Here is a 56,942-nt window from a genome sequence, read left to right on the forward strand (position 1 = left end):
GTTCTCAAAGACATTCTGAAAATAACGGCTGGTCGCCTGTACCGACGCCACAAGGCGAAGATCCACCTCTCGGCCGAACGTCGTCTCGCGCAGGTAGTCGATCGAGGCGATATAGCCCTGCTCGTCGGTGTCGCCGTTATGACTGACGGCGGCGCTCGCCTGGACCAGTCCGAGGCGGCTGCCCCACACGGCCAGACCGCCGGCCTGGCCGCGCCCCTGAGCCAATTGAGCGTTGGCCCCGAGAGTCAGCACGTCGCTGATCCCCTTGCGGACAAAGCCCGACGCGGCCAGCGACGAGCCGTATTCCAGCGATCCGCCCTCCTCCAGCACGCCCGCCGACACGCCGAAGTCCACTACGCCGGGGTCCAGCAGTCCCGCGCCGCCGAACAGATCGAACACGGCGATCTCTCTTTGACCCGTATTGTCCTCGATCAGCAGCCGAACGGTGTTGGCGCCCTGGCCGAACGGAAAGTCGCCCAGCGAATAAGGCCCGGCGTCCAGCCGCAGCCGCTCGATGATCACACCGTTGACCTCGACCACCACCAGGGCGGGGCGATCCAGCACGAACTGCCGCCGCCCGGCCGGACGCACGTTCTGAAAGGGCCGAATGGTCGAATAGGCGCGCGCCGCCGACAGGCCCAGAAACCGTCGCGATCCCTGAAAGCTCTCGACTGGCGGAGCGAACTCGCCCGCGGTCAACCGCACCGCCGACTGGAACAGGTCCTTGGTCAGTCGGATTTCACGGCGGCGCCAACGCTCATCGGATGATGCGCCGTCATAGTCGACGCCCGCCGTCAGCGTCACGCCGTCGAAGCCGCCGAAATTGGCGAACATGTCGATCCCGCCCGAGAGCGGCGCGAACCGGCTTTCAGTGTGGGAATACTGCTGCGCCATCGTGATATTGGCGCCGGCCGCGAAGTTGGAGGGCTGGTCAAAGGCCGCCGGATCGACCAACTCATTGCGATTGAAGCTGACATCGCGACGCGCCCGCGCCCCGGCCGAGAGTTCGGCCACAAAGGTCAGCGCCAGAGGATCAAAACTCAGGGAAAAGCCTTCGTCTCGCAGGTCCGCCATGTTGACGCGTTTCTGCGACGCGATGATCGTCTTCAGCCGATCGCGCTGGGCGGGCGCCAGACTGGGGCCCAGAAGGTCCATCAGCGCCTGCGCGTCGACCACACCCTCGCCCTGTAGATCCACCTCCCCCGCCAGATCGCCCAGATAGCGGCCATCAAGGGTCAGCGGCCCCTGGATGGGACTCAGCACCGGGTTGGGCCGGGCGGACGGCGTCTGATCCTGAGGTCCGCCGGCCACCGCGTCGAGCGCGGGGGGAACACTCGACGCGGCGCCGGCGGCGAGCAGGACGTCAGGGGCGCCTCGCTCGACCGGGACTACGGCGGCGGCGCCGTAGGTGACTTCGGAATAGTTGGGCGCCGTGCGAATAACCTCATCTCCCGCGAACGGCGTTTCAGCATTGCTCGCCGACGCGACGCTGCCGCCCAGGCAGGCCGCAGCGCCGAGGCGCCGCCAGATCCGATTGGAGCCGGGCATCTCACAGCAGCACGATCGAGGCGGTCACATCGCCGCTGGCGCCTGCCGCCAACGCCGCAGGGATACGCATATTACGCGTGGCGCCGCCCGCCATCACGCTGACCTCGCCGACATCAACCTCGGCGGCAGGAATCTCATGCGCCTTGCCGTCCGCCGTCTTGAGCGTGAAACGCGCCTCGCGCAGGTGAGCGAACCCGTCGCCCGTATTGCGCGCCGTCAGCAGGATGTCGCCATTCGCCGCGCGGGAAGCGGAGGTCACCTCGACCGCCGCCCTGGCGCTGGCCGGCGCCACAAAAACATAGGTATTGATCGTGAAGGCCAGTTTGACGTCAGCGCCCGCTTCGTCCTCGCCGGTGACCGCCTGCATGTCGATCGGCAATTGCGCCGCCCGCACAAGGTACATCCGGCCCTGCGGCGCGCTGTCGCCCAGATAGCGCACCTGCACCACCTGCTCGCGATTGGGCGGAATGACGGACTGGACCGGAAAGACCCCGATGTCGTCGTCTTCTGGAACTAGGCTGCGGGCGCCGTTTTCATCGACCTGCATCCGATAGACTTCGATCTCCACGGTGGCCGGCGCCGTGGCCGTATTGCGCACGGTCAGTCGGTAGCTGGATCCGCTTCCTGAAGGCGTGATCTTGGCCACCATCGGCGAGACATCCATGGCGCGCGTACCGGACGCCGGCGTCATGGCCATCATCAGGCAGAGCACTGAAGCTGCGACGACTTGAAATCTCATGACTGCATCTCCCCTGCAGTAATGTGAAAAGAAAACGGGGAGCCTTGCGAGCTCCCCGTTCTGGCTCGATCAAGCCGGGTTCAGCGAGAAGGTGAAGACCTCCGTATAGGTGCCGGCCGGAGCCGACGCCGCGCCCGGACCGGACGGCGCAGCCGCGCAGCCCGACGAACCGGGGGTCGTATCGCCCTGAGTGCCGCCGACGCCGGAGCCGCCCGGAACGTTGTAGCAAAGGTTCAGGAACAGATCGGCGAAGATGCCGTCGGCCAGAGCCTGGCTATAGCCGCCCGAGTCGGTGACCACCGCCGGGCTGCCCGGCCAGGTGTCCTGAGCCGGGAAGCCCAGGCTCGGCACTTGCTGGACGACCAGGTCCCAGTCGTAGTTGATCAACACGCCATCGGCCGACTTGAAGTCGCCGTTCTGGGCGCTGGACGTCAGCTTGGCGCCGGTCGGGGCGTTACACGACATCCGCAGGGTCGTGACTTTCTGGCGCGCGCCATTGGCCACGGCGACATTGCCGCCAGCCACGTTGGCCAGGCCGATGCCGCAGAAGTTGGTCACGCTGGTGCTGACCGTCACATTGGTCTGAGCACTGGAAACACCAGGCAGAGCCAGCAGGGCTGCTGCGGCGGTGGCGGCCGCAGTCATCATCAAAGTACGCATCTTCGCCTCCGGGAATGGGTTGTTTAACGAGACCCCAGACTGTCGATTCCGATGTCTGGACTTGCGGCTGATCGCCACAATCTCGCCATTTACAACCTGCCCCGAAGACCAACATCCCCAAGGTTGCTACTCATCTTGGACTAGTCAATTTTAACTAATCATTCACCACTACGACTGCGCCGCGCTGCTGCGCGGAGGACCGAGCAGCAGCCACAGGGCGCCGAAGATCACCGCCAGCGCAGCGAGCCCCACCGCCTGCGGAGCGACCTCCCCCAGACTGGCGCCCATCGCGTTCATCGGCACGAAGGCCTGGACGGCGGCGGTCGACGGCGACAGATGGGCCAACCAGACCAGCAGCTTGGGCATCATGAAATGCGGCCAGGCCGCACCCGTCAGAAAGAACAGAGGCGCCGAGGTTCCGACCAGCACCTGCAGCACCCGCTCGTGACGATCGAACAAGCCGCCCAACAGCAGCCCCAGCGCCGAGACCGCGGCCGCAAACACCGGCGACAGCAGGACAACCCCGCCCAGATCGCCGCCGCGCGGATAGTCCTGCACCCAGAAGACGAAGCCGAAATAGAACAGGCAGGACGCCGTGCCGATCGCCGTGAGCGCCAGCCACAGGCCCAGTCTTGCGCTGCGTCGCATGGGGGCCGCGCCGGTCTCGCGGCGCAGGGCGGAGATGACGCCGGCGCCCAGCAGCAGGGTCTGCTGCAGGATGATCAGGCTGACGGCCGGCACCGCGTAATCGCCATACCCTTCCGTCGGATTGAACAGGGACTCCTGCTTCAGCGTCGGCGCCAGCTTCGCCGCGCGGGCGGCCTGAGGCAGGCCCTCCAGCCGCGTCTCGGCGACGTGGGCGGCAGCAGCCGCGACCGCCTTGCCGACAGAGGTGACCCGGACCAGATAGCCGCCGTTCAGCCAGACGGCGACGCCGCTGGGGGCGCCGCGCGCCAGATCGCTCTCAAACCGGTCAGGCAGGATGACGACGCCGTCCACCACCCCTCGCCGCATCAGGTCGGACGCCTCGGCGGTCGAAGGGATCACGGCGGCGACCTCGACCGCGTGGGAGGCGTTGAGGTCTTCGACCAGGGCGCGGGTCAGGGCGCTCTGCGTCGGCGTCACCACGGCGACCGGCAGGCCCGTCGCCGCCTGCCCGGCATAGGCCGCTGGATAATAGAAGGCGTACAGGACCACAGCCAGGATCAGCAGGCTGCTGACCGGCCGGGCGCGCGGCAGGTTGCGGAATGTGGCGATGAAAGTAGCGCCCACGCCCTGTTCCGGCAGGGGAAAGGCCAGCGCTTCCGCCTTGGGCGCGCGGCGGGCGCGCAGGCCGATCAGCACGGCGGCCAGGATCAGGGCGATCACGGTAACGACGCTCAGGATCGTCAGATCGCGCCAGGCCCCGCCGGGCGCTGCGCCGGTCACCATCTGGCCGGTCTGCAGCCGAAGATAGTGGGTGTAGGGCAGGATATCGCTCCAGATTCGGGCGAACCGCGGCCCGTGATCCAGCGGCAGGGTTCCGTTCGAGAAGGCGATGGCGGCGCCCGAATAGATGGCGGTGCCCGAGAAGGCCATGTCGACATCCCCCAGCAGGGCGACCAGCAGGGCCGACAGGGCGACGCTGACCGCCATCAGGGCGACCACGCCCAGCATCAGCAGGGGCAAAGACCCCGCCACGCCCCATCCCCTGATCCCGCACAGCCAGCCGATCCAGGCCAGCCCCCACAGGGTAAAGATGACGAAATGCGGGATCAGCGTCCCCATCAGGGCCGCCGTCGTCCGCCCGCCAGCCCGGGCCCTGAAAGTCTGGACGGAACCGCCCTGCATCAGCCGTCCGACCGCCAGCACCGCCGAACAGGCCGCCAGCAAATGCAGTACGCCGGGCGCCAGCAGGCCGCCGAGGAAGAGTTCGAAACTCAGTTGCGGGTTGCCGATGATCGACACCTGAACTGCGGGCGGCTCCAGCGCCGTGGCGGGCAGCCCCATCTGGCGCGCCCTCTCCTCCAGCCGGGGCGCGGCGGCCGAGGCGATAGCTGACGACTGGCCCAGAGCCGACAGGGCGCCGACGGTCTGGAAAGCGCCGTTGAACGACACCGTCACCTGCTCCGGTCGACGGAAGGCGCCCTCGCTGAAGCCCGAAGGAAAGTGAGCGATGCTGTAGACCTCGCCGCGCCGCATCAGGGCTACGGCCTCATCCACCGTCGCCGGGGCGTGTGCCACCCGGACGCCGGGGCTGGCCTCCATGTTGCGGATCGCCGCACGGCTGAAGGCCGAGTTGTCCTGATCCACCACGGCGACCGGGGCCTGACGGATCACGCCGGGCGCCAGCATGGCCGCGATCACCGCCAACAGGATCAGCGGCAGGCCGAAGGCGACGAAGGCGTCCCACGGTCGGGTCGCCAGCCGCCGCGCCTCGTCCTGAACGGCCGCAACAAAGACGGCCGCCCCCCCCTTCATCGCGCCGACCAGTCGAACAGGACGCTCATGCCCGGCCGCAGGCCCTCGATTGGCCGTGCGGGCTTGGCCTTCACCTGGAAGCTGCGGACGTCATAGCCGCTGGATTGCCGGGTCGAGCGCCAGGTGGCGAACTCGCCCTGCGGGCTGATGGCGGTGACGCGGAAGACCGCGCCCTTTACGCCCAGCGCAGGCACATCCCCGCGCACGGTCGCGCCGATCTTCAGGTCGCGGAACTGGTCCTCGCGCACGCTGAAGGCGACCCACGGATCAGACGTATCGACGATGGTGAACACCGGCACGCCCGTCAGCACCAGCTCACCGACATTGGCGAAGCGTTCCGACACCTCGCCGCCATGCGGAGCGGTCAGACGGGTCTCGCCCTGCAGGCTTTCGACCTCGGCGACGGCGGCGCGGGCGCCGCTGACGTTGGCGTCGGCGACCGACTTCTCCTGCGGACGGGTTCCGGCCTGCGCCTTCAGATACTGCTGGCGCGCGGCCTCGGACTGCGACGCCGTTGCGGCGCGAGCAGCCACCGCCTCGTCGCGGCGCTGGGCGGAAATGACGCCCTCGGCGAACAGGTTTTCGGCCCGGCGCGCAGTCTGATCGGCCAGACGGGCCGTCGCCTGTGACGCGCGCCATATGGACTCGACCGTCTGTACGTCTTCGACGCGGGCCCCTTCGCGGCTCATGGACTGGATGGCCTGCGTCGACTGCAGAAGGGCGCGCGCCTGGGCGTCCTTGGCCTCGACCTCGGGGCTGCTCATCAGCGCCAGCTCCTGCCCAGCCGTCACCTGATCGCCCTCGGCGGCCATGAAACGTTCGACGCGGCTGGGCACCTTGGTGGCGACAGTGAAGGTCTCGGCCTCAACCATGCCCTGCACCTGATCCGGCGCCGGACGGGCGGCCAGGAACAGCCCCACGACGATGAAGACCAGCAGCAGCGCCACCCCCGCCGCGACAATCAGCGGCAGGAGCGGACGGCGCTGTTTCGGCGGCGGCGCCTCGGCGGGTTTGGGCGGCGTATAGGCTGAGGAAGGCGTCTCGCTCATGGGGCGCTGATCCGGTCGTCGCGTTGCAGATAATCGTTCAGGGTCTGTCCGTTACCCGACGTCGCCAACAGCGCCGCCAGGCTCAGATCGTATTCATAGGCCGCAGCCGCCCGTTGCAGGCGCGCGGTTCCCAACAGGTTGCGCGCGTCGATCACGGAGGCGGCCGTCGCCTCGCCCTCGCGGAAGCCGACCTCCTGCACGCGCAGGTTCTCGCGCGCGGCCTCCAGACTGCTGTCCATGCTCAGGAACTGCCGCCGAGCCAGATCGACCTGATTATAGGCGCGCGTGACCATCAGCCGGGCGTCGTCGCGGGCCTTGCGCTCCATTTGCGACGCCGCCGAGGCCTGGGCGCGCGCGGCGCCGAGCAGCCGTCGCCGGTCCACCGAAGACATCAGGGTGTAGCGCGCGCCCAGGCCAAAAGCCCAGTCCGGCTCGGTCGGCAGGGAATCATCGGGGTTCAGGTTGTAGGTCCCGAAGGCGAACACCGACGGCTTCAACCGCGACGCCGCCAGATCGGCCCCCGCCTCGGCCAGATCACGTCCGGCCTGCGCCTGAATGACCCGCGCATTCGACTGCCCCGCGCTGTCCACAAACAGGTCGGCCGGTCCCACCGGGCCGCGGTTGACGAACAGCGGCGTGGTCGGCGTCGCCCCGTCCTCAAGGTCCGTCACGCGCGCCAGCGAGGCGACGGCGTTTTCATGCTCCAGCTCGGCGCGGTTGACCTGGCGCTGGGCGGCGTCGCGCGCCACCTCGACCTGAAGCGTCTGGGCGCGGCTGAGGAAACCCTCGCTCTCCATGCGGCGCGCGTTGTCCAGATGCAGATCAAAGCCGTCGCGCGTGTCTATGGCGATCTTCAGCGCCTCGGCCGCCAGCACCTGGCCGAAATAGGCCTGGGCCAGCCCGACGCCTTCCAGATCGACGGCTTCCCGACGCTTGGCTTCGGTCAGATCAAGATTGGCCTCCGCCGCCCGACGCAGGGCCGGAATGGCGCCGCCGGTATAGATGGGCTGAAGCGCCGTCACCGTCGGGCGAAACGTCGTATCGTCCACCTGCAGCCGTATGTCGTGCGGCAGGGCGGCGAAAATCTCCGGCAGAGCCGCCTGCAGCCTCTGCTCCACGACGCCCAAAACATCGCCCGGCACGCCGGGCAGACCTGAAATCAGACCCGGAATGGCCGCGCTGATGTCGGACTGCGCCCGGTCCAGCGGCTCGCCCAGCGACAGGTCGAACGTCTTGCGATAGCGGATCAACTGAGCGTCCAGCGACACCGTCGGTCGGTTCAGGCCGTCTGCGGCGCGCGCCTGAGCCTCCGCCGCCTCCACCGCATAACCCGCGGCCCGGTTCAGGCTGGACGTCGAACGCAGCCGCGCCTCAGCCTCTGCATAGCTCAACGGGGTGCGGGACGCTTCGGCGTTTCGGGGCGCAGATGCGGTCAGTTGCGCCTGCGGCTCCGCCTCCTGGCTGCTCGCCATCGGCCCCGCAGCCAGCGCGACGCACAGCCCGACCCCACTGATCATCATCGCTTCACCCCGTATCACGTCCGACCCCAACGATCCTGACGCGCCGCCGTTGCGTCAAGCAAGCAGGGGAGCGGCTGGCTCTCCACGTGCAGCCTCGTCTGTAATCCTGCCTCGAGGCCGGCTGCGAGACGAAACAGCCTAGCTGCTGTTGCTCTCGACCCTAGACAGTACTAACTTCAATGTCAGTACTATATTCAACCGCCTCTTAACCGAAATGGAGCCTTCATGGACGCCGATGTCATTGTCGTAGGCGCTGGTCTCGCCGGTCTGGCGGCCTGTCATGAACTGGTGACGGCGGGCCAGCGCGTCGCCCTGATCGATCAGGAGAATGCAGGCAATCTAGGCGGTCAGGCCTACTGGTCGTTCGGCGGGTTGTTCCTGGTCGACTCGCCTGAACAGCGGCGTCTGGGCGTGCGAGACAGCCTCGACCTGGCCTGGCGTGACTGGCAGGGCAGCGCCGGATGGGACCGACTTGAGGGGCCGGGCGCCGAAGATGAATGGGCTGTGCGATGGGGCCGGTCCTATGTCGAGTTCGCCGCCGGCGAGAAACGCAGCTGGCTGCGGCAGCTCGGCGTGAAACTGACTCCGATGGTCGGGTGGGCCGAGCGCGGCGGCGGGACCGCCTTCGGCCACGGCAATTCCGTGCCCCGCTTTCATGTCGCCTGGGGAACCGGCACCGGGGTGTCCGAGCCGTTCGCCGACAGGGCCAGGGATGCGGCGAAACAAAATCGACTGACGTTTCATCACCGACGTCGCGTCGATCAGCTGCTGGTCGAGGGCGGCCGCGTCGTCGGCGTCAGCGGCGCGGTCCTGGCCCCGGATGATGCGCCGCGCGGAGCGCCGACGAACCGCACCGTCATCGGCGACTTCACCCTGAAGGCGCCCGCAGTGATCCTGGCGACCGGCGGCATAGGCGGCAATCACGAACTGGTGCGGCGATACTGGCCTGAACGGCTGGGCGCGCCGCCGCGCGAAATGATCACCGGCGTCCCCGCCTATGTCGACGGCCGGATGCTGGACATCGCCGCTGAGGCCGGGGCCCGCCTCGTGAACCGAGACCGCATGTGGCACTATGTCGAAGGGGTGCGGAACTGGGCGCCGATCTGGCCCCGGCACGCCATCCGCATCCTGCCCGGTCCCTCGCCTCTGTGGTTCGACGCCCTGGGTCGGCGCCTGCCGCATCCCGCGCTGCCCGGCTATGACACGATGGCGACGCTGAAACACCTGCGCACCACGCCCGATCTGGCGGCGTACGACCATTCCTGGTTCATCGTCACCGAGACGATGCTGGCCAAGGAATTCGCTCTGTCGGGATCGGAACAGAACGCCGACATCACCAACCGCAATCTTCTCGGCGTCCTGCGTTCGCGTCTGGGCAAGGGCGCGCCGAAGGAGGTGGCCGCCTTCCGCGACAAGGGCGCCGACTTCGTCGTCGCTGATGATCTGGAGACGCTGGTGGCGAAGATGAACGGCCTCACCGAGCAACCGCTGCTCGACCCGGCCCTGATCCGCCGCCAGATCGAGGATCGCGACGCCCAGATGGACAATCCCTACTCCAAGGACGTTCAGGTTCAGGGCATTCACAACAGCCGACGCTACAAAGGCGACCGCTGGGCGCGCACCTCGGCGCCGCACAAGGTGCTGGATCCGCAGGCGGGGCCGCTGATCGGCGTCAAGCTGCACGTGCTGACGCGAAAGTCGCTGGGCGGACTTCAGACGGACCTGTCCAGCCGCGTCTTGACGCCCGACGGCGCTGTGCTGGAAGGTCTCTATGCCGCAGGCGAAGCCGCTGGTTTCGGCGGCGGCGGCCTGCATGGTTACAACGCTCTGGAAGGCACCTTCCTGGGCGGATGCATCTTCTCCGGGCGAGCGGCGGGACGGGCGCTCTCCGGGCGGAACTGACGACAACAGGGGGAATGACCTATGGGCTCGCCGTTGACCCTGATCGGGCTGCCGATCGCGCTGGGCATCATCATGTTCGGCCTGGGCCTGAGCTTGACGCCATCCGATTTCGTCCGGGTGGGCCGACAGCCGAAGGCGGCGGCTGTAGCGCTGGCCTGTCAGTTGCTTCTGCTGCCGGCGATCTGCTTCGCCCTGGTGCTTGCGTTCCGGCTGCCGCCGATCCTGGCGGTCGGCATGATGCTGCTGGCGGCCTCGCCCGGCGGGACAACGGCCAACCTCTATAGCCACCTGTTCCGCGGCGATGTGGCCCTGAACATCAGTCTGACGGCGATCAACTCCGTCATCGCCGTGGTGACCCTGCCGGTCATCGTCAACCTGGCCGTGGCCTATTTCCAGCCTGGCGACATGAAGGTCGGCCTGCAACTGACCAAGACCCTCGAGGTCTTCATGATCGTGCTGGTTCCCGTGGCTCTGGGGATGCTGGTGCGCGGCCTGAAACCCGGCTTCGCCCAGGCGATGGACAGGCCGGTCCGTATCGCCTCTATCCTGATCCTGACGCTGGTGATCCTGGGCGCAGCGGCGTCCAGCCTGGATGTGCTGCTCGCCAACTTCCAGGCCCTGGCGGGGATCGTCATCCTGTTCTGCCTGTTCAGCCTGGGCATAGGTTTCGCCGTGCCCCGCCTGCTGAAGATCGAACGCCCGCAGGCCATCGCCAGCGCCTTCGAGGTCGGGCTGCACAACGCCACCCTCGCCATCGTCATCGCCCAATCGGTGCTGCGCAGCCCGGAGATGACCCTGCCCGGCGCCGTCTATGGCGTGCTGATGTTCCCGCTGGCGGCCGCCTTCGGCCTGCTGATCACCCGCAAGCGCACGGCGGCCGTCGCAGGCTAAACGAGATCAGCCGCGCAGTTCGCGACGCAGCACCTTGCCCACCGCCGTCTTGGGCAGGGGTTCGCTGCGGAACTCGACGATGCGCGGCACCTTGTAGCCGGTCAGTTGCGCGCGGCTGTGAGCGATCAGCATCTCGGTCGTCAGCTCAGGCGATCGCGGCACCACGACGATCTTGATCCGCTCGCCCTGCGCCGCATCCGGCACGCCGACGGCGGCGACCTCCTCGACCAAAGGATGGCTGGCGATCACATCCTCGATCTCGCCCGGATAGACGTTGAAGCCGGACACCAGGATCATGTCCTTGATCCGATCCACCAGGCGTACCCGCCCATCGGCCTGCATCACCCCGACGTCGCCGGTCGCCAGCCAACCGTCGTCCGACAGCACCCTGGCCGTCTCGTCAGGCCGTTTCCAATAGCCCAGCATCACCTGGGGGCCGCGCACATGCAGTTCGCCCTCTTCGCCGATCCCGGCCCAGCTCCCGTCCTCGCGACGCATGCGAACCTCGGTCGAGGGCACCGGCAGGCCGACCGTTCCGTCGAAGCCCATGTCCTGCGGGTGCTCCAGATCGACGCGCCCGATACAGACCACCGGCGATGTCTCCGTCAGGCCATAGCCGTCGATCAGCGGCGCGCCCGTCACCGCCTGCCATTCCTCCGCGACGACCCTCTGCGTCGCCATGCCTCCAGCGATGGTCAGCTTCAGATCCGAGAAATCGCGCTCTCGAAACGCCCGGCTCTTCATCAGGCTTACGAAAAGGGTGTTCAGCCCGGTCATGCCGACGAAACGCTCCTTGCGCAGAATCCATTCCACCCGCTTGGCGTCGCGCGGATTGGCGATCAGGATGTTGCGCCCGCCCGCCCCGGTGAACATCATCAGGTTCGCGGTCAGCGAGAAGATATGGTAAAGCGGCAGCATGGTGACATTGCCCAGAGGCCGTGTCTGATCAATCTGATCCAGCAGCCAGACCCGCCCCTGAATCGTGTTGGCCAGGATGTTGCGATGGGTCAGCATCGCCCCCTTCGCCACGCCTGACGTGCCCCCCGTATATTGCAGGAAGGCGATGTCTTCAGGACTGATCTGCACCGGCTGCAACATCAGTCGCCGGGCCTGGCCCATCACGCGCGTCCACCGATGCGAGCCCGGCAGATGATAGGCCGGAACCATCTTCTGCACGTGACGCATCAGGGCGCTGACGGCGACGCCCTTCAGTCCGCCCATCATGTCGCCCATGGCGGTGACGACGACGTGCCGAAGATCGGTTCCTTCGCGCGCCTGCTCCACCGTGGCGGCGAACATGTCCATGACCACCAGGACGACCGCCCCGCTGTCCTTCAACTGATGGTTCAGTTCACGTGAGGTGTAGAGCGGATTGACATTGACCACGATCCCGCCCGCGAACAACACGCCGAACAGGGCCGCCGGATACTGCAGGCAGTTCGGCATCATCAGCGCCACCCGCTCGCCCGGCTGCACGCCGATCGACTGCAGCCAGGCGCCGAAGCTCTTGGCCGCCTTCAGCATATCGCCATAGGTCACCGCCGAGCCCAGACTGACGAAGCCGGGACGGTCGGCGAACTTCAACGCATCCGCCTCGAATAACTGGGGGACCGAGGCCCAGCGCGCCAACTCATCCTCGATGCAGACGGGCACGCCCTTGCGATAGGACTTGGTCCAGAAACGCTCGGCCCACAGCTGGTCCATGTCCGCAGCGTGATCCGTCACAGCGCTCATTTCTCGACCACTGCGACAACGCCCTGCCCGCCCGCCGCGCAGATGGAGATAAGCCCGCGCCCGCCGCCATTGCGGTCGATCATGGCGGCCAGATTGGCCAGGATGCGCCCGCCGGTCGCCGCGAACGGGTGCCCCGCCGCCAGCGAGCCGCCGTTGACGTTCAGCCTGGCACGGTCGATCGAACCCGGCGCGGCATCCAGCCCCAGCCTTGTGCGAGCGTAGTCCTCATCCTCCCAGGCCCTGAGCGTGCACAGCACCTGAGCGGCGAAGGCCTCGTGAATCTCATAGAAATCGAAATCCTGGAGCGTCAGGCTCAGCCGATCCAACATGCGCGGAACCGCATAGGCAGGCGCCATCAACAGCCCTTCGTCCCCCCCGACGAAATCAACCGCCGCCGCCTCGCCGGTCCGCAGATAGGCCTGAATCGGCACCCCCCGCGCCTTGGCCCAGTCCTCGCTCGCCAGCAGCACGGTCGAGGCGCCGTCCGTCAGCGGCGTCGAGTTGGCGGCCGTCAGGGTGCCGTTCTCGCGGTCGAACACCGGCTTCATCGTCGCCAGCTTCGCCGGATCAATATCCGGCCGCAGGTTGTTGTCCCGCCTCAGCCCCCGATAGGGAATGACCATGTCGTCGAACAGACCGGCCTCCCAGGCGGCGGCGGCGTTGCGGTGGCTGGCGACGGCCAGGGCGTCCTGATCCTCACGCGCGATGTTCCAGCGCTTGGCCATCAGTTCGCAGTGTTCCCCCATCGACAGGCCGGTGCGGGGTTCGGCGTTGCGCGGCGGCTCCGGTTTGAACGGAGCGGTCAGGCCTGCGCCCAACAGCGCCTTGATCCGACCGCCGGTCGTCTTCTCACGGTTCGCCGCCAGCAGGGCCTTTCGGAACCGTTCGTTCAGAGCAATGGGCGCGTCCGACGTCGTGTCCACCCCGCCCGCAACCCCGACCTCAATCTGGCCCAGCGCGATCTTGTTGGCGACCAGGATGGCGGCCTCCAGTCCTGTGCCGCAGGCCTGAGACACGTCATAAGCCGGGGTGTCCGCGCTGATGGTGGTGCCCAGCACGCTTTCGCGGGTCAGGGCTATGTCGCGCGACAGCTTCAGCACGGCGCCCGCCGCCACTTCGCCCAGGCGCTGACCGTGCAGGTCGAAACGGTCGGTCAATCCCTGCAGGGCGGCGGTCAGCATGTCCTGGTTGGACGCCTCGGCATAGGCGGTGTTGGACCGCGCAAAGGGAATGCGGACGCCGCCGATAATGGCGACTCGACGCGGCGCAGGTGCGGTCAGCATAGGGCTTCATCCCTGGATGAAAGGGTCAACCGACCCCGCATATGGATGCGCGATCCAACAGCGTCGCGCACTTCAAAATGGCGTTCACGGCCGCATGATCCAGCGTACAACGCCGCCTTTCCGGGCAGGAACAGCGGCGCGCGAAAGGCGACCTCGACCTCGGCGACCGTCAAGGGTTGCGGCGGCGACAGGGCGGCGATGGCTCGCGCCTTGCTCCACATCCCGTGGGCGATCGCGCGGCGAAAACCGAACAGCCGCGCCCCCAACGCCGAGGTGTGGATGGGATTGGCGTCGCCGGAAACACGTGCGTAGCGACGGCCCAGGTCTTCAGAAAGCCTCCATGTCTCGCTTTGCGCGCCCGCTTCGTCGCTCGCCAGAACCGGCGCCGGTTCGCCCGATCCGGGCCGACCGACGCGCATGTAGAGGCTGGAGCCTTCCCACACGGTCTCGCCGTCGCGAACCGCTATCGTCTCCAGAGTGAAGGCCTGTCCCTTGTCGTGGGCTACGAACCGTCCCGCCCGGGTCCTCAACGTCAGCCGGTCGCCAAGGCCCAACCGCGCGTGCTGACGGATATGGTTGTGCAGGTGCACCAGACCGACCGCCGGATAGGGAAAGTCCGCTCCCAACAGAATCCGCATCTGCAGAGGAAAGGCCAGAATGTGGGGCCAGGTGATCGGCACGCCCTGCTCGGGCGCAAAGCCGCACACGCCTGCATAGGCGTCGACCGCCGTCGCCTCCAACACCACCTCACGTTCAAGCACGCGGCGCGGCAGCACCGGGTCAGACGGCGCTTTGCGTATCAGACCATGCAGGGCGCCGCCGACCACCGCCAGCCCTGACAGAGGAGCGTCGAACCGCTGGACCGCGCCGTCCACGATCATGCGCCCAGCAGGCTCTGGCCGCAGACGCGCACCACCTGCCCGTTGACGCCGCCCGATGCAGGATGCGCCAGCCAGGCGATCGTCTCGGCCACATCGACCGGGCTGCCCCCCTGCCCCATGCTGTTCATCCGGCGCCCCGCTTCGCGAATGGCGAAGGGGATGGCCGCGGTCATCCGGGTCTCGATGAAGCCGGGCGCCACGGCGTTGACGGTCAGGCCGCTTGAAGCCGACTGCGATGCTAGGCGACGGACGGCCCCGATCCACGCCGCCTTGGACAGGGCGTAATTGGTCTGCCCCATGTTGCCGGCGACGCCGCTTAATGAGGATACGGCGACGATGCGGCCATTACGGCGCACTCCCCCGCCCTCGATCAGCGCCTGGGTGATCGCCAGCGGCGCCGACAGGTTGACCGCCATGACGCTGTCCCACTCAGCGGGTTCCATGCGGGCTATGGTGCGGTCACGGGTGATCCCGGCATTATGGATCACCACGTCGTAGCCGCCCCGCTTACGCGCATCGGCGAGCAGGGTCGCGGCCGCGTCAGACGCCGTGATGTCCAGCGCCAGGCTGTCGACGCCCAGTTCTTCCGACAGGGCGGAGAGGCCGTCCGCCGCCCCGGCCACATCCAGCGCCGTAACCTGGGCGTCCTCAGCCGCGAACAGGCGAGTGATGGCTTCCCCGATCCCGCGCGAGGCGCCGGTGACCAGCACCTTTCGTCCTGAGTGGCCGGCTCCGGCTTCGGCTGTCTCGACCGGCGCGGCCACCCGGATCGATTGCCCCGAAACATAGGCCGAGCGCGGCGACAACAGAAACGCCAGCGTGCTTTCGGCGGCCGCCTCCGCGCCCGGCGTCACATAGAGCATATGGACGCCGATGTTGCGCCGAACCTCCTTGGCCAGTGAGCGGACGAAGCCCTCAAGCCCGCGCTGCACCGCCTCGCCTTCAGCATCTGCCATCAACTCGGGCGGGGCGCCGATCACAACGATGCGGCCATGTTCGGCTATCGAACGAACAGCCTGATGGAAGAAACCATACAGGTCCTTCGCCGCCTGGACGCGCGCGCAGTTCGAAGCGTCGAACACCAATGCGCCATAGCGCGCATCCGGCGACCATTCGGCATGAAGCCCATGTCCCGACGCCTGCATCAGCCCCGCCAGAACGGCCGCCATGGGGCCGTCGCCGCTGGCCCCCAACAGACACGGGCCGACGATCCCCGCCCCCGCCTCTGCGCGACGTTGCAGCGGCGCCGGGCGCGGCAGGCCCAGGGCTCCCGTCACCCAACCGCCCACGCCCGAGTTGACGAAATTCAGATAGCGATCGCTCATCAGGCCGCCTTCTTTTTCGTCTTGGCGGGCGCCGTGTCTGTCGGCCGTCTCTCCAGACCAGCCGCGATATCGAAGTCCGGCGCGAAGTCGTCCACCTGGATCGCCTGATCGGCATGGGCGGCGAAACGACCGATCAACTCGCGCTCCTGCGTGGTGATCAGGCCCTTGCCTTGCGCTTCCACAGCCCAGTCATCCAGCAGGGTCAGGTTCTGCGGCGCCCTTGCAATCACGCCGCGGCGCACGGCGTCCTTCAGCCGCCGCTCAATGGCCTCGACCTGTGGATAGAGATCAAAGGCGGCGAGCGTCACGGCGATGGGATCGACCTCCACCCGCGCCGTCCACGACCCGGCGATCAGACGGTCGCGCGCCGGGCCGTGGGTCTGAATCAGGGCGGCGACAGCGGCGGCGCAACGGTCGTCCGGTTCGGACGTCTTCAACCCGAACGGCGCCCCGATCAGCTTCAGGAACAGGGCTGCGCCCCGGCTTGGGTGATTGGCCAGCAGGCTGCGCCAGGCAGCGCCGGCTCGCGCCAGAGCGTCCTGCGCCGCCCAATGAACGAAAGGCAGGTCCTCCGCTGGACGGCCTTCATCCTCAAACCGCTTCAGCACGCTGCTGAGAATGAAGAGCTGAGACAGGATGTCGCCCAGACGCCCCGTCAGCGCGCCCTTTCTCTTCAAGGCGCCGCCCACGGTCGCCATCGACAGGTCCGAAGCCAGCGCCAGCAGGGTCGAGAGCCGCGTCGCGGCGCGATAATAGCGCTTCAACTGCGGCGCCGCGTCGCGAGGCGCCCCGATCAGGACGCCGCCCGTCAGGCCAAAGGTCAGCGCTCGCGCCATATTGCGGAACAGAAAACCGACATAGCCGAACAGGGCGGCGTCGAACGGCTTCAGCTCGCCCGCCTCCGCCGTCCGCATCAAGGTCAGGACATAGGGGTGGCAGCGGATCGCCCCCTGACCATAGATGATCAGGGTGCGGGTCATGATGTTGGCGCCCTCTACCGTGATGGCGATCGGCACCTGCTGATAGGCGCGCGCCAGATAGTTGCCGGGGCCCATGCAGACCCCCTTGCCGCCAATCACGTCCATGGCGTCGTTGATGACGGCGCGCGCGCGTTCGGTGACGTGATATTTGGCGATGGCCGAGACCACCGACGGCTTCTCGCCCTGGTCCAGCGCCGCCGCCGCCAGACGCCGGACGGCGTCGGTCGCATACAGATGGCCCGCCATCCGAGCCAAAGCCTCCTGCACGCCCTCAAAGGCGCCGATCGGCTGGTTGAACTGACGTCGGATGGCGACGTAGGCGCCGACCATCCCTACGGCCAGCTTGGACATGCCGACATTGGATGACGGCAGGGAGATAGCCCGGCCCGCCGCCAGACATTCCATCAACATGCGCCAGCCCGCCCCGACCTGAGCGCGTCCGCCGATCACCATCTCCATCGGCACAAAGACGTCGTCGCCCGTCGTCGGCCCGTTCTGGAAGACGGCGTTAAGCGGCCAGTGCCGCCGCCCGATGTTCACGCCGGGATGATCACGCGGGATCAGAACACAGGTGATGCCCGGCTCGGCCTCGTCGCCCAACAGACCGTCAGGATCAACCGCGCGGAACGCCAGACCCAGCACGGTCGCGACCGGCGCCAGCGTAATGTAGCGCTTGCGCCAGCTGATGCGGAAACCCAGCGTCTCTTCGCCGTTCCACATCTGCTTGCAGACCACGCCCGTGTCCGTGATCGCGGCGGCGTCAGATCCCGCATAGGGGTTGGTCAGGGCGAAACAGGGAATCTCCTCCCCCCGCGCCAGACGCGGCAGATAATGGTCTTTCTGTTCTTCCGTGCCGTAGTGCAGCAGCAGTTCGGCCGGTCCCAGGGAGTTTGGCACCATCACCGACACCGCCGCCGCTGAACAGCGGGTCGACAGTTTCTGGATCACCTGACTGTGGGCATAGGCCGAGAAGCCAAGCCCGCCGTATGCCTTGGGCACGATCATGCCCAGAAAGCCCTTGTCCTTGGCGTAGGCCCAGGCTTCAGGCGATAGATCCTGCCAGATCGAAGTGGTCTCCCAATCATTGGCGAGGTCGCACAGGTGCTCGGTTTCAACGTCCAGGAACCGCTGCTCCTCGGCTGTCAACCTGGGTGAAGGCGTCGACAACAGCCGCCGCCAGTCGGGCCTGCCCGCAAAAAGCTCAGCGTCCCACCAGACATTGCCCGCCTCGACCGCCGCCTGTTCCGTGGCGCTCATGCGCGGCATGATCTGTCGAAAAGCGCCCATCGCCGGACGGGACAGCAAGGCCCTTCGCAAGGGTCTGAACATCAGCAGCGCCAGGATCGGAACTGCTACCGCAGCCATGACGCCCGCCGTCGACGGCGAGACGATCCCCAGCTTCCACCCCGCCAGAATCCACAGCCCGGCCAGCAAGGCCCACAACGCCATGCGGGCTTGATGAAAGGTCAGGATGAAACCAGCGCCCAAAGCGGCGCAGATCCATATCAACATGGTCGATCCCCCGCCGTCGCTGGCGCCGCCAGCCCTCCGGCCTATTCAAGCTTCAATCGAAAATCGTCGCCCGCCTCAGCGCAGGCGGGTCCAGGTCTGGGTGCGGCACAAAAGCGGGGCGATGCAGGCCTGAACCGTCAGTCGGTCAGGCTCAGCCAGGGTCAGCCTGCCTGTAGCCGCGCTCTGGCCGCTTTCCGGGTCATACAGAGGGCCGCCGCTCCACGTCTGCGGCCCGCCTGAAAAGTCCTGCAGCACCACCAGTCCCTTGATCGGCCGGTCACGCAGCGCCGATCTGCGGTTCCGCACATCACGCTGATCCGGATTGGCGCGCAGGGCGGCGGCGTCGACCAACCGCCCACACAACCTCGCCCCGCACCGCTCGATCGCGACCACGCCACTCTGCGCCGTCGTACGCCAGCGCCCCACAATGGCGTCGTCGTGCTGCGCCGTTGACGGCCCGGCGGCCAGGCCTAGGCCCGTCGTCAGGGCCAGGCCCGTCGCCCACACCCACGATCGCCGCCTCATCCCTTCCCGCCCAGATAGGCGTTGCGGACCGCCGGAGGCACCCGATCATAAATGGTCGGAGGCGAGATTTTCAGCCGCCGCCGCGCTTCATCCAACGGCTCGGCCAGAAGCCGCTCGTAATCCTCGCCCGGCAGCCAGGCCGCGCGCTGTCCATTGCGCCAGGCCTGAAAGACCGCCCGCCCGCAAGGAAAGCCGGTTCGGGCGCGCATGAACTGCACCGCCACGCCGCCGGCGATCAGGCCAAATCCGGCGCTGCGGGTCTGCGGCAGGGAAAAGGCCACAACGCACGCCTCGCCCAGGGCGTCTGAATGATAGCCGGTCAGCACATGCCAGATGTCATGAACATCGCGCAGACGGCGCGCGTACCACGCGCGCGGATGCGCCGCCTCAATCTCGGTGTCGGCCACCTTGCGGCTATCCTCCGCCAGGCCATAGGCAGTGAAGTTCTGCGGCTCGACAAAGGCACGATAGGCGGCCCCGACGGTGCCCGGCCCAAACCGCCCCAACCAGTCGCGATCCTGGAGGTAATCCGACAACTCCAGACGCTCATAGGCCTGCTGGCCGCCCATCGGCGTGTCCAGCATCCGCCGATAGCCCCAGTCCGGCGAGCGCCCCGACAAGGCGTTCATGATCTCGAACACCTGGCGCGTGTCGTCCTTGTCCGCCACCAGGCCGCGAAACGCCCGGATAGCCCGTACGGGCTGAACACGGCGGCTCGTCACATGCGTCGGCTGGCGAACGCCCCGATCCGCAGCATAAGGCGCCGCGAGCATCGCTGAACCTGTTTGCACTGGCTCACTCCTCTATCGGAGATTAAATGACACTACCTACACTAATGTCATTTACAGCAATGTCAATTGCAAAAGACTATCAAGGCCACGCCAGATCGCCCTAGCCCGGCGCTGGGCGCCGCAACGGAGGGAGACACAGCTATTTTCGAGCGAAAGGCGATGCAGGGTGATGGAGCCCCGACATGCAAGCAATGTCGGCGATATTCTGCTCCATATATCGAGGCGCCAGCGCACAGACAGAGTCGAGACCAACTCCGCACGGTGCCTCAAACAAGAAGTTGGGGCAGTTTCTAAATTAGATAAATCCCCTCGCAGGATTTGATCCTGCGAGGGGCCGCATCATTAGCTGATGGTACGGGCCGGCGTGATTTTTACCGAGCCACCGACAATCGTGCAAGACGGGTCGCCTGCATTTACCGGAGGAAGCGGGTTATTGTTGAAAGTAATAGTAGAAGTCGCGTTGTTCCAGTCCGCGTCAAACGTGCCATAACAGGGCTTGTTTAGAACCGTATTAGCGCCAATCGTAACTCTAACCTTATTAGTTACGCCCGGAATCACGTCAAAAGACCATGCGCCATAGGGCTTAACCAAGCTCAGCGGGCCACAATACAGAATATTTCCAGGAGAAAACGAACCGCTCAGCGTTCCTCCAGAAGAGGTATTGCTGCCAGTTCCAGAAACATTACAGTTTGCAGTAACTGATTGCTGCATCGTTACGTTTCCGGAAAATGTAAACGAACCGGTCGGAGACATCGTCTGCGCACCAGCACCCGAAGCGGCGCCGATAGCGAGAACGGAAGCGATAGTAAAAACAATCTTCTTCATAGTTTTTCCTTCCCTTGTTCCAGAGCTCCCAAAAGAGAGCAATAAATACTAACACCAATGCAAACAAAATCTACAAAATTATCGTACCATCAAAACTTTTTAGAAACTGAAATCGCCATCAACCTCGGATCCAAGGTAAACACGTTTGTGGTTAGTCCAGTATCATCACTGTTTGTAAATGCGTCGGTTATCGGAGTCTTATCGAAGACATTCTTCACGTAGAACTGAACGGAAAGACCACTAACCACGTTTTCGGCAGTTACTGAAATGTTGGTATTATCCCATGACTTCAGCTTGTCATACTCGGTATTATAGATACGGAAATAGCTTTCGCCTTGCCAATAATAGTCTGCACGGAATGTAATATCCCAGCCATTAACAGGAAGCGTATACTGAGTGCCTACATTCGCCGTCCAATTCGGCGAATTCGGCAATTCATTCCCGCTCAGATCTGCGTCAAAGCCGCGACCATAATTGGGAGCCTCCGTAACCCCGTCATAGGTAAAGCCAAAGAAGGCCCACATAGGCAAAATCGTGTCGAATTCGGGATTGAAGCTGCCATAACGGGCCGATCCGGAACACAGCGCCTGAAGCGCCTGCCCGGTCGTAACTCCATCGTAGCCGAAGCTCAGGATCGTCTCGACGTGCTTGGTCGGCGCAATACAGTTGGAGGGCACCTGAACCCAGGGCCGCAACAGGGTCCAGTCGGCATTGCCCTGGGTGCGGTTCATCACGTCGATGGACTTCTCGCCATCAGCAACACGCGTGTTCAGATAGCCGACATTAGCGTCGATACGCCAGGCGGGCGTCGGATAGAAAGCGCCCTCCAATTCAACACCCCATATCCGCGCATCGAAATTCTCATTCAATGAGATCCGATCAACGATTTGGGAGACCTGGTAATCGCTATAATCATAATAGAAGGCCGTCGCATTGAGGCGCATCCGGCCATCCATGAAACTGTTCTTGGTCCCGATTTCAAAGGCATTGATGTATTCAGGAGCGAATTCAGACGCCAGCGGCTGATACTGGATGACTTCTGGATTGATATCAACGCGCGGAGGATTGGTGCCACCGCCCTTATATCCTCGTGAATATGAAGCATAGACCAGCGTATCGTCTGAGAAAGCCACGTTCGGTTTCCAGTCGACGACAAACCGACCCGTCACCGCATCCCAGCTTTGCTTCACATCGGGCAAGGCCGGATAGCCGCGATTGACATAACCGCCGGACGATAAGCCAGGCGTTCCATCCGGTGACGCCCCGAGCAATAACTGGCTGGGATAGGGCGTCGTGGTCTTGCGATCATCCGTATATCGCAGACCTGCAGTAACTCTGACCGTGTCCGCGACGTCCCAATAGGCTTCGCCGAACACCCCTAGCGAGCGCGTACGCACTACATTTCGGCTGCGGAAATAATTATGCCCATCGCCTTCAAGTTCGGAAAGCGGAGAATATTCGACATATACACACTCACGCCACGCAGGAGCGGAGGGGTCTCCACATGGAATGGTGTCCAGGAAACCGGAAGAAAGGTTCTGGTTATAGAAATACTCTCCGATAAAGGAGAATAGGTTATTGAATACGTAGTAATTATCTTCAGATTTGAAATCGAGATAGTTAGCGCCGAGGCTGAAATTAAATCGCCCATCCCACGCCGATTGAAGGCGGAATTCCTGAGTAAACTGCTTATTGTCGGACTGACTGACGTCCACCGACAAAATAGACGACGAGGGGCCCAGTTGCGGATCCGTGTAAATCCCACCTGGCGCAGCAGGGCTTGGCGGAAGCGTTGGACCACCCGGCCACGAACTGCGAGCTGGAGAAGAGTCAACGAAAATGTCATTACTGACATATCTGCTATAATCTTGGGTAGAGTAATAGTCGTCCTTAGCAAAGGCAGTTTGCGAATGGAAAGTCAGCCCATTATTAAATTCATATCGCCAATTCAACTGAACAACATCATTCTCAGCTCTGAATTTTGGATCGTATGCGGTCGATATTTCGCGAAGATCCTTAGACTGCGTCACTCCCGCATATGGGTCAGTCAGGTAGTAGAATGCGTATGCGGGAACAAATTCATCAGGATCATAGCCGTAGTTCATCATCGCGCCCATGAAGACGTGACTGAACGCCCCACCGTTAGGCGTCCCATAGGCTGCGTCGTCGAACAGACTTGACGCCATACACCCCTGGCTCATCCGGTTCCGGGTGAAACTGTCCGTGACCGCGAAGGATCCGACCTGGGTAGGCCCCTCGTCCTTGGTGCACAGTTGCTTGCCCGTACGGGACCTCCGGTCATCTTCACCGAAATGTTCCCAGATCAGATTGGCGCTGAACCGGTCGGTCGGTTCCCAAGCCGCCGACAGACGTGTCGAGTACAGGTCACGATCATTGACGCGCGTTTCGTTAAACGTGTTGTAATCAAACCCCTCACGCTTCGTCAGTGACCCTGCACCTCGTATCCAGAAGGTATCCGTTACAGGAATGTTGACCATCATCTGGCCGCGCATGGAGTTATAATTTCCAGCTTCGGCCTTCATCATCGCGTCGAAGTGGGGGCCAGGCAGATTGGGGATCATGTTGACGACGCCACCCGTGGCGTTGCGCCCATACAAAGTCCCTTGCGGGCCTCGCAGGACCTCCACACGATTAACGTCTAGATATTCCTGCTCGAACAGTCGGTTACGTATCAACGGCGTATTGTTGAAGCTGACAGCCACCGCTGGATCCGATGAAGCTGAAATCGCTTTGGTGCCAACCCCCCGTATGGAAAAGTTATACATACTGAAATTGGACTTGGAAAAACTGACGTTGGGCACAGCCCGCACCAGTTCAGAACCGCCGTCGATCTTCATGGCGTCCAGGGTCTCGGCTGAGAGCGCCGTAACAGCGATCGGGACATCCTGAATGGATTGTTCACGCTTCTGGGCCGTGACGATGATGTCGCCAACCGACGTTGCGTCCTGGGAAGGCGCTGCATCCTGAGCCAGCGCAGGGCCGGCGGCTACAACTAGAGCGAAAGCCGACGCGGTGACAGCCAGACGCGCGCGATTACAGGCCGCTGAAGCCATGAAAACCCTCCCCTGCACGGCCCTGCTCCCCAGCTGGACCGAATGCTTCCTCCCGCCTTTATGTAGAGCTGACGACGAGGCGGATGCGCCGAAAGCCGACGCTATCGATCCATCTATTCATACCCATGTCAACAGCTTATTTACATTGATGTCCGGTAAATTCCCGGCGGGTTTCGTCCTACTGCTCCATAGAACTCGAAAATAGGCGGCGCATCAGACACCCGCGGGCCGGCGTTAACCAACGGTTTCGCGAACCCTACCCTCGGCCTTACGATCATCCGACAGCCGAGAGACCTCGCCAACGGCTTGCGGTTGCTCCGGACGGCCCGTAAGAGACTGCTATCTACATAAATGTCACTTTTATAAGCATCGACTGGAAAAATGGAAAAGCCGCGCCGCCGTCGCCGTTCGCCTGAGGAAGCTCGTCGTGAGGCTCTGGCGTCAGCACGGATTCTCTTGCTTTCGGGGGGGCCGAACGCCGTCACACTGGCCGCCGTTGCAGCTGAAATCGGCGTAACCCATGCAAACCTGATCCACCATTTCGGCTCAGCGGCCGGCCTCCAGTCAGCTCTGATGGGGTCGATGGTGGCTGATCTCAGCGACGCCCTGGACGCCGCCGTCGACCGATTACGCACCGATGAAGGAGCGCCGTTAGAGCTGATCAACGCCGTCTTCGACGCCTTCTCGGCCGGGGGCGCGGGACGCCTGGCGGCTTGGATCGCCTTATCCGGCGACCTGTCGCACCTCGAACCCGTGCGCGAAGCCGTTCAAAGCCTCGTCGTCGCCATCCAGGAGAAGCTGGGCCTGGGCGTAGACCTTCCTGACGAGACTGTTGGCTCGGCTGTCCTCTTCATCGCACTCGGCGCATTTGGCGATGCCCTGATAGGCGCTCCCCTTCGAGGCATGCTTGGTCAATCCGAGGACGCCAGTCGCAGGGTCACGGCCAGTTTGCTGCCGACTTTCCTCGCCATGCGCCCGCGCACCGCCTAGTGCGCGCGCAGCGCCTTTGGGCGTGCTCCCACAAGCGATCGCTTGATCCCGAAGCCGTTCCCCGACTTTGGCGAGCATTCCGCCAAAGGGTCGACGTCACAAAAGCGAGACCCTCCGAAAGACTTCGAAGGGTCTCGTCAGAATCCACTTTTTGTTCAGTGACTATCGGCGCTTTCGGAAGTGACTTCGAAAGGGCGCCATAAGGCGTGAATCACTCCCACTCGATCGTCCCTGGCGGCTTGGAGGTCACGTCGTAGACGACGCGGTTGACGCCGCGGACTTCGTTGATGATGCGCGTGGCGGTCTTGGCCAGCACATCCCACGGGAACTGGTAGAAGTCGGCCGTCATGCCGTCGGTCGAGGTGACCGCGCGCAGGGCCAGCACCTTTTCATAGGTGCGGGCGTCGCCCTGGACGCCGACGGTCTTGACCGGCAGCAGAACGGCGAAGGCCTGCCAGATGTCGTCGTACAGGCCCGCCTTGCGGATCTCATCCAGATAGATGGCGTCCGCGTCCTGCAGCGTAGCGACCGCATCCGGCGTGATCTCGCCGGGGATGCGGATGGCCAGACCCGGTCCGGGGAAGGGGTGGCGGCCGACGAAGGCGTCGGTCAGGCCCAGCTCACGACCTAGCGCGCGGACCTCGTCCTTGAACAGTTCGCGTAAGGGTTCGACCAGCTTCAGCTTCATGAAGTCCGGCAGGCCGCCGACGTTGTGGTGGCTCTTGATCACGTGCGAGGGGCCGCCGGTCGGGGACACGCTCTCGATCACGTCCGGATAGAGGGTGCCCTGGGCCAGGAAGGCGGCGCCTTCGATCTTGTTCGCCTCGCGGTCGAACACCTCGATGAAGACGCGGCCGATGGTCTTGCGCTTGGTTTCCGGGTCCGAAATCCCGGCCAGCTCGCCGAGGAACTCCTTAGACGCGTCAACCTGCACCAGCGGGATGTTGTAGTGCTCGCGGAACAGGGTCGTGACCTGGTCGGCCTCGCCCTTGCGCATCAGGCCGGTGTCGACGAAGACGCAGGTCAGCTGGTCGCCGATGGCCTCGTGGATCAGCACGGCGGCGACCGATGAGTCGACCCCGCCCGACAGGCCGCAGATGACCTTGGCGTCGCCGACCTGTTCACGGATCTTGGCGATCTGCTCGTCGCGATAGGCGGCCATGGTCCAGTCGCCGGTCAGGCCCGCGACGCCATGGGTGAAGTTCTTCAACAGTTGGGCGCCGCGCGGCGTGTGCACCACCTCGGGGTGGAACTGCACGCCGTAGATCTTGCGCGTCTCATCGGCGATGGCGGCGAAGGGCGCGCCTTCCGAGGTGGCGATGACGTGGAAGCCCTCCGGCAGGGCCGTCACGCGGTCGCCGTGGCTCATCCACACCGGCTCGCGACCGCCGACCGAAGCGACGCCCGCGAACAGGGGGCTGTCCTGGGTGATGACGATCTCGGCGCGGCCGAACTCGGCGTGGTGGCCGCTCTCGACCTTGCCGCCCAGCTCGGCGCAGATCAGTTGCTCGCCGTAGCAGATGCCCAGGATCGGCGCGCCATAGTCGAAGACGGCGCGGTCGACGCGCGGGCTGTCGGCGTCAGTCGTCGAGTTGGGGCCGCCCGACAGGATGATGGCCTGCGGCTGCATCGCCGCCAAAGCTTCACCCGCCTTGTTGAACGGATGGATTTCGCAATAGACGCCGGCCTCGCGCAGGCGACGCGCGATCAGCTGCGTCACCTGACTGCCGAAATCGACGATGAGCACCTTCTGGTGTTGGGTCGGCTGGGTCATGAGGTCGAATCCGGGGCGAGCGATTGCGCGAGGGTTTGGCCCTGAAGGGCCGGAATTTCAAGGGCGGAGAGGCCGTGATCCGTCAGCACCGCGATCAGGCTGTCCACGGCCTGGGCCAGGTTCTCGTCCACCAGATGCAGGGTCGAGGTCCAGTCATGCAGGCCCGTCAGCTCGGCCTTGCCGTCCGACACGCCGCGCAGGGCGACGAGAGGCAGGCCGAAGGTCTGGGCCGCGCGGACCAGCGCCCACGTCTCCATGTCCACCATCTCGGCGTCGATGGCGTCATAGGCGGCGCCCGAGACGACGTTGCCGCCGGTCGACAGGCGCGCGCTTGGCACGCCGGGGATGGGGCACGGCAGCGGCAGAACGGCGGGCATGTCGAGCAACGGCGTCACGCCCTTCTCGAACCCCAGGGCGCTGGCGTCCATGTCGCGATAGGCCACGGAAGATGCCTGATAGACCACCGCATGATCCAGCACGCGCGACCCGCACGAGCCCAGCGACAGGATCAGATCCGGCGTCTCTCCCCTCGCCTCCAGCCTCGCCAGAGCCGCCGTCAGCGCCACAGCCCCCTCGACCGGCCCGATGCCGGTCATCAGCGGGTCGATGCGGGCGCGCAGGTGCTCGCCGTATTCCGCAGGCGCCGCCATCACCGGCAGGACCGTGACGGCGCCGTAGCGCTCAAGCCTCATGAAGCGCGCTCGTATAGGGCGATGAAGAAGCCGTCCGTGCCGGTCGCGGCGGGCGACAGGCGCAGCTGGTTTCCTTGCGCCAGCGCAGTCAGGCGTTCGCGCCCCGCCTCGGTCAGGTCCGCGCTATGCGCCGCATCGGCGACAGGGACGGGCTTGAAGTCCGAATGCGCGGCCTCGAAGGCGGCTGCCGTGGCCTCGTTCTCGGCGCCCAGCACCGAGCAGGTGACATAGGCCAGGCGCCCGCCCGGCCGCACCAGCTTGGTCGCCTGCCCCAGAATGCGCAGTTGCAGCGCGTGCAGCCGGGCGACTTCCTCTGCCGTCAGACGCCAGCTGTCCTCCGGCCGACGCCGCCAGGCGCCCGAGCCCGAGCAGGGCGCGTCGACGAACACCACGTCAGCCTGACTGTTCAGGTCCTCGACCCCGCCGCCATTGGTGCCCAGCAGGCGCAGGTCGGCCTCGACGCCCGCGCGGGCCAGTCGCGGCTTCACATTGTCCAGCCGCTTGGCCGAGACGTCGCAGGCGATCAGCGCGCCCTGCCCCTGCATAGCCTGCACCAGACCCAGCGTCTTGCCGCCGCCGCCCGCGCAGTAATCCACCACCGTCGCGCCGGGGAAGGCGCCGGATAGCCAGCCGACAACCTGGCTGGCCTCGTCCTGAATCTCGAAATGACCGTTCTGGAAACCGTCCAGCGGCTGCACGTTCGGCGCGGGCTCCGCGTCCAGACGCAGGCCCCAGCCCGACAGCTCGGTGCGCTGGGGCGACAGACCGGCGTCGCGTAGTTCGGCCTCGACCTCTTCCATCGTGGCGCGCAGACCGTTGACCCGCAGGTCGACCGGGGCGCGACCGCTCAAGGCCTCGACCTCTTCACGCCAGCGGTCGCCGTGAACCGTCTTCAGATCCGCCGTCACGAAGTCCGGCAGGGCGACCTCGGCCAGATCGGCCGCATCCTCGTGCGCCGCGATGCGGCCGCGTTCGTGCTTGGACAGGGGACGCGGGCCATAGCCTTCGCCGTTGTAGAGGCCTTCGATCTCCTCCAGCGTCGCGCCGTCCAGCAGCGACAGGGCGCCGACGATCAGGGCGCGTCCGTCCTGACGCCCGCCCATGAAGGCCGACAGACGGCCCCGCGCGCGCAGCACCTGATACACGCGCTCGGCGATGGCGCGGCGGTCGCCTGAACCGGCATAGCGGTTCTGCTGGCTCCAGGCCTTGAGCACGGCGTCCGCGGGCTGACGGCCCTGCGAAATGCTGTCGATGATGGCGGCGGCGGCGGCCAGACGGGCGGCTGGGGTCAAATCAGACTCGGATGAAAAGGGCCAGAAGGCACAGCGCCAGTCCCGCGAGCGAGACCAGCCAGACCAGCGACCGGATATAGGGAACGCCCAGGGCGTACAGCGGGATATAGGCGACGCGCGCCCAGAAGTAGAGGGCCGCGCCCCACGCCGTCAGCGCGCCGGTCCGATCGGCGACCTGGGCGATCAGCACGGCGCCGATGAACAGCGGCAGGGTCTCGAACAGATTGGCCTGCGCCCGCTCCAGTCGTCCCACGACAGGGCTTTTAGCCTCAGGCGTCTTGTCCCGCGCTCCGGCGTTCCAAGACGGGCCGAACTCACGCGTTCGAGCAAAGGCGGGCAGGAAGACCTGCACCAGGGCCAGCACCAGCGTTGCCGCCAGATAGGTCAGTTCAGTCGTCATGCCTGTCTCCTATTCCGCAGGCCCAAAACAAAACCGCTCCCGGCCGGGGCCGGGAGCGGATCAGGTCAGCCCTGACGATAGTTGGGCGCCTCGCGCGTGATCATCACGTCGTGGACGTGGCTTTCACGAAGGCCCGCATTGGTGATGCGGACGAAGCGCGCGCGCTCCTGGAAGTCCGGAATGGTGGCGCCGCCGACATAGCCCATCGAGGCACGCAGGCCCCCGACCAGCTGGTGCACCACCGGGGCGATCGGGCCCTTATAGGCGGTCTGGCCCTCGATGCCCTCGGGGACCAGCTTCTCGGACGAGACTTCCTTCTGGAAGTAGCGGTCGGCCGAGCCGCGCGCCATGGCGCCCACCGAACCCATGCCGCGATACGACTTGTAGGACCGGCCCTGGTACAGGAAGACCTCGCCGGGGCTTTCGTCCGTGCCTGCGAACATCGAGCCCATCATGGCGACATTGGCGCCCGCCGCGATGGCCTTGGCCAGATCGCCCGAGAACTTGATGCCGCCGTCCGCAATGACCGAGGCGCCCGTGCCTTCCGCCGCGCGGGCGGCGTCGACGATGGCCGTCAGCTGCGGCACGCCCACGCCCGCGACGATGCGGGTGGTGCAGATGGAGCCAGGCCCGATGCCGACCTTCACCGCATCGGCGCCCGCGTCGATCAGGGCGCGGGTGGCGTCATAGGTGGCGACGTTGCCGGCGATGATCTGGACGCGGTTGTTCTCGCGCTTGATCCGCTCGACCACCTGGGCGACCGAAGCCGAGTGGCCGTGAGCGGTGTCGATCACCACCACGTCCGCGCCCGCATCGGCCAGCGCCATCGCCCGCTCGAACCCGGCGTCGCCGACGGTCGAGGCGGCGCCGACGCGCAGACGGCCCTGCTCGTCCTTGCAGGCGTTGGGGAAGGCCTGCGCCTTCTGAATGTCCTTCATCGTGATCAGACCGACGGCGCGATAGGCGTCGTCCACCACGATGACCCGCTCGATCTTGCGGGTGCGCAGCAGCTCGCGCGCCGCCTCGCGCCCGGCCGAACCTTCGCGCAGGGTGATCAGCTCGCCGGTTGTCATCAACTCGGCGGCCTTGAGGTTCAGGTCCGTCTCAAAGCGCATGTCGCGGTTGGTCAGCATCCCGACCAGTTTGCCGCTCTTGGGATCGACGACCGGGAAGCCGGTGATCTTCTTGCGTTCGACGATCTGGAGCACTTCGCCCAGTGTCGTGTCGGGGGCGACGGTGACCGGGTTCACCACCATGCCGCTTTCATAGCGTTTGACGGCGCGGACCTCTTCGGCCTGCTCGTCTATCGTCATGTTCCGGTGCAGCACGCCCAGGCCGCCGGCCTGCGCCATGGCGATGGCCAGACGGCTTTCCGTCACCGTGTCCATGGCGGACGACAACAGCGGGATGTTCAGTTTGATTTCGCGCGTCAGCTGGGTCGAGACATCGACATCAGCGGGCATGACCTCGGACGGACCGGGTTCGAGCAAAACGTCATCGAAGGTTAGGCCTTCGCGTATCTCCATTTGGAGCCTCCATTTTGCGGGCCGCGTATAGCCCCCGTTGGCGGGGAACCGCAACCCCAAGCCCGCGCTATCGTGCATATAAGAGGAATTGCCTTGAAACGGACGGCGAAGGGCCGCATTCCCCGACAATGGTTCGCATCTTGATCAACACGGCGCGACAGCTCGCTCTCAAGATCGCGAGCTATGGCGTGATGCACCTGATCGTGGCCATCCTGGTGGCCTTCGCCCTGACGCGCGACTGGCGGCTGGCCCTCGCCGTCGGCGTGATCGAGCCGATCGTCCAGACCGTCGCCTATTCCATCCACGACCGCGTCTGGCACCGGGTCGAGCGGCGCAAGATGCTGTCCGGCGTCGAGGAAACCGCCGAGGCCTTCACCGCCCGCCTGGAGGTCATGGACGCGCATGAGCAGAACCGCGCCCACAACCATCATGGCCACAGCCACGCCCTGCCCCGCAACCTGAAGCAGGTGGCGCTGAAGACCGTCACCTACGGCCTGATGCACTTCACCGTGGCGGTTCTGGTGGCCTTCGCCCTGACGCGCGACATCCGCATCGCCCTGGCCATCGGCACGATCGAGCCGCTGGTGCAGACGGTCTTCTTCACCCTGCACGACCGCATCTGGACGCGCGCCGAAGCAAGGAAAGCCGCCCGGCGCGCCGCCTCTCAGGCGGACGGCGCGTCCGCCTAACGTTTGTTCAGCGCCACCAGGAAGACCTCGGCGCTGCCCTTGCGGCTCGATTCCGGCTTCACATACTTCACCGTCTCGAACTCCTCGCGCAGGCGCGTCAGCACCCCGCCGGCGTCGCCGCCCTGGAAGTTCTTCGACACGAAATTCCCACCCGGCCTCAGCGTGCGGATGGCGAAATCGGCCGCGATCTCGATCAGGGCGATGATCTTCAGGTGGTCCGTCTGACGGTGGCCGATCGTGTTGTGCGCCATGTCCGACAGCACCAGATCAGGCGGTCCGCCGATGGCGTCCAGCATCTGCTGATCCACGCCCGGATCGGTGAAGTCCGCCTGAATCAGCGTCGCGCCCGGAATCGGCTCGATCATCAGCAGGTCCACGCCCGCCACCGCCGCCGCACCACGATCCAGCGCCACCTGCACCCAGCCGCCCGGCGCGGCGCCCAGGTCGATGACCCGCGAGCCGCGCTTGATCAGACGGAACTTGTCGTCGATCTCCATCAGCTTGAAGGCCGCGCGGCTGCGCCAGCCCTCGGCGCGCGCACGGTCGGACCACTCGTCCGACAGTTGTCGCTTGATCCACGCCTGGCTGGACAGGGACTTCTTGTCGGCCGTCTTGATCTTCTGGCCGACCTTGCGGCCAGAGGCCGTGCCGCCCGTAGGCAGACGCACCATGCGGCGGCGTTCCTGCGGCTTGTCGGCGGGCTTTTCGTCTTCACTCATGCTTCCCACATAGCCCTGACGGCGTTCAGCCGCTATGACCCGCGCACAATTCCGGCTCGCATAACCTCAAGGAGCGCCCGATGGCCGACCAAACCCTGACCTTCACCCTGGACACCGGCGACGGCGAAAACCGCAACGTCGTCATCAAGCTGCGCGACGACCTGGCGCCCAACCACGTCAAGCAGATCACCGACCTGGCCAAGGAAGGCTTCTACGACGGCGTGGTCTTCCACCGCGTGATTCCGGGCTTCATGGCCCAGGGCGGCGACCCGACGGGCACCGGCACCTCGGGCTCGTCCAAGCCGAACCTGAAGCAGGAATTCTCGAAGGAGCCGCACGTCCGCGGCGTCTGCTCGATGGCCCGCACCGCCAACCCGGACAGCGCCAACTCGCAGTTCTTCATCTGCTTCGACGACGCCCGCTTCCTCGACGGCCAGTACACCGTCTGGGGCGAAGTGATCGAAGGCATGGAACACGTCGACGCCCTGCCCAAGGGCGAGCCCCCGCGCGCGCCGGGCAAGATCGTCAAGGCGACCGTCGCCTGATCATAAATCTCCTCCCCACTGCGTGGGGAGGGGGACCACGTAGTGGTGGAGGGGCTTGCGACAGCGGAACCGGGCAGCCCCTCCGTCACGGCGCTACGCGCCGCGCCACCTCCCCATGAAATGGGGAGGAGAAGATCAGTCCCCCGCCCACCACCGCATCGACACCCCGTCGAAGGTCCGGTCCCCGACCTTCAGCCGTCCTTTCAGGACCACGCCCTGATCGCCCAGATTGCGCCGCGCCGTCGCCAGCGCGCCCTGGTCCAGCGCCCCCTCGAACGACACCGCGCCCAGCTCGCGCGATGACGCCTCAAAGCGCACACGGTCCTCGGTCACCTCATAGGCCGTCGGAATCAGCCGCGTGCGCCGCTTACTATCCCCCGCCTCGAACTCCATCATGATCGGCGCGAAACCCGCCGTCCGCGCGCCGTCGCGCCAGGCGATGAAGTCGGGAACCTGTCCCATGAACAGGTGATGCAGCCGCCAGTCCCCGACCTGCACCGCCGTCGTGGGGATGTAGTAGCCGGACACGTCTTCCGGCAGGTCGTGCCTGAACGCCGTCGCCAAGGGCGCCTTGTCTGGCGTCGCCCCCCGATCACAGGCCGTCGCCGTCAGGGCCAGAGCCCCGGCCAACAGGATCGGCAGCGCCCTCAAGGCAGATGCACCAGAGCCGACAGCCAGCCCATGTCCTGAAGATGCTCGACCGACTCGAACAGCGGCACGGCCAGCAGGAAGACCAGACCGTCACGCAGCGTCGTCAGGAAGAACTGCGGCCGCACCTCCAGGCTGTCGGCGTCGCGCCATTTGGAGAAGTCCGGTCCGAACCGCGGCGTGCGCGCGCAATAGTCCGCATAGGTCTGGCCGAAGGCGCCCGCCAGCCAGGCCTCCTCGCGCTTCACCGTGGCGTAGAAGACCGCCACCGTCAGCAGCAGGAAGACGGTCGCCAGCGTCACGCTGCCCGTCTGCGCCCCCACGCCGAACGCCCCCATGAAGCTGAACACATACAGCGGGTTGCGGCTGATCGAATAGGGACCGCGATCCACGATCTCGGCCTTCTTGCGCCCGCCGATATAGAGGGAGCACCAGGCCCGCCCGACGATGCAGACGACGATCAGGCCCAGGCCGAACGCTTCCAGCCCTTCGTGCAGCATGGTCTCGCCGCCGATGGACCGGCTCACGAAGGCCAGTCCGACCACGCCGATCAATCCGACCAGAAGCGCCGCCTTGCGCAGTTTCTGCACCCGTTGGAGGTCAAACCCTTGCGTCGCCGACATCTATATTTCCTCGACTGATGAGGGTGCGACAGAACGCCGCTCTGACGGCGGATTCAAGGCCTATCTTTGCAAGTGTTTTGCGACAGCCGTCATTGATCCAGCCACCGGTCCAGCGCCCGGAACCCGCCGATCGCCAATTCCGTCGAGTCCTGGAACACCGCCGGATTGACCTTCTCGAAGTCGTCGCTGGGGCGGTGGTAGTCCGGGTGATAATTCACGCCGAAATAGAGGAACGGCAGGCCCGCGCGGTGGAAGGCGGCGTGGTCCGACGCCTCGACCCAGTTGTCGGCGCCCTTGTCCTCGGGCGTGTCCTTGCCGAAGGCGAAGGCGACGTTCCGGCGCGCCGGAACCTGATCCAGCACCGGACGGAAATAGGGATGCTGATACGTCCCCGTCACCCACAGCTTGCCATCGCTGTCAGCCCTCGCCGTCATGTCGAAATTCAGGTTCATCGAAATCGCATGCAGCGGCACCGGCGGCGCCTCGACGAAATGCTTGGCGCCCAGCAGCCCCCGCTCCTCGCCGTCCAGCGCCACGATCAGCACGCTGTGCTCGGGCGGGTCAGCCTTCAACCGTCTGGCCAGCTCCAGCATGGTCGCCACGCCCGATGCGTTGTCGTCCGCCCCGTTGAAGATCTGGCCGTCGTTAACGCCGACGTGGTCATAGTGGGCCGTCACCACGATGTATTTGTCGGCCACGCGCGTGCCGGGGATGACGCCGATGATGTTGGTCCCGTTATAGGTCTTGGTCCCCTCGCGCGTGCGGCCCAGCATCTCCCACGGCTGAAGACGGCCCATCGGCGAAGGCTGAACGCCCAGCGCCTCCAGCCGCCCGACGATGTAGTCGCGCGCCTTGGCCCCGCCCTCGGACCCGGTGTCGCGCCCCTGCATGTCGTCCGCCGACAGGATGCGCAGGTCGTCCATCAACTGGGCGTAGCCGCCCGACGGCGGCGCCTCGACAGCGGGCGTCTCGACCACAGGCGCGGTCGTCGTCTCACAGGCGGCCAGCGTTAGGGCGGCGGCGATCACGGACAGGCTGACGAGGACAGGACGCATGGAGGGCTCCGGCAGGAATCTTTTGAGGCGCGACGCTAGCGGCCTCCGGCCGCCGCGTCAGATTACGTTTCTGTCATGCCGCGTCTGCCATCAAGGTCGGGGAATGATAAGGAACCGTTCCGCCTTTGCCGACTTCCTGCGATTCTCATGTCCGATCTCTTCACGCCTGTCGAAACCCTGACCGAAGCCCAGGCGCGCGAAGAGCTGGATCGCCTGTCGGCCGAACTGGCGCGCCATGACGCCCTCTATTACGCCGACGCCGCGCCCGAGATTTCCGACGCCGACTATGACGACCTGAAGCGCCGCGCCCTGGCCATCGAGGCCGCCTTCCCGGCCCTCTCCAGCCCCGTCTCCCCGTCCCAGCGCGTCGGCGCCCCCGTCTCCACCCAGTTCGCCGAGGTCCGCCACGGCGTGCCCATGCTGTCGCTGGACAACGCCTTCGACGACGGCGAGGTGCGCGACTTCGCAGCCCGCATCGCCCGCTTCCTGAAGCTGCCGGGCGACGAGCCCATCGCCTTCGTCGCCGAGCCCAAGATCGACGGCCTCTCGGCCAGCCTGCGCTATGAAAAGGGCGTTCTGGTTCAGGGCGCCACGCGCGGCGACGGCAAGACCGGCGAGGACGTAACCGCCAACCTGCGCACGCTGGCCAGCATCCCCCAGACCCTGACCGGCTCCGGCTGGCCCGACGTCATCGAGATCCGCGGCGAAGTCTACGCCCCCAACGCCGCCTTCGACGCCTTCAACGCGGCGGCCGAGGCTGAAGGCAAGCGCACCTACGCCAACCCCCGCAACTTCGCCGCCGGCTCGCTGCGTCAGAAGGACCCGAAGATCACGGCCCAGCGCCCCCTGACCTTCTTCGCCTATGCATGGGGCGAGACCTCGGCGCCGTTCGCCGAGACGCAACACGGTGCGCTGGAGGCCTTCCGCAGCTGGGGCTTTCAGGTCAACGACCGCTCGGCCCGCGTCGAAGGCGCCGACGGCCTGATCGGCGTCTATCAGACGCTGGAGGCCGATCGCAGCCGCCTCGGCTACGACATCGACGGCGTGGTCTATAAGGTCGACCGGCTGGACTGGCAGAACCGCCTCGGCTTCATCGCCCGCAGCCCCCGCTGGGCCATCGCTCACAAGTTCCCGGCGCAACAGGCGACGACCGTGCTGGAAGGCATCGACATCCAGGTCGGCCGCACCGGCTCTCTGACCCCCGTCGCCCGCCTGCACCCCGTCACCGTCGGCGGCGTCGTGGTCCGCAACGCCACCCTGCACAACGAAGACGAGATCGCCCGCAAGGACGTCCGCATCGGCGACACCGTCGTCCTGCAACGCGCCGGCGACGTCATCCCCCAGATCGTCGGCGTGGTCGATACGCTGCGTCCCGAGGGCGCCCAGCCCTACGTCTTCCCCACCGTCTGCCCCGTCTGCGGTTCCGAAGCCGTGCGCGAGGGAGACGAGGTCAAGCGCCGCTGTACCGGCGGCCTGATCTGCGACGCCCAGATCGTCGAACGTCTCAAGCATTTCGTCAGCCGCCGCGCCTTCGACATTGAAGGGCTTGGCGAAAAGCAGCTGATCGCCTTCCACGCGCGCGGCTGGATCAAGGAGCCCGCCGATATCTTCCGCCTCGCCCGCGACGAGGAGAAGCTGGCCCTGCTGCGCGCCGAGGACGGCTATGGCGAGACCAGCGTCCGCAACCTGATCGCCGGGATCGACGCGCGGCGCGTCATCTCCCTCGACCGCCTGATCTTCGGCCTCGGCGTGCGCGAGATCGGCGAGCAGACGTCTCTGGTCCTGTCGCGCGCCTTCGGCAGCTGGGCCGCCTTCCGCGACGCCTGCATGGCCGCCGCGAACGGCCTCGCCAGCGACGACTGGAAACTGCTGGCCGCGACCCACGCCATCTCGACCCGCGTTCTGGGCCTGATGGCCGAGGCGCAGCCGCCCGCCGACGATCCGTGGCCCGAGGCGCCCATGGATCAGAAGATCGCCCTCGCCTTCCCCGGCATGGCCGCCCCCGCCCGCCGTTCGCTGGCGGAGATCTCGGACGGCTGGACCGACCTGACCCGCTGGGCCGCCGTCGCGCGCAACGAAGGCCCCTCCGACATGCTGAACCAGATCGCGGGCGTCTCCGGCGTCGGCCCGGTCGCCGCCGAGGCTCTGGCCCACTTCTTCCACGAACCGCACAACCTTCAGGTCGTCGACGCCCTGCTGGCCGAGCTCGAGCGCGTCGAGGACGTAGCCGCCCCCACGACCGACAGCCCCGTGGCGGGCAAGACGGTCGTCTTCACCGGCTCGCTGGAACGCTTCACCCGCGACGAAGCCAAGGCCCGCGCCGAAAGCCTCGGCGCCAAGGTCTCGGGCTCAGTGTCGAAAAAGACCGACTACGTCGTCGCCGGCCCCGGCGCCGGGTCCAAGCTGAAAGATGCGGAAAAGCATGGCGTTAGCGTCCTCAGCGAGGACGAATGGCTGACGCTGATCGGCGGCTAACTTGACCTAAGGTCATGTAATCCTTGATGTAACTTCATAAGTTCGGCCTTGTTTCCGACGGAAACCCGGATCAACCTCCCTCCCAAGGGATCGCCTCAACGATCCGTCAGAAGGAAAACGCCGATGAAGACCCCCGTCCTGACGGCGCTCGCCGCCGTCGCCCTCGCCCTCGCTTCTCCGGCCCTCGCCAGCGACCCCACCGGTCTGTGGCAGACCCCGACCAACGGCGGTCAGGTCCGCATCGAACGCTGCGGCCAGGCCCTGTGCGGCGTCCTCGTCACCTCCAGCCACATCCGCGCCAACCCCGAAGTCAAGGATCAACGCAACAAGGATGAGTCCCTGCGCGACCGCCCCCTGCGCGGCCTGCGGATGCTGTCGGGCTTCACCGGCGGCCCGACCGAATGGCGCGGCGGCTCGGTCTACAACCCCGAGGACGGCGGCACCTATCGCGGCACCATCACCCTGACCAACGACAATACGCTGCGCCTGCGCGGCTGCATCGTCGCCCCCCTGTGCAAGACCCAGACCTGGACCCGCGTCCAGTAATCGAGGCGCACAGCCCGAACGAAAAACGCCTCCCCCGCGATCGCGAGGGAGGCGTTTTCATGTCAGCGGTTCAGCGAACTCATACCGCCGGGCGCATAGCGCTCGCCCGCCGCCGCCCCGCGCGGGAAGACGGCCTCGATCCGCGCCAGATCATCCGGCGTCAGCACGATGTCCGCCGCCGCCGCGTTCTGCTCCAGCGTGGCGATGCGGCGCGTGCCGGGGATGGGGACCAGGTCTTCTCCCTGCGCCAGCACCCAGGCCAGGGCCAGTTGCGCCGCCGTCACCCCCTTGTCCGCCGCGATGGCGCCGACCGCATCGACCAGATCGAGGTTCTTCTGGAAGTTGGCGCCCGCAAAGCGCGGGTTCGTCCGGCGGAAGTCGTCCGGCGCCAGGTCGTCGATCGACTTGATCTCCCCGGACAGGAAGCCCCGACCCAGCGGACTGTAGGGCACAAAGCCAATGCCCAGTTCGCGCACCACGCCCAGAAGCTCGTCCTCCGGGTCGCGGCTCCACAGCGAATATTCGGTCTGCAACGCCGTGATCGGATGCTCGGCGTGGGCGCGGCGCAGGGTGGCGGGCGCCGCCTCGGACAGGCCCAGGAAGCGGACCTTGCCCTCCTTCACCAGTTCGGCCATGGCCCCGACCGTCTCCTCGATCGGCGTATTGGGGTCGATGCGGTGCTGGTAATAGAGGTCAATGTGATCGACGCCGAGGCGGCTCAGGCTGCCCTCGACCGCGCGACGCACATTGGCGGGCGAACCGTCGGTGATCGCCGAACCGTCCGGCTGGCGATTGATGCCGAACTTGGTGGCGATGAAAGCCTCGTCCCGGCGCCCCTGCAGCGCCTTGCCCACCAGGACTTCATTGGTGTGGGGGCCGTACATCTCGGCCGTGTCGAACAGGGTGACGCCCAGGTCGAGCGCGCGGTGGATCACCGCGATGGATTGGGCCTCGTCGGCGCCGCCGTAAAAGGCGCTCATGCCCATGCAGCCCAGACCGACGGCCGAGACCTCAGGGCCGTTACGGCCCAGCTTGCGCATCTTCATCCGCGCATTCCTTCTGATGTGAGGGGGTCGGCGGCGCATCCGCCGACACTCTTCAGATGGGCGCCGTATGGCCTTATTTCAAGAGGGCGGTCTGCGCCTTCAGCCACTCCAGCGCCGCCTCGTCCTTCTGCACGCCGTCAGCCAGCAGAGGCCCGACCTTGGCCAGAACCTCGGCGTGATAGGCGTCGACATAGGCCCGCTCGTCCGCCGTCAGCAGCGAAACGTCGATCAACTTGCGATCTAGCGGCGCCAGCGTCAGTTGCTCAAATCCATGCATCGGCCGCTCGCCGCCCGGCACCTGGGCCGGGGCCGTGACGACCTGCAGCGTCTCGATGCGGATGCCCCACTCGCCTTCGCGGTAATAGCCCGGCTCGTTCGACAGGATCATGCCGGTCAGCAGAGGCTGGTCCGTGCCCCAGCCAGCGATACGTTGCGGCCCCTCGTGCACGCCCAGATACGACCCGACGCCGTGGCCCGTGCCGTGGTCGAAGTCGAAGCCGGCGTTCCACAGCGGCTGGCGCGCAATGGCGTCCAACTGGCGCCCGCTGGTCCCGGCGGGGAAGCGGATCACCGCCATGGCGATATGACCCTTCAGGACCAGGGTGAACATCCGGCGCTGATCGGCCGTACCCTCGCCGATGGCCATGGTGCGGGTCACGTCCGTGGTCCCGTCCAGATACTGGCCGCCGCCGTCCACCAGCAGCAGCGAACCCGCCTCCATCGGTCGGATCTTGGCCCCGACCGGCTTGTAGTGCGGCAGGGCGCCGTTCGGCCCGACCCCGGCGATGGTGTCGAAGGACAGGTCCTTCAACATGCCGGTCGCCTCGCGGAAACCCTCCAGCGCCTCGACCACCGCCCGCTCGTCCGGCAGTTCCTTCTGCGCGACCGTATCGACCCAGTGCAGGAAGCGTGTCAGGGCGGCGCCATCGCGGATATGGGCCTGACGGCTGCCCTCGATCTCGACGTCGTTCTTCTGCGCGCGCGGCAGGGCGCAGGGGTCCATGCCGCGAACGATGCTTGCGCCCGCCGCTTCCAGTCGGTCGAAATACCAGGCCGAGGACACGGCCGGATCGATCATCACCCGGCGCCCCGACAGGGCGTCCAGCGCGCCCGGCAGCGCCTCGGGCGCCTCCAACGTCACGGCGTCGCCCAGCCAGCCGGGCAGTTCGTTCGTCACCTTGGCCGGATCAAGGAAGACGCTGGCTGTCCCGTCCGTCTTCACCACCGCCTGACCCAGCGGCAGCGGCGTGCGGATCACGTCGCCGCCGCGAATATTGAACAGCCAGGCCAGCGACGACGGCGCCGTCAGCACGGCGGCCTCGGCTCCGGCCTCAGCGATGGCCTTGCCGATGCGAGCACGCTTGGACGCGGCGTCTTCGCCGGAATAGCGGTCCTCGTGCGGGACCACCGGCGCCTGCGGCTGGGCCGGGCGCGCATCGCCCCAGGCCAGGTCGATCGGATTGGCCTCGACCGCCTTCAGCGTCGCCCCGGCCTTCTCGACGGCGGCGCGCAGGCTCGCCAGCGCATCGGGGCTGTGCAGGCGCGGATCATAGCCGATGACCGAGCCAGACGGCACGGCCGCCAGCCAGTCGGCCAGCTTGTTCAGCGGCTGCCGCTCGAACAGGGCCTCGTCCGTCTGCGCCTTGGCCTGCACCGTATAGCGGCCGTCGACGAAGACCGCCGCCCTGTCCTTCAGCACGACGCCCGCCCCGGCCGAGCCGGTGAAACCGCTGACCCACGCCAGCCGCTCATTGGCGTCGGGCAGGTATTCGTTCTGATGCTCGTCCTCATGCGGGACCAGCAGGCCGTCGAGGCCCTGCTTGGCCATCTCGGCGCGGAGCAGAGGCAGGTGTTTGGCCCCGAAGGACGGATCGGTGGTTTCGTCGAATGTCTGGCGCATGAATGCATCCGTATCATCTCCCTCCCCTTCATGGGGAGGGTGGTCGCGCAGCGACCGGGTGGGGAGGGCTAGGAGACACAGGTGCAGCGCTTGATCAGTCGAAGCGCCCCCACCCGGCTTCGGCTTCGGCTACGCCTCAGCCACCCTCCCCAGAACGGGGAGGGAGAAGGTCGCGCCTCTACTTCTTCCGCAGTTGCAGCGCGCTCCACGCGTCGTGATGGATCGTCTGCTCCACTACGAAACCCAGCGGCAGATAGGCCTCCAGAATCCGCTCTTCCTGCGTCCGCAGCAAGCCCGACAGGATCGCGACCCCGCCCGACTTCAGCGCCCCGGCGATCTCAGGCGCCAGGAACACCAGCGGCGCGGCCAGAATGTTGGCGAACACCAGATCATAGGGCGCGTGCTGCGCAATCCGCGCATCGCTCAGACCATCGGCGAAATAAAAGTCGCATTTGGCGTCGTTGATCGCGGCGTTCTCATTGGCGATCCGGGCCGAGGGCTCGTCGATGTCGGTGCCGACGGCGAGGGGCGAACCGGTCTTGGCCGCTGCAATCGCCAGCACGCCCGTGCCGCAGCCGACGTCCAGCACCTTCTCGAAGGTCTCGGTCTTCAGCAGATTGTCGAAGGCCTCCAGACAGCCGACCGTCGTGCCGTGGTGGCCGGTGCCGAAGGCGGCGCCCGCGTCGATCTTCAGATTGACCCGGCCCTCGGGAATCTTGCCCTGATCATGGGCGCCGTAGACGAAGAAACGTCCCGCCTCGACCGGCGGCAGGCCCGACAGGCTCATGGCCAGCCAGTCGGCGTCGGCCAGCTTCTCGACCACGACCTCCAGCCCCGGCGTGGCGCGCAGGATCTCGGCGATGCCTTCGGCCTCTTCCTCGCTGGTCGGGAAGGCGTCGATGCGCCAGATTTCCTTGTCCTCATCCTCTTCCAGGATGGAATAGGTGGCGCCTTCCAGCAGGGGGTTGGCGTCGATGGCGGCGGCGGCGGCTTCGGCCGGGGCGCGGTCGCCGCGCGCGATCACCTGAACTGCGGATTCGGACATTTCTTAAACACCGTTATAATGACGAATCGCCAGTACGGGCTTGGTTCTCACGCCCGTGTCCAACGAGGGGTCGGGGAGTTCATGGCCAAAGCACCGTCTGAGACGAAACCTGCCGCGAAAGCGGCCTCCGCCGCTTCCAAGCCGAAACCGGCGGCAAAGTCGAGCGCAACAGCGACAAAAGCTGACGCCAAGCCCAAGACCGTAAAGGCGGCCGCCGCGACGAAGGCTCCCGCCAAGACCGCCGCAGCAAAGCCCGCGACCAAGGCGGCGGCCAAGCCTGCAGCGACCAAGGCCGCCACCAAGACGACGAAGGCTCCGGCGAAGGCCGCTGCGGCGAAGCCCGCCGCCGCCAAGGCCGCCCCGGCCAAAAAACCCGCTGCCAAATCAACTACAGCCAAGCCTGCGGCGACCAAGGCCGCCGCACCGAAGAGACCCGCCGCGTCCAAGACGGCCGCCGCCGCTCCGGTCGAGACGCCGGTCGCCGCTTCCCTGGCGCCCGCGCCTGTGGCGCCGGCCGAGACCAGGCCTGCGCCCAAGCCCGAGCCGGTCGTCGCGACCGCGCCCGTCGCCGCCGAGCCGCCGGTTCAGGCCGCCGCGCCCGCCCCTGCCGCCGAGCCGGTAACGCCCGTCGAAACGCCCGCCCCCGAAAAGAAGAAGGGCTTCTTCGCCCGCCTGTTCGGCTGGTGATCCGACGCTGATCGCCAATAGAAAAGGCCGGAGAGGACGCCCTCTCCGGCCTTTTTCAATTCGCGTCTTCCGCAGGCGTCAGGCCGGCGGCAGGTCTTCCGCCAGGATCGCCATTTCGAACATGTAGGAACCGGCTTCGTCTTCATCCTCGAACACCACGCCGATGAACTCGTCGTCGACGTAGACTTCGGCGGAATCGGCGACCTTGCGGCCCTTCACCTTGATGCCGCCGTGGTTGAAGGTGCGCTTCAGGTGCGTCTCGACGCGCTTCAGATCGTTCTCGGTCACGGGGTCAGCCTCGTTTTGGCGCCGAAGCGCATATCGTTGGGCGCGGACCCTAGAGAAGCCGTCCCGCCTTGGGAAGCCCGAGGAGAAGCATGCGCTTCAGGCGTCCACAGGCGACGCCCCTCAGATCACGAAGTCATAGACGATGTCGGACAGCGTATGGTCCATCGTCCGCGCGGGCGTGGCGTCGGTCGGGCAGTTGACCAGCCGCGCGGGCACCCCCGCCACGGTGCAGCCCGCCGGCACCGGCTTCAGCACCACCGAGCCCGACGCCACCTTGGCGTAGTCGCCGACGGTGATGTTGCCCAGCACCTTGGCCCCGGCGCCCAGCAGGACGCCGCGCCCGATCTTCGGATGGCGGTCGCCGCGTTCGGCCCCCGTTCCGCCCAGCGTCACGGCGTGCAGCATGGACACCTCGTCGCCGATCACCGCCGTCTCGCCGATGACGATGCCCGTGCCGTGGTCCAGAAAGACGCCCGAGCCGATCCGCGCCGCCGGATGAATGTCCAGTTGGAACAGCTCCGAGATCCGGCTCTGGAAGTGAAACGCCAGGGTGTCGCGGTCCTGGGTCCACAGCCAGTGCGCCACGCGCCAGGCCTGCAGCGCCTGGAACCCCTTGAAATACATGAAGGGCTGCAACAGCGAGCGGATCGCCGGATCGCGCTCCTGCACCGCCTTCAGGTCCGCTTCGGCGGCGGCGACAATGCCCGGATCAGCGGCGAAGGCCGACAGGGCCACCTCGCGCACCGTCATGGCGCCCAGCTCCGCATCGCCCAGCTTGCGCGCGATCTGGAAGCTCAGCGCCCCGGCGAAATCATCGTGCGCCAGCACTACGGCGTTCAGCTGCGACGCCAGTCGCGGCTCCTCGCGCGCAGCGTCCTCGGCTGCGGCGCGCAACTGCGCCCACAGGTCCGGTTGCTTCGGCACGACTTCCAGCTTGGCCATCAGGCTTCCTTAAACTTCGGCTCGACCCTACGCGCCCAGCATGGAACGCGCCAGCGTGGCGGGCAGTTCGCCCTCCCGCGCCATATGGTAGGCCCGATAGGCCGTCGCCACCGTCAGGCTGTCGCGCACCGCCCCGCGCGCGATCTCGGCCATCAGCTCGCGGAACGGCACGCGCGCCGACAGGAAGACCTCCGTCGGGTCCGGCGCCTTGTCCGTAGACTCCAGCCCCCAAGCGACCCAGGTCATCGCCCGCTCGTCGGTGATGGAGTTGGACAGGTCCACGTCCAGCGCCGCGCGCCAGTGCGCCGCCGTCAGCCCCGCCTCCTCGGCCAGTTCGCGCTTCACGGCCTCAAAGGGGTCTTCCCCCTCCGGCGCCCCGCCCTCGGGCATCTCCCACGAATAGCGCATCAGGGCGAAGCGGTGCTGCCCGACCAGACTGACCGTCCCGTCGTCATGCAGCGGCAGCACGCCCGTCCCCACATTCCTAGGCCGCATGACCATGTAGTCGGCATCCGCCCCCGTCGGCGCCACGGCCGGATGGCGCGTCACCTGCATCCAGGGCGTATCGACGACCACGCTCGTCCCCAGACTGCGCCACGGCGGCGTTTCGGGCAGGCCCTCGGCCCAGCGAGGCCTGATGTCGCGGATCTTGCTCATGCCCCAGCTATGGCGCCGCGCGCCTCGAAAGCCTAGCTATCGGCCATGAGCCAGTCAGACCTGTCTTCCCCCCTGCCCCTGCCCGTCCGTTCGCAAGAGCTGCTGTCGCGGCTTGCCGTGCGTCGCTCGGCCTCGGCCCAGTTGCTGACCCTGCCCGGCCCTACGGACGCCGAGGTCGAGCAGATGCTTCTGCTGGGCGCCCGCACCCCCGACCACGGCAAGCTGTTCCCCTGGCGCTTCGTCATCCTTGGCCCGCACAGTCGCGCCGAGTTGTCCGAGGCCCTCGCCGCGCTGGGCGAAACCCAGAACCGCACCGGCAAGGAGATCGCCTCCCTGGCCAAACTGGCCAACCCGCCGCTGACCATAATGGTCGTCTCTGCGCCCATCGAAGGCCACAAGGTCCCGGTGTGGGAGCAGCAGTTGTCCGCCGGCGCCGTCTGCATGAACCTTGAACACGCCGCCAACGCCCTGGGCTATTCGGCCAGTTGGATCACCGACTGGTATTCCTACGACCCCGCCGCCGTCACCCTGTTCGGCGTCGAGGACGGCGAGAGCATCGCCGGCTTCATCCACATCGGCTCCCTGTCCGAGCCCTCGCTTGAGCGCCCCCGCCCCAACCTGGAGCACAAGGTGACGGCGCGGCCGTAACGCCCCTTCTCCCCTTGTGGGAGAAGGCCGCCCTACCTCGCCTCCTCCTCCGGCCGGTGCACGATCGACACCAGCACCACCGAAATGATCATCAGCAGGAACCACGCCCCCAGCTTGTTCAGGCTGACCATCTCCCATCCGCCCTCCTGCCCCGGATAGACCCAGGCCCGCGCGAACGTCCCCAGGTTCTCCGCGAACCAGATGAACAGCGCCACCAGCCCATAGCCCAGCAGCAGCGGCATCGACCGCCGCATCCGGTCGGCGGTGAACCAGAACCACCCCCGCGCGAACAGCAGCCCCGTCGCCGCGAACAGCGCCAGCCGGATGTCCGGCAGCCAGTGATGCGCAAAGAAGTTGACGTAGATCGCCGCCGCCAGCACCCACGTCGTCCACAGCGGCGGATAGTTCCGCACCCGGATATGGAAGATGCGCTGCACCCGCGCGATGTAGCTGCCCACCGCCGCATACATGAAGCCCGAGAACAGCGGCACGGCGCCGATCCTCAGCACCGACTCTTCCGGATAGATCCACGACCCGTGATAGGTCTTGAACAGTTCCATGATCGTCCCGGCGATATGGAACAGGAAGATGACCCGCGCCTCCTCCCAGCTCTCCAGCTTCAGGGCCAGCATCGCCGCCTGTATCCCCAGCGCCCCCAGCACCAGAAAATCATAGCGCGCCAGCGGCGCCTGATCAGGCCAGAACAGAAACGTCCCCAGGATCAGCGCCAGCATCGCCCCGCCGAACAGACACGCCCACCCCTGCTTCAGCCCGAACCACAGGAACTCATAGGCGTACCGGCGAAGGCGCGAGCGGTCGGCCCACGCCTCGGCGCGCGTCATCAGGCGGCGGCCCCAGACTTCGAGCGGGAGGCGGGGGGGCGGGTTCATGGCTGGAGATTAGCAGTGGCCCAGACCGATTCCATCAGACTTGGACATACCTATCCAAGGATGCCTTCGCCTCAGAAGGCGATTCCGTCGTCGTCCCCGAAATCATAGTAATCATCATCTTGGCGATCGTAGCCGTAGCGCGTTCGGCTAATGGCGTGGACGCTACCTTTCTGAACCTTATCCAGATGATCTTGAATATCGATCAGAACGACGTTCCTGTTGGCCAGATGCTCGAACTCCGCCGACATTGATCCGCCAAATGAGGCCTTTGAAAAACCGACCGATCTAGCTTGTAGATTCAGCAGCCAGTTTTGATCGGTCGAGGGCAATTTTCCGCCTAAACTAAGCTTGGGTTTCCTTGCGATTCTGCCGTCAGCAAACCCCGCCACCACCAGCGAGCGGATATGAGCGTTTGGGCTCGCGATCAACGCCGTAACGAGTTCATCTGGTATGTCGAGGCGGCAACAAAGCAACAGCCACAACAGCCAGACCACCTCGTGGTGGTGATTGAACGCTAGGTGCCTAAGCACCAGATGATGAACTGCCGCGGTCCATCCCTCGCTATCGATTTTTTTGTTTAACGCGACGCGCTTGACGACAAGCAGGGCCGCATAGTCGATACAGTGGGGGTGATGGAAAATGATCCGCTGCAAATATGGCTCGACAACGCTCCATTCGTCCTTGCGATATAACCTGATCTGATCAAGCGTGCGTAGGGCAATCTTAACAGGGCTGTCTGTCTTGAAGGTTGCAGAGAGGTCCAGCGCTTTATTGATGAATAAAACAATATCGTCGACGGTGTCCGTCACATAGACATTATAGCCGTTAAGATTTCGTGATTCTTGGCGTAACTCTTGGGCCCACAAATCATTCAGGGGCTCAAGGCCGCTCAAAATTTTAGTTTTACTGTCATTGATATTGAGGTTGTATCTCTGAAGTAGCTCTCGAAGCTTGGAGAGAACGACGATCGCTGCTGTCTCTGACTGCAGGCCCAGGTAGTAGTCATCGACATGCCTCGCGGCCCCGACGATCTCCGCCCCAACAGCGTCAAAAAGCTCTCCGTCGATACCAGCCGCTATGAATTCACTGACGAGGCGGAAAGCGTCCGGGCCAACCAAAACCCCGCGCGTTTCGGCCAGCTGACAATTCCTAACCAAGAAATCAAGCCGATTGAACGGGAGGTCTTTAGAGGAAACCTCGGTATCCTTCTTGGCTCGCTCAATCCCATGCGCCGACCACGATATGGAGTGCGTGTATATGCTCGGGAAAAACTGAGCGATGTCGGTCTTCAGAATGAAAGGCGAATAGCCGATCTTCTTCGAGGCCTCTGTGGTGAGCTCTGACAGCGACGGAATAATGACTGGGCGGTCATCAGTATCCTGCCCTTCTCTCGGACGGCTTACTGAAAACGGTGAGGCTGTAAAACGCTCATCGAACGTTCGCCAATTTTTGCTGACGAAATCGGCGACATAGAAATAGGAAATAGGATTCGGGCTCCCGAAGAAGCGCCGGCTACCGTCATGTTTAGTCCCGTTGTAACGAACGTAATCTGTCGGCCGTTTATGGAGCTCCTTTGCCCGCACCTCTGGAACGATGCCACGAAGAGCCCGCTTAAGATCGACTGTTGAGAAACACGGCGGAAGAGTCTCTGGGAACAGGCCTTTCTGCAGCAATCCGTATTTGTTCTTCAAGTCATTCCCCCTCCACTTACCTTTGCACAGCGAAGTGATCTAGGGAAGCAATCGGTGGCGAGCCCCCCTCACCCCCGCCCGCGATACCCCGCCACGCCCTGATCCGGCAGCCACACGCCTTCCAGCGGCGCGCCCGTCTGCCAGAAGACGTCGATGGGGATGCCGCCGCGCGGGTACCAATAGCCGCCGATGCGCAGCCATTTCGGTTGCAGCAGGTCGGCCAAGCGCTTGCCGATGGCGACGGTGCAGTCCTCGTGGAAGGCGCCGTGGTTGCGGAAGCTGGTCAGGTACAGTTTCAGGCTCTTGCTCTCGACCAGCCAGTCGCCCGGCACATAGTCGATGACGATGTGGGCGAAGTCGGGCTGGTTCGTCACCGGGCACAGGCTGGTGAACTCCGGCGCGGTGAAGCGCGCCACATAAAGCGTGTCGACGTGCGGATTAGGCACGCGCTCCAGCACCGCTTCCTGCGGGTTGGTCGGGGCGGCGGTCTGGGCGCCGAGCTGGCTGAGGCTGTCGGTATAGTGCGTCATGCCCGCCATTTAGGCCTTCCCCCCGCCAAAGAAAACGCCGCCCCGCCGCAATCGGCCATCCCCCCGCCGCGCCTGTGCTAGACTGCGCCCCGGCCGAGGGCACGGCGGAGGGCGATTTCAGACGATTCAGACGAATTGGACTCTCTTTTTTCTCCTTCTCCCCTTGTGGGAGAAGGTGGGCGCCGGAGGCGCTCGGATGAGGGGTGTCGGCGCAAGGTTTGCTGTTCTGCGCCTCAACCGTGCGATCATCGGACGCGAGGGCGCTCACACCCCTCATCCGTCAGGCTCCGCCTGCCACCTTCTCCCTCAAGGGGAGAAGGGCGCTGGAACGCATTGCCTTCCCTGACGACAGCCGGTTAGCGTAGCCAAAAGCAACTCAGGAGAGACGACCCGTGGCCATTCCCGCTTCCCTCCAGTCCGGCCTGAAACTGCCGGTGATCGCCTCGCCCATGTTCCTGGTGTCGGGGCCGGATCTGGTGGTCGAGGCCTGTAATGCGGGCGTGATAGGCACCTTCCCCTCGCTGAACCAGCGCACGACAGAGGGCTATCGGGAGTGGCTGCACGAGATCAAGGCGCGCCTGACCCCCGACGCCGCCCCGTTCGGCGTCAACCACATCGTCCACCCGACCAATCCGCGCCTGATGGCCGACATGATGGTCTCGGTCGAGGAGAAGGTGCCGCTGATCATCACCTCCCTGGGCGCCGTGCGCGACATGGTGGATGCGGTGCATGGCTATGGCGGCGTGGTCTTCCACGACATCGCCAATGTGCGCCACGCGCGCAAGGCGGCCGAGGCGGGCGTCGACGGCCTGATCCTGGTCGCCAACGGCGCGGGCGGACATGCGGGCGTGGTGAACCCCTTCGCCCTGATCAACGAGGTCCGCAGCTTCTACGACGGGACCATCATCCTGGCGGGCGCCCTGTCGACCGGGCAGGACGTGGCGGCGGCGCTGATGATGGGGGCCGACTTCGCCTATATGGGCACCCGCTTCATCGCCACGACCGAAAGCGCGGCCCAGCCCCACTACAAGGATCTGATCGTCCAGTCGGGCTCGGCCGACATCACCTATACGCCCGCCGTCTCGGGCATTCCGGCCAACTTCCTGACGCCCTCGCTGGTCGAAAACAAGATCGACCCCAAGTCCCTGCCCGAGCACAAGCTGGACATGGGCGAAGAGGCCAAGGCGTGGAAGACAATCTGGTCGGCCGGTCAGGGCTCGGGCGCCATCCACGACGTGCCGACCACGGCCCAGCTTGTCGCTCGGCTGACGGACGAGTTTTCGCAGGCCTGTGATAAATTCGACAAGAAGCGCCTCTAGGAAGCGGCCTCGACACTCCCCTGACGAGGCCGACCATGCGCATCCTGACGACCGCCCTTTTGGCGACCGCCCCGCTCCTGATCCTGGCCTCGGCGGCTCAGGCGCAAGAGCTTCCCGGCCGCTGGAGCTTCAGCGCGGGCGCCGCCAGCGACAACCGCTCCAAGGACGCCTCCAAGTCCGACGGCGATCCCTTCGTCTGGGGCGCGGCGGAATGGGAAAGCGAAAGCGGCCTCTTCTACGTCAGCCCCGCCTTTGAAACGATCAAAAGCGGCGGCTCGGAGCTGGAGTTGGAACTGGCCGGCGGCGTGCGTCCGCAATGGGCCGGCTTCGACTTCGACCTGAACGTCGCGCACAAGTGGCGGGTCGACGCCGACCCCGGCTATGACGATAAGTCGTGGGAGTTCACGGCCGACATGAAGCGCTCGATCGGCCCAGCCAGCGCCCGCCTGCGGCTGCAACACTCGCCCGACGGCGCTGGTTCGGTGAAGGCCTGGACCTGGGTCGCGGTGCGCGGCGGCTGGGACTTCACCGACAAGCTGAACGTCTCGGCCGAGGTCGGCCGTCGCGAGCAGGACAACAGCGTCGACTACACCGGCTACAACATCGGCGCGACCTACGCCCTGACGTCCAATCTTGAGGCCGAACTGCGCTGGCACGGCACGAACGCCAAGGTTCCGGGCGAACAGTACGCCGACGCCCTGGTCGCCGGGATCAGCGTCTATTTCTGACCAGAGGCCTGCGTCTCAGGCGCCTGTTTCACCTTTGGCGGAAAAAGCCTAGGCTGACGCCATGACTTTTCGACCGACGACTTTGGAACGTGCGTACCAACTGGCCCAAAGCGGCGCCTGCCGAACCGTAGGCGATGTAAAACAGGCCCTGAAAACCGAGGGGTATGAGCGGATTCAGGACGCGCTGTACGGCTCGACCATCACCTCGGCCCTGCGCAAGCTGTGTCAGGAGAACTGGATTTCGCCGCCGGAAACGGCCGAGCCCTGAACCCCGCCCCTTGCATTAGGGCGATGGAGGGTCCACCCTAGTGAGGTCGATCTCTCTGCGTAACGCTCTGCCTTCTGCCCCGCGCACCGAGGTCTAAGCCGATCCATACAGACCCGACAGGCCATCAGGGACGTTCTCTGAGGCCAACTTCTAGCGGAGGTCCTGAAAATGGCTACCGGCACTGTAAAATGGTTCAACTCCACCAAGGGCTACGGCTTCATCCAGCCGGATGACGGCGGCAAGGACGTCTTCGTCCACATCTCGGCTGTCGAAGCAGCCGGCCTGCGCGGCCTGGACGAAAACCAAAAGGTTTCCTACGAAATCGAGCGCGACCGTCGCTCGGGCAAGGAATCGGCTGGTCAACTGAAGACCGAAGGCTGATCCAGCCCTCTCGCTGCTCCGTCTGCAACGACGGGCGGCGATGACAGGATTGAAGCGCGCAGAGGGCGACCTCTGCGCGCTTTTCTTATGAGGACTTCAGCTGGACGAAGTCCGCGCCGGTGGGCGACTGAAACAGGCGCAGGCCGAACTCAGGCAGGATCGCCAACAAGTGGTCGAAGATGTCGCCCTGGATCGCCTCATACTCGGCCCAGGCCGTGGTGGCGGTGAAGGCGTAGATCTCCAGCGGCAGCCCCGTCTCCGTCGGCTGCAACTGACGCACCAACAGCGTCATGTCCTGACGGATGCCGGGATGGTTCTCCAGATAGTTCTGCACATAGGCGCGGAAGGCGCCGATATTGGTCGAGCGGCGCATATTGACCGGGTCGCGCCCCGCCGCGACCAGTTTGGCGTTCCAGTCGGCCATCTCAGCGCTCTTGTCGGCCAGATAGTCGTCGATCAGCAGAAATCGCCGCATCCGGTCACGCTCGTCCTCGGCCAGGAAGCGCGCGCTGGTCTGGTCGATCAGCAGGGCGCGCTTGATACGACGCCCGCCGCTTTCCTGCATCCCGCGCCAGTTACGGTAGGACTCGCTGATCAGCCGCCAGGTCGGGATGGTGGTGATCGTCTTGTCCCAGTTCTGGACCTTCACCGTGTGCAGGGCGATGTCGATGACGTCGCCGTCGGCGTTGACCTGGGGCATCTCGATCCAGTCGCCGACGCGCAGCATGTCGTTGGAGTTCAGCTGAACCGAGGCCACGAGCGACAGTATGGTGTCCTTGAACACCAGCATCAGCACCGCCGCCAGGGCGCCGAGGCCCGACAGCAGCAGCAACGGCGACCGGTCGATCAGGGCCGCGATCACCAGTATGGTGGCGATGGCGTAGATGACGATCTTCAGCACCTGAAGATAGCCCTTGATGCTGCGTCGATGGGCGCGCGGCGAGCGGGCGTAGATGGCGTTGGCCATGTCCAGACCGGCGCCTATGCCGATGGCCACGGCCACGATCATGAAAGCCCCGGCCACGTTCTGGATCAGGGTGACGACGCCGGGCGCCAGATGCGGCACGCCGCTGATCCCCTGATGGATGATGATGGCGGGCACGACGCGGGTGAAACTGCGCACCACGGGCTGCAACAGGGCGTCGAGATCATGCACCGCCCGGCCGACGACTTTCAGGATCAGTCGGGTCAGGATGCGGCGGACCACAAAGTCCGCGATGAAAGCAAGAAGGGCGAGAAGACAGAGCCCGATCAGCATCTCCGCGATCGGAAACTCCGCCAGGCGAATACGCATGGCGTCGAAATCAAACATGACCCCAGCCTAGGCAGGCCCGCCGGGGATTTGAACCCCCGGCGCCTCAATCAGCCTCAGCCGATAGCCTGATCCAGGTCGGCGATCAGGTCGTCGATGTCCTCGACGCCGACCGACAGGCGGATCAGGTTGTCGGTGACGCCGCCCGCCTCACGCACCTCTTTGGGCACGGATGCGTGGGTCATGATGGCCGGGTGGTTCACCAGACTTTCGACGCCGCCCAGCGACTCCGCCAGGGTGAAGACCTGCACCCGCTCCAGAACCCGCTTGGTCCGCTCCAGATCGCCGTCGATCAGCATGGTGACCATGCCGCCGAAGCGGCCGTTCATCTGGCGCGCAGCCAGTTCGTGCTGCGGGTGGCTGACCAGACCCGGATACAGCACCTTGGCGACGCCCTTTCGGTCTTCCAGCCAACGCGCCACGGCCAGGGCGTTCTCATTGTGCGCCTTCATCCGCAGGCCCAACGTCTTCAGGCCTCGGTTGGCCAGAAAGGCGTCGAATGGTCCCATGATCCCGCCCACCGAGTTCTGCAGGAACTTCAGCTGAGCCGCCATCTCGGCGTCCTTGGCCACCAGAACCCCGCCGACGATGTCGGAGTGGCCGTTCAGATATTTGGTCGCCGAATGCATGACCACATCGGCGCCCAGCGTCAGCGGCTGCTGGCTCCACGGCGTGGCGAAGGTGTTGTCGACCACCAGGATCAGCTTGTTCGCCTTGGCGACCTTCGACAGGGCCTCGATGTCGGCCAGTTTCATCAGCGGGTTGGTCGGCGTCTCCACCCACAGCATCCGCGTCTTGTCGGTGATGGCCGCTTCGACCGCCGCCAGGTCGGTCAGGTCCACATAGCTGAAGTCCAGCCCCATCGACCGGCGCCGCACCCGCTCGAACAGCCGCCATGAGCCGCCATAAAGATCGTCGCCGGTGATGATGTGCGACCCGGCGTCTAGCAGCTCCAGCGCCGTCGAGGTCGCCGCCATGCCCGAGCCGAAGCCGAAGGCCTGAACCCCGCCCTCCAGATCGGCGATGCAGGCCTCGAACGCCTCGCGCGTCGGATTCTTGCCGCGGGCGTATTCATAGCCCTTGTTCACGCCGGGGCTTTCCTGCGCATAGGTCGAGGTGGCGTAGATCGGCGTCATCACCGCGCCCGTGGTCGGGTCCGGCCGCTGGCCCGCATGGATGGCGCGGGTCGAGAAGCCCTGGCGGTTCTTCAGTTCAGACATGGGCTTACCGGTTCAGGCTGAGGTGGTTGATCAGGTCGGTGCGGGTGATCAGGCCGACAAAGCTCTCGCCCTCCAGCACGATGGCCACGCGGTCGCGGTCAAAGACCGGGATCAGGGCGTCCAGCGACTCTGTCACCTGAAGTGTATCCAGATCGCGCGTCATGGCCGAGGCGACCGGCTTGGCGAAGCGTTCCTGGCGGGTGATGTCGTCGGTGTTCATGATGTGGACGATGTCGCTTTCGTCCAGAATGCCGACCAGACGGCCGTCCTGAATGACCGGCAGTTGCGACAGCCCGTCGCCGCGCATCCGCTTGAAGGCGGTGTCCAGCGTATCTTCCGGCCCGATCACCACCACGTCGCCGGCGGCGTATTTGCGGTTGATCAGGTCCGACAGGTCGCCGTGCAATTCGCGCTCCGCCAGCCCCTGATCGGCCAGCCAGGCGTCGTTGTAGACCTTGGACAGATATTTGGCGCCGGTGTCGCAGACGAAGGTCACGACCCGCTTCGGCTCGGTCTGCTCGCGGCACCAGCGCAGGGCCGTGGCGATCAGGGTGCCCGAGGATGACCCCGCCAGAATGCCTTCCTTCAACAACAGCTCGCGCACCGTGGCGATCGCCTCGGCGTCGGGGATGGAATAGGCGACGTCGATCAGATCGGGATCGGTCGTCTCAGGCATGAAGTTCTGGCCGATGCCCTCGACCGTATAGCTGCCGTCCGGCCCAGCGACGCCCTCATTGATCAGTCCCGCCAGCGCCGATCCCACCGGGTCAGCCAGAATGATCTTGGCCTTGGAGCCCTGCGCCTTGAAGTAGCGCGCGTTGCCGGTAATCGTCCCGCCTGAGCCGATCCCGGCGACGAAGGCGTCGATATCGCCGTCCATCTGCTCGAAGATTTCCGGGCCGGTCGTCTTGAAGTGGGCCTCGGAGTTGGCGTCGTTGGCGAACTGGTTGACGAAATAGCCGCCCGGAATCTGCTGGGCCAGACGCTCGGCCATGTCGGTGTAATATTCAGGATGGCCATGCGGCACGTCCGAGCGGGTCAGGCGCACATCGGCGCCCATCGCCCGCAGGTGCTGGATCTTCTCCTTCGACATCTTGTCGGGGATGACCAGCAGGACGTTATAGCCCTTCTGCTTGCCGACCAGGGTCAGGGCCAGGCCGGTGTTGCCCGCCGTCGCCTCGACGATGGTGCCGCCGGGTTTCAGCCAGCCCGCCTTCTCCGCCGCCTCGATCATCGACAGGGCGATGCGGTCCTTGATGGAGCCGCCGGGGTTCTGGCTCTCCAGCTTCAGGAAAAGGCGGCACGGGCCGGTGTCGATCCGCGTCACCTCGACCATCGGCGTCTTGCCGATCAGGTCCAGCAGGCTCTTGGCCGGACGGCTGAGAACAGGGGCGTCGGTCATCGACATGAGAGCAGGCTCCGTTGCACGGGTGACTTGTGAAGCTGGGCGTCCGCCCCTTCGCGGTCAACTCCTGCAAGTTTTCACCCTTTCGCCGAGAAGCGCGTTAGAAAGGGCGCAATGGTCAAGACACCCAAACGCCCCGCTGCGGGCCTGCCCGACAAAGAATCCCTCATCGCCTTCCTTCGTGAGGCTGGAGAAGCCGAAAAGGCCGACATCGCGCGCGCCTTCGGCCTGAAAGGCGCCGAGCGGCGCCAGATGCGCGAAATGCTGAAGGAGTTGGAGGCCGAGGGCCGCCTCAGCAAACGCGGCCGCAAGGGCTTTTCCGAGGTCGGCGCCCTGCCCCCGGTCGGCGTCGCCGACGTGGTGGACCGCGACGCCGACGGCGAGCTTTACGTCCAACTGGTCAAGGGCGGAGAGGATGCACCGCGCGCCGTCCTGATGCCTGATCGCGAGGGTCGCGGCCCCGCGCCCGGCATGGGCGACCGCCTGCTGGTCAAGTTCAGCCAGGGCGTCGACGGCTGGGAGGCGCGCCTTGTCAAACGGCTGGACACCGGCGGCAACCGCGTGCTGGGCGTCATCCGCAAATCGGCGCGCGAGACGCGGGTCGAGCCGGTCGACAAACGCTCCAAGGACGTGCTGGTCGTGCCCCAGGCGCAGGCCGCGGACCTGCGCGACGGCGATCTGGTGCTGGCCGCCGTCGAAAAGGGCGAGCATCGCTACGGCCCCAAGCGCGGCAAGATTCTTGAGAACATCGGGCGTGAAGACGACCCCCGCGCCGCCTCCATCATCGCCATCCACGCCCACGGCGTACCAACCGGCTTCTCTGAAGCCGTGGAGCGCGAGGCCGAGGATCAGGACGTGCCGACGCTGAAGGGGCGCGAGGACCTGCGCCACGTCCCCTTCATCACCATCGATCCCGCCGACGCGCGCGACCATGACGACGCCGTCTATGCCGAGCGCGACGAAGACCCGGCCAATGCAGGCGGCTGGATCGTCTGGGTCGCCATCGCCGACGTCGCCGCCTATGTGCGCCCGAACACGGCGCTGGACCGCGAGGCGCGGGCCAAGGGCAACTCGACCTACTTCCCCGACCGGGTCGAGCCGATGCTGCCCGAAGTCCTGTCCAACGGCCTGTGCAGCCTGAAGCAGGGCGAGAACCGCGCCTGCATGGCCGTGCGCATGGTCTTCGACAAGGACGGCAGGAAGACCGGGCACAAGTTCACGCGCGGCCTGATGCGCAGCCACGCCAAGCTGTCCTACGAACAGGCGCAATCGGCCATCGACGGCCTGCTGGACGACGCCACCGGGCCGATCATGGAGGCGATCCTCTATCCGCTGTGGAACGCCTATCGCACCATGCTGAAGGGCCGCGAGCGCCGCAGCCCTCTGGCCATCGAAAGCCCCGAGCGCCGCATCATCATGTCGCCCGACGGCGGCATCGCCGGCATCGAGCCGCGCAAGTCGCTGGAAGCTCACCGCCTGATCGAAGAAATGATGATCCAGGCCAACGTCTGCGCCGCCGAGACGTTGGAGAAGACGCACACGCCGCTGATCTATCGCGTCCACGACACGCCCAGCCAGGAGAAGATATTCAACCTGGCCGACTTCCTGCACACCATCGGCAAGCCGTGGAACAAGGGCGAGGCGCCGAACACCAAGCGCTTCAACAAGCTGCTGGAAGAGACCCGCGACACCCCGCACGCCGAGGTCGTCAACGAAGTCGTCCTGCGCACCCAGATGCAGGCCATCTACTCGCCGGACAATGTAGGCCACTTCGGTCTGCACCTGGACCGCTACGCCCACTTCACCTCGCCCATCCGGCGCTATTCGGACCTGATCGTCCATCGCGGGCTGATCCGGGGGCTGAAACTGGGGTCGGACGGCCTGACCGACCGCGAGATCGCCGAACTGGGCGGCATCGCCGAACACGTCACCGAGACCGAGCGCCGCTCGATGGCGGCCGAGCGCGACGCCATGGACCGCTACATCGCCGCCTTCCTTGAAGAACACGTCGGCGCGACCTTCACCGGCCGGATCACCGGCGTGACCCGCTTCGGCCTATTCATCCGGCTGGACGAGACGGGCGCAGACGGTCTGGTACCGGTCTCGACGCTCGGCGACGAATATTTCACCCACGACGACCGCGCCCATGCCCTGGTGGGAGAGCGCAGCGGCAAGCGCTTTCCGCTCGGCCGCCGCGTCGAGGTGCGGCTGATGGAAGCCACGCCCGTCACCGGCGGTCTGGTGCTGGAAATGCTGTCCGAACCGGACCCGCGCGACCCCAACGCCCCGGCCCCGCGCTATGGGATGCGCGG

The 56,942-nt window shown here is 65.7% G+C and carries 50 protein-coding genes (2 of these 50 only partly in view); 14 read left to right on the top strand and 36 right to left on the bottom strand.

Translation table 11 applies throughout. The annotated features are described in order from the left end of the window. From D1604_RS04065 to D1604_RS04090, 6 genes are all read right to left on the bottom strand, one after another. Window positions 1-1,548, bottom strand: the 5' portion of a protein-coding gene (locus D1604_RS04065) for a fimbria/pilus outer membrane usher protein (RefSeq protein ID WP_119412273.1). It extends 1,068 nt beyond the left edge of the window; the window shows 1,548 of its 2,616 coding nt (coding positions 1-1,548); its start codon is at window positions 1,546-1,548; the stop codon falls past the left edge of the window. Between the two features lies 1 nt (window position 1,549). Further along, window positions 1,550-2,287, bottom strand: a complete 738-nt coding sequence (locus D1604_RS04070; RefSeq protein WP_119412274.1) for a fimbria/pilus periplasmic chaperone — start codon at window positions 2,285-2,287, stop codon at window positions 1,550-1,552. A 69-nt stretch (window positions 2,288-2,356) separates the two neighbouring features. Further along, a complete protein-coding gene (locus D1604_RS04075) occupies window positions 2,357-2,947 on the bottom strand; it encodes a hypothetical protein (RefSeq protein WP_147399871.1) in 591 nt (196 codons plus the stop codon). Between the two features lie 168 nt (window positions 2,948-3,115). Then, window positions 3,116-5,407, bottom strand: coding sequence for an ABC transporter permease (locus tag D1604_RS04080; RefSeq protein ID WP_119412276.1), 2,292 nt, complete (start codon window positions 5,405-5,407; stop codon window positions 3,116-3,118). Further along, window positions 5,404-6,456 carry an HlyD family secretion protein gene (locus D1604_RS04085; RefSeq protein ID WP_233551853.1) on the bottom strand — a complete coding sequence of 351 codons (1,053 nt, stop codon included), beginning with the start codon at window positions 6,454-6,456 and terminating at the stop codon, window positions 5,404-5,406. The genes D1604_RS04080 and D1604_RS04085 overlap by 4 nt, the downstream gene beginning before the upstream one ends. Then, complete coding sequence (locus D1604_RS04090) at window positions 6,453-7,976, bottom strand: TolC family protein (protein WP_119412277.1); 1,524 nt, start codon at window positions 7,974-7,976, stop codon at window positions 6,453-6,455. Before D1604_RS04090 ends, D1604_RS04085 begins: the two co-directional genes overlap by 4 nt. 225 nt (window positions 7,977-8,201) lie before the next feature. Between D1604_RS04090 and D1604_RS04095 the strand changes: the two genes are divergently transcribed. Next, window positions 8,202-9,878, top strand: coding sequence for an FAD-binding dehydrogenase (locus D1604_RS04095; protein ID WP_119412278.1), 1,677 nt, complete (start codon window positions 8,202-8,204; stop codon window positions 9,876-9,878). 21 nt (window positions 9,879-9,899) lie between these two features. Beyond that, window positions 9,900-10,769 (top strand): bile acid:sodium symporter family protein, encoded by an 870-nt coding sequence (locus D1604_RS04100; RefSeq protein WP_119412279.1) that lies wholly within the window; start codon window positions 9,900-9,902, stop codon window positions 10,767-10,769. A 6-nt stretch (window positions 10,770-10,775) separates the two neighbouring features. Here the strand turns inward: D1604_RS04100 and D1604_RS04105 are convergent, their stop codons facing one another. The 9 genes from D1604_RS04105 to D1604_RS04140 all read right to left on the bottom strand — a co-directional run bounded on the left by D1604_RS04105 (window position 10,776) and on the right by D1604_RS04140 (window position 23,699). After that, complete coding sequence (locus D1604_RS04105; RefSeq protein WP_199683665.1) at window positions 10,776-12,503, bottom strand: AMP-binding protein; 1,728 nt, start codon at window positions 12,501-12,503, stop codon at window positions 10,776-10,778. Further along, window positions 12,500-13,786: an acetyl-CoA C-acetyltransferase gene (locus D1604_RS04110; protein ID WP_119412280.1), complete on the bottom strand. Its 1,287-nt coding sequence runs from the start codon at window positions 13,784-13,786 to the stop codon at window positions 12,500-12,502. Before D1604_RS04110 ends, D1604_RS04105 begins: the two co-directional genes overlap by 4 nt. Further along, window positions 13,780-14,667 (bottom strand): MaoC family dehydratase, encoded by an 888-nt coding sequence (locus D1604_RS04115; protein WP_119412281.1) that lies wholly within the window; start codon window positions 14,665-14,667, stop codon window positions 13,780-13,782. The genes D1604_RS04110 and D1604_RS04115 overlap by 7 nt, the downstream gene beginning before the upstream one ends. Then, window positions 14,664-15,992, bottom strand: a complete 1,329-nt coding sequence (locus D1604_RS04120) for a 3-oxoacyl-ACP reductase (protein ID WP_119412282.1) — start codon at window positions 15,990-15,992, stop codon at window positions 14,664-14,666. Before D1604_RS04120 ends, D1604_RS04115 begins: the two co-directional genes overlap by 4 nt. Next, window positions 15,992-18,484 (bottom strand): acyl-CoA dehydrogenase, encoded by a 2,493-nt coding sequence (locus D1604_RS04125; RefSeq protein ID WP_119412283.1) that lies wholly within the window; start codon window positions 18,482-18,484, stop codon window positions 15,992-15,994. Before D1604_RS04125 ends, D1604_RS04120 begins: the two co-directional genes overlap by 1 nt. Window positions 18,485-18,559: 75 nt before the next feature. Further along, entirely contained in the window at window positions 18,560-19,009 is a 450-nt protein-coding gene (locus D1604_RS04130) for a DUF2147 domain-containing protein (protein WP_119412284.1), read from the bottom strand. Beyond that, complete coding sequence (locus tag D1604_RS04135) at window positions 19,006-19,800, bottom strand: ubiquinone biosynthesis protein COQ4 (RefSeq protein ID WP_233551854.1); 795 nt, start codon at window positions 19,798-19,800, stop codon at window positions 19,006-19,008. Before D1604_RS04135 ends, D1604_RS04130 begins: the two co-directional genes overlap by 4 nt. Before the next feature lie 342 nt (window positions 19,801-20,142). Next, entirely contained in the window at window positions 20,143-20,625 is a 483-nt protein-coding gene (locus D1604_RS15580; RefSeq protein WP_147399872.1) for a hypothetical protein, read from the bottom strand. Between the two features lie 89 nt (window positions 20,626-20,714). After that, complete coding sequence (locus D1604_RS04140) at window positions 20,715-23,699, bottom strand: TonB-dependent receptor (RefSeq protein WP_119412449.1); 2,985 nt, start codon at window positions 23,697-23,699, stop codon at window positions 20,715-20,717. A gap of 381 nt (window positions 23,700-24,080) precedes the next feature. On the opposite strand from D1604_RS04140, the gene D1604_RS04145 reads away from it, so the two are divergent. Continuing rightward, on the top strand, window positions 24,081-24,689 hold the full coding sequence (locus D1604_RS04145) for a TetR/AcrR family transcriptional regulator (RefSeq protein WP_029673426.1): 609 nt from the start codon (window positions 24,081-24,083) through the stop codon (window positions 24,687-24,689). Window positions 24,690-24,900: 211 nt separating this feature from the next. On the opposite strand, the gene guaA is transcribed toward D1604_RS04145, so the two are convergent. The 5 genes from guaA to guaB form a co-directional block, all read right to left on the bottom strand. After that, window positions 24,901-26,463 (bottom strand): glutamine-hydrolyzing GMP synthase, encoded by a 1,563-nt coding sequence (gene guaA, locus D1604_RS04150; RefSeq protein ID WP_119412285.1) that lies wholly within the window; start codon window positions 26,461-26,463, stop codon window positions 24,901-24,903. After that, a complete protein-coding gene (locus D1604_RS04155; protein WP_119412286.1) occupies window positions 26,460-27,155 on the bottom strand; it encodes a 5'-methylthioadenosine/S-adenosylhomocysteine nucleosidase in 696 nt (231 codons plus the stop codon). Before D1604_RS04155 ends, guaA begins: the two co-directional genes overlap by 4 nt. Continuing rightward, complete coding sequence (locus tag D1604_RS04160) at window positions 27,152-28,447, bottom strand: RsmB/NOP family class I SAM-dependent RNA methyltransferase (RefSeq protein ID WP_119412287.1); 1,296 nt, start codon at window positions 28,445-28,447, stop codon at window positions 27,152-27,154. Before D1604_RS04160 ends, D1604_RS04155 begins: the two co-directional genes overlap by 4 nt. A gap of 1 nt (window position 28,448) precedes the next feature. Next, complete coding sequence (locus D1604_RS04165; RefSeq protein ID WP_119412288.1) at window positions 28,449-28,847, bottom strand: MAPEG family protein; 399 nt, start codon at window positions 28,845-28,847, stop codon at window positions 28,449-28,451. A 65-nt stretch (window positions 28,848-28,912) separates the two neighbouring features. Next, window positions 28,913-30,373, bottom strand: a complete 1,461-nt coding sequence (guaB, locus tag D1604_RS04170) for an IMP dehydrogenase (protein WP_119412289.1) — start codon at window positions 30,371-30,373, stop codon at window positions 28,913-28,915. A 128-nt stretch (window positions 30,374-30,501) separates the two neighbouring features. Between guaB and D1604_RS04175 the strand changes: the two genes are divergently transcribed. Continuing rightward, window positions 30,502-31,062 carry a DUF2061 domain-containing protein gene (locus D1604_RS04175; RefSeq protein WP_119412290.1) on the top strand — a complete coding sequence of 187 codons (561 nt, stop codon included), beginning with the start codon at window positions 30,502-30,504 and terminating at the stop codon, window positions 31,060-31,062. Here D1604_RS04175 and D1604_RS04180 read toward each other — a convergent pair. Next, window positions 31,059-31,781, bottom strand: coding sequence for an RlmE family RNA methyltransferase (locus D1604_RS04180; protein WP_119412291.1), 723 nt, complete (start codon window positions 31,779-31,781; stop codon window positions 31,059-31,061). The genes D1604_RS04175 and D1604_RS04180 overlap by 4 nt on opposite strands. Window positions 31,782-31,861: 80 nt before the next feature. Between D1604_RS04180 and D1604_RS04185 the strand changes: the two genes are divergently transcribed. Then, complete coding sequence (locus D1604_RS04185) at window positions 31,862-32,326, top strand: peptidylprolyl isomerase (RefSeq protein ID WP_119412292.1); 465 nt, start codon at window positions 31,862-31,864, stop codon at window positions 32,324-32,326. Between the two features lie 135 nt (window positions 32,327-32,461). Here the strand turns inward: D1604_RS04185 and D1604_RS04190 are convergent, their stop codons facing one another. The 3 genes from D1604_RS04190 to D1604_RS04200 form a co-directional block, all read right to left on the bottom strand. Beyond that, entirely contained in the window at window positions 32,462-32,977 is a 516-nt protein-coding gene (locus tag D1604_RS04190; protein ID WP_119412293.1) for a hypothetical protein, read from the bottom strand. After that, the gene (locus D1604_RS04195) at window positions 32,974-33,597 is read right to left on the bottom strand and encodes a methyltransferase family protein (RefSeq protein WP_119412294.1); all 624 of its coding nucleotides are present in this window, start codon (window positions 33,595-33,597) and stop codon (window positions 32,974-32,976) included. The genes D1604_RS04190 and D1604_RS04195 overlap by 4 nt, the downstream gene beginning before the upstream one ends. A gap of 89 nt (window positions 33,598-33,686) precedes the next feature. Continuing rightward, window positions 33,687-34,652 carry a M28 family peptidase gene (locus D1604_RS04200; protein ID WP_119412295.1) on the bottom strand — a complete coding sequence of 322 codons (966 nt, stop codon included), beginning with the start codon at window positions 34,650-34,652 and terminating at the stop codon, window positions 33,687-33,689. Window positions 34,653-34,799: 147 nt separating this feature from the next. On the opposite strand from D1604_RS04200, the gene ligA reads away from it, so the two are divergent. Both ligA and D1604_RS04210 read left to right on the top strand, forming a co-directional pair. Continuing rightward, window positions 34,800-37,127, top strand: a complete 2,328-nt coding sequence (ligA, locus tag D1604_RS04205; RefSeq protein WP_119412296.1) for an NAD-dependent DNA ligase LigA — start codon at window positions 34,800-34,802, stop codon at window positions 37,125-37,127. Between the two features lie 123 nt (window positions 37,128-37,250). After that, complete coding sequence (locus D1604_RS04210; RefSeq protein ID WP_119412297.1) at window positions 37,251-37,673, top strand: DUF2147 domain-containing protein; 423 nt, start codon at window positions 37,251-37,253, stop codon at window positions 37,671-37,673. A 62-nt stretch (window positions 37,674-37,735) separates the two neighbouring features. On the opposite strand, the gene D1604_RS04215 is transcribed toward D1604_RS04210, so the two are convergent. From D1604_RS04215 to D1604_RS04225, 3 genes are all read right to left on the bottom strand, one after another. Continuing rightward, window positions 37,736-38,719: an aldo/keto reductase gene (locus D1604_RS04215; protein ID WP_119412298.1), complete on the bottom strand. Its 984-nt coding sequence runs from the start codon at window positions 38,717-38,719 to the stop codon at window positions 37,736-37,738. A gap of 73 nt (window positions 38,720-38,792) precedes the next feature. Next, the gene (locus D1604_RS04220; RefSeq protein WP_119412299.1) at window positions 38,793-40,619 is read right to left on the bottom strand and encodes an aminopeptidase P family protein; all 1,827 of its coding nucleotides are present in this window, start codon (window positions 40,617-40,619) and stop codon (window positions 38,793-38,795) included. A 178-nt stretch (window positions 40,620-40,797) separates the two neighbouring features. Beyond that, the gene (locus tag D1604_RS04225; protein WP_119412300.1) at window positions 40,798-41,664 is read right to left on the bottom strand and encodes a 50S ribosomal protein L11 methyltransferase; all 867 of its coding nucleotides are present in this window, start codon (window positions 41,662-41,664) and stop codon (window positions 40,798-40,800) included. Between the two features lie 81 nt (window positions 41,665-41,745). Here D1604_RS04225 and D1604_RS15585 point away from each other — a divergent pair, with 81 nt between their 5' ends. After that, on the top strand, window positions 41,746-42,351 hold the full coding sequence (locus D1604_RS15585) for a hypothetical protein (RefSeq protein ID WP_147399873.1): 606 nt from the start codon (window positions 41,746-41,748) through the stop codon (window positions 42,349-42,351). Window positions 42,352-42,429: 78 nt separating this feature from the next. Here the strand turns inward: D1604_RS15585 and D1604_RS04240 are convergent, their stop codons facing one another. The 3 genes from D1604_RS04240 to D1604_RS04250 form a co-directional block, all read right to left on the bottom strand. Further along, window positions 42,430-42,639, bottom strand: coding sequence for a DUF3126 family protein (locus D1604_RS04240; protein WP_003167318.1), 210 nt, complete (start codon window positions 42,637-42,639; stop codon window positions 42,430-42,432). 120 nt (window positions 42,640-42,759) lie between these two features. Next, on the bottom strand, window positions 42,760-43,581 hold the full coding sequence (cysE, locus tag D1604_RS04245) for a serine O-acetyltransferase (protein ID WP_119412303.1): 822 nt from the start codon (window positions 43,579-43,581) through the stop codon (window positions 42,760-42,762). A 27-nt stretch (window positions 43,582-43,608) separates the two neighbouring features. Further along, window positions 43,609-44,238, bottom strand: coding sequence for an NUDIX domain-containing protein (locus D1604_RS04250; RefSeq protein ID WP_119412304.1), 630 nt, complete (start codon window positions 44,236-44,238; stop codon window positions 43,609-43,611). 45 nt (window positions 44,239-44,283) lie between these two features. Here D1604_RS04250 and D1604_RS04255 point away from each other — a divergent pair, with 45 nt between their 5' ends. Beyond that, window positions 44,284-44,886 carry a nitroreductase family protein gene (locus tag D1604_RS04255; protein ID WP_119412305.1) on the top strand — a complete coding sequence of 201 codons (603 nt, stop codon included), beginning with the start codon at window positions 44,284-44,286 and terminating at the stop codon, window positions 44,884-44,886. A 32-nt stretch (window positions 44,887-44,918) separates the two neighbouring features. Here the strand turns inward: D1604_RS04255 and D1604_RS04260 are convergent, their stop codons facing one another. The 3 genes from D1604_RS04260 to queF all read right to left on the bottom strand — a co-directional run bounded on the left by D1604_RS04260 (window position 44,919) and on the right by queF (window position 47,997). After that, the gene (locus tag D1604_RS04260; RefSeq protein WP_119412306.1) at window positions 44,919-45,776 is read right to left on the bottom strand and encodes a DUF817 domain-containing protein; all 858 of its coding nucleotides are present in this window, start codon (window positions 45,774-45,776) and stop codon (window positions 44,919-44,921) included. A gap of 71 nt (window positions 45,777-45,847) precedes the next feature. Further along, window positions 45,848-47,467, bottom strand: coding sequence for an RNA-directed DNA polymerase (locus D1604_RS04265; protein ID WP_147399874.1), 1,620 nt, complete (start codon window positions 47,465-47,467; stop codon window positions 45,848-45,850). Between the two features lie 68 nt (window positions 47,468-47,535). Further along, complete coding sequence (queF, locus tag D1604_RS04270; protein ID WP_119412450.1) at window positions 47,536-47,997, bottom strand: preQ(1) synthase; 462 nt, start codon at window positions 47,995-47,997, stop codon at window positions 47,536-47,538. A gap of 392 nt (window positions 47,998-48,389) precedes the next feature. Between queF and D1604_RS04275 the strand changes: the two genes are divergently transcribed. From D1604_RS04275 to D1604_RS04290, 4 genes are all read left to right on the top strand, one after another. After that, window positions 48,390-49,316, top strand: a complete 927-nt coding sequence (locus D1604_RS04275) for an NAD(P)H-dependent flavin oxidoreductase (RefSeq protein ID WP_119412308.1) — start codon at window positions 48,390-48,392, stop codon at window positions 49,314-49,316. A 35-nt stretch (window positions 49,317-49,351) separates the two neighbouring features. Further along, window positions 49,352-50,044: a TorF family putative porin gene (locus D1604_RS04280; RefSeq protein ID WP_024353988.1), complete on the top strand. Its 693-nt coding sequence runs from the start codon at window positions 49,352-49,354 to the stop codon at window positions 50,042-50,044. 61 nt (window positions 50,045-50,105) lie between these two features. Continuing rightward, window positions 50,106-50,312: a hypothetical protein gene (locus D1604_RS04285; RefSeq protein WP_003167328.1), complete on the top strand. Its 207-nt coding sequence runs from the start codon at window positions 50,106-50,108 to the stop codon at window positions 50,310-50,312. A gap of 168 nt (window positions 50,313-50,480) precedes the next feature. Continuing rightward, entirely contained in the window at window positions 50,481-50,693 is a 213-nt protein-coding gene (locus D1604_RS04290; protein ID WP_003167329.1) for a cold-shock protein, read from the top strand. Between the two features lie 85 nt (window positions 50,694-50,778). Here D1604_RS04290 and D1604_RS04295 read toward each other — a convergent pair whose 3' ends face one another. Genes D1604_RS04295 through D1604_RS04305 form a run of 3 tightly spaced genes read right to left on the bottom strand, consistent with a single transcriptional unit; the run spans window position 50,779 to window position 54,633 of the window. Then, window positions 50,779-52,005 (bottom strand): mechanosensitive ion channel family protein, encoded by a 1,227-nt coding sequence (locus tag D1604_RS04295; RefSeq protein ID WP_119412309.1) that lies wholly within the window; start codon window positions 52,003-52,005, stop codon window positions 50,779-50,781. Window positions 52,006-52,061: 56 nt separating this feature from the next. Continuing rightward, complete coding sequence (locus tag D1604_RS04300) at window positions 52,062-53,225, bottom strand: cystathionine gamma-synthase (protein ID WP_119412310.1); 1,164 nt, start codon at window positions 53,223-53,225, stop codon at window positions 52,062-52,064. 4 nt (window positions 53,226-53,229) lie between these two features. Then, window positions 53,230-54,633 (bottom strand): pyridoxal-phosphate dependent enzyme, encoded by a 1,404-nt coding sequence (locus tag D1604_RS04305; protein ID WP_119412311.1) that lies wholly within the window; start codon window positions 54,631-54,633, stop codon window positions 53,230-53,232. Window positions 54,634-54,744: 111 nt separating this feature from the next. On the opposite strand from D1604_RS04305, the gene rnr reads away from it, so the two are divergent. Next, window positions 54,745-56,942: the 5' portion of a ribonuclease R gene (rnr, locus tag D1604_RS04310; protein WP_119412312.1), read on the top strand. It continues 151 nt past the right edge of the window; only the first 2,198 of its 2,349 coding nucleotides appear in the window; its start codon is at window positions 54,745-54,747; its stop codon lies off the right edge, out of view.

This window comes from Brevundimonas sp. LPMIX5 (assembly GCF_003576505.1).
Classification (GTDB): Bacteria; Pseudomonadota; Alphaproteobacteria; order Caulobacterales; family Caulobacteraceae; genus Brevundimonas; species Brevundimonas naejangsanensis.

Coding starts and splice junctions, on each gene's coding strand:
- D1604_RS04215 (WP_119412298.1), bottom strand. CDS start 38,719: ATGAAGATGCGCAAGCTGGGCCGTAACGGCCCTGAGGTCTCGGCCGTC.
- D1604_RS04075 (WP_147399871.1), bottom strand. CDS start 2,947: ATGCGTACTTTGATGATGACTGCGGCCGCCACCGCCGCAGCAGCCCTG.
- D1604_RS04140 (WP_119412449.1), bottom strand. CDS start 23,699: ATGGCTTCAGCGGCCTGTAATCGCGCGCGTCTGGCTGTCACCGCGTCG.
- guaA (WP_119412285.1), bottom strand. CDS start 26,463: ATGACCCAGCCGACCCAACACCAGAAGGTGCTCATCGTCGATTTCGGC.
- D1604_RS04130 (WP_119412284.1), bottom strand. CDS start 19,009: ATGAGGCGGCGATCGTGGGTGTGGGCGACGGGCCTGGCCCTGACGACG.
- cysE (WP_119412303.1), bottom strand. CDS start 43,581: ATGGCCAAGCTGGAAGTCGTGCCGAAGCAACCGGACCTGTGGGCGCAG.
- D1604_RS04145 (WP_029673426.1), top strand. CDS start 24,081: ATGGAAAAGCCGCGCCGCCGTCGCCGTTCGCCTGAGGAAGCTCGTCGT.
- D1604_RS04070 (WP_119412274.1), bottom strand. CDS start 2,287: ATGAGATTTCAAGTCGTCGCAGCTTCAGTGCTCTGCCTGATGATGGCC.
- D1604_RS04200 (WP_119412295.1), bottom strand. CDS start 34,652: ATGCGTCCTGTCCTCGTCAGCCTGTCCGTGATCGCCGCCGCCCTAACG.
- D1604_RS04185 (WP_119412292.1), top strand. CDS start 31,862: ATGGCCGACCAAACCCTGACCTTCACCCTGGACACCGGCGACGGCGAA.
- D1604_RS04105 (WP_199683665.1), bottom strand. CDS start 12,503: ATGAGCGCTGTGACGGATCACGCTGCGGACATGGACCAGCTGTGGGCC.
- D1604_RS04220 (WP_119412299.1), bottom strand. CDS start 40,619: ATGCGCCAGACATTCGACGAAACCACCGATCCGTCCTTCGGGGCCAAA.
- D1604_RS04115 (WP_119412281.1), bottom strand. CDS start 14,667: ATGATCGTGGACGGCGCGGTCCAGCGGTTCGACGCTCCTCTGTCAGGG.
- D1604_RS04195 (WP_119412294.1), bottom strand. CDS start 33,597: ATGTCGGCGACGCAAGGGTTTGACCTCCAACGGGTGCAGAAACTGCGC.
- D1604_RS15580 (WP_147399872.1), bottom strand. CDS start 20,625: ATGAAGAAGATTGTTTTTACTATCGCTTCCGTTCTCGCTATCGGCGCC.
- D1604_RS04295 (WP_119412309.1), bottom strand. CDS start 52,005: ATGTTTGATTTCGACGCCATGCGTATTCGCCTGGCGGAGTTTCCGATC.
- D1604_RS04300 (WP_119412310.1), bottom strand. CDS start 53,225: ATGTCTGAACTGAAGAACCGCCAGGGCTTCTCGACCCGCGCCATCCAT.
- D1604_RS04155 (WP_119412286.1), bottom strand. CDS start 27,155: ATGAGGCTTGAGCGCTACGGCGCCGTCACGGTCCTGCCGGTGATGGCG.
- D1604_RS04080 (WP_119412276.1), bottom strand. CDS start 5,407: ATGAAGGGGGGGGCGGCCGTCTTTGTTGCGGCCGTTCAGGACGAGGCG.
- queF (WP_119412450.1), bottom strand. CDS start 47,997: ATGACGCACTATACCGACAGCCTCAGCCAGCTCGGCGCCCAGACCGCC.
- D1604_RS04305 (WP_119412311.1), bottom strand. CDS start 54,633: ATGTCGATGACCGACGCCCCTGTTCTCAGCCGTCCGGCCAAGAGCCTG.
- D1604_RS04090 (WP_119412277.1), bottom strand. CDS start 7,976: ATGATGATCAGTGGGGTCGGGCTGTGCGTCGCGCTGGCTGCGGGGCCG.
- D1604_RS04290 (WP_003167329.1), top strand. CDS start 50,481: ATGGCTACCGGCACTGTAAAATGGTTCAACTCCACCAAGGGCTACGGC.
- D1604_RS04165 (WP_119412288.1), bottom strand. CDS start 28,847: ATGACGACTGAACTGACCTATCTGGCGGCAACGCTGGTGCTGGCCCTG.
- D1604_RS04120 (WP_119412282.1), bottom strand. CDS start 15,992: ATGAGCGATCGCTATCTGAATTTCGTCAACTCGGGCGTGGGCGGTTGG.
- D1604_RS04255 (WP_119412305.1), top strand. CDS start 44,284: ATGAGCCAGTCAGACCTGTCTTCCCCCCTGCCCCTGCCCGTCCGTTCG.
- D1604_RS04095 (WP_119412278.1), top strand. CDS start 8,202: ATGGACGCCGATGTCATTGTCGTAGGCGCTGGTCTCGCCGGTCTGGCG.
- D1604_RS04100 (WP_119412279.1), top strand. CDS start 9,900: ATGGGCTCGCCGTTGACCCTGATCGGGCTGCCGATCGCGCTGGGCATC.
- ligA (WP_119412296.1), top strand. CDS start 34,800: ATGTCCGATCTCTTCACGCCTGTCGAAACCCTGACCGAAGCCCAGGCG.
- D1604_RS04250 (WP_119412304.1), bottom strand. CDS start 44,238: ATGAGCAAGATCCGCGACATCAGGCCTCGCTGGGCCGAGGGCCTGCCC.
- D1604_RS04125 (WP_119412283.1), bottom strand. CDS start 18,484: ATGTTGATATGGATCTGCGCCGCTTTGGGCGCTGGTTTCATCCTGACC.
- D1604_RS04110 (WP_119412280.1), bottom strand. CDS start 13,786: ATGCTGACCGCACCTGCGCCGCGTCGAGTCGCCATTATCGGCGGCGTC.
- D1604_RS04285 (WP_003167328.1), top strand. CDS start 50,106: ATGACTTTTCGACCGACGACTTTGGAACGTGCGTACCAACTGGCCCAA.
- D1604_RS04260 (WP_119412306.1), bottom strand. CDS start 45,776: ATGAACCCGCCCCCCCGCCTCCCGCTCGAAGTCTGGGGCCGCCGCCTG.
- guaB (WP_119412289.1), bottom strand. CDS start 30,373: ATGGAGATACGCGAAGGCCTAACCTTCGATGACGTTTTGCTCGAACCC.
- D1604_RS04175 (WP_119412290.1), top strand. CDS start 30,502: ATGGTTCGCATCTTGATCAACACGGCGCGACAGCTCGCTCTCAAGATC.
- D1604_RS04210 (WP_119412297.1), top strand. CDS start 37,251: ATGAAGACCCCCGTCCTGACGGCGCTCGCCGCCGTCGCCCTCGCCCTC.
- D1604_RS15585 (WP_147399873.1), top strand. CDS start 41,746: ATGGCCAAAGCACCGTCTGAGACGAAACCTGCCGCGAAAGCGGCCTCC.
- D1604_RS04085 (WP_233551853.1), bottom strand. CDS start 6,456: ATGAGCGAGACGCCTTCCTCAGCCTATACGCCGCCCAAACCCGCCGAG.
- D1604_RS04280 (WP_024353988.1), top strand. CDS start 49,352: ATGCGCATCCTGACGACCGCCCTTTTGGCGACCGCCCCGCTCCTGATC.
- D1604_RS04225 (WP_119412300.1), bottom strand. CDS start 41,664: ATGTCCGAATCCGCAGTTCAGGTGATCGCGCGCGGCGACCGCGCCCCG.
- D1604_RS04180 (WP_119412291.1), bottom strand. CDS start 31,781: ATGAGTGAAGACGAAAAGCCCGCCGACAAGCCGCAGGAACGCCGCCGC.